Origin of the sequence: Lachnospira rogosae (ex Hitch et al. 2025) (assembly GCF_040096455.1) — a bacterium.
In the GTDB taxonomy this organism is placed as follows: domain Bacteria; phylum Bacillota; class Clostridia; order Lachnospirales; family Lachnospiraceae; genus Lachnospira; species Lachnospira rogosae.
In genome coordinates, this window is sequence record NZ_JBBMER010000004.1 from 1 (window position 1) to 57,671 (window position 57,671).

At 36.9% G+C, this 57,671-nt stretch carries 56 protein-coding genes, 3 tRNA genes, 2 pseudogenes and 1 riboswitch (1 of these 62 running past the window's edge); of the genes and pseudogenes, 57 read left to right on the top strand and 4 right to left on the bottom strand.

Going from position 1 to position 57,671, the window contains the following annotated elements; all coding sequences use genetic code 11:
• Positions 1–341 precede the first annotated feature (341 nt).
• From WMO14_RS06055 to gatB, 26 genes and pseudogenes are all read left to right on the top strand, one after another.
• A pseudogene (locus WMO14_RS06055) lies at positions 342–719 on the top strand (hypothetical protein); the annotation flags it as partial.
• 224 nt (positions 720–943) lie between these two features.
• Entirely contained in the window at positions 944–1,657 is a 714-nt protein-coding gene (locus tag WMO14_RS06060; RefSeq protein WP_055176448.1) for a LytR/AlgR family response regulator transcription factor, read from the top strand.
• Positions 1,654–3,024 (top strand): sensor histidine kinase, encoded by a 1,371-nt coding sequence (locus tag WMO14_RS06065; protein WP_349153462.1) that lies wholly within the window; start codon positions 1,654–1,656, stop codon positions 3,022–3,024. Before WMO14_RS06060 ends, WMO14_RS06065 begins: the two co-directional genes overlap by 4 nt.
• Before the next feature lie 345 nt (positions 3,025–3,369).
• On the top strand, positions 3,370–4,146 hold the full coding sequence (locus tag WMO14_RS06070) for a FlxA-like family protein (RefSeq protein ID WP_349153605.1): 777 nt from the start codon (positions 3,370–3,372) through the stop codon (positions 4,144–4,146).
• A 21-nt stretch (positions 4,147–4,167) separates the two neighbouring features.
• Complete coding sequence (fliD, locus tag WMO14_RS06075) at positions 4,168–4,923, top strand: flagellar filament capping protein FliD (RefSeq protein ID WP_349153463.1); 756 nt, start codon at positions 4,168–4,170, stop codon at positions 4,921–4,923.
• Positions 4,924–4,952: 29 nt separating this feature from the next.
• Positions 4,953–5,852 (top strand): hypothetical protein, encoded by a 900-nt coding sequence (locus tag WMO14_RS06080; protein WP_349153464.1) that lies wholly within the window; start codon positions 4,953–4,955, stop codon positions 5,850–5,852.
• A 27-nt stretch (positions 5,853–5,879) separates the two neighbouring features.
• Positions 5,880–6,053 carry a hypothetical protein gene (locus WMO14_RS06085; protein ID WP_156333758.1) on the top strand — a complete coding sequence of 58 codons (174 nt, stop codon included), beginning with the start codon at positions 5,880–5,882 and terminating at the stop codon, positions 6,051–6,053.
• A gap of 369 nt (positions 6,054–6,422) precedes the next feature.
• A complete protein-coding gene (locus tag WMO14_RS06090) occupies positions 6,423–7,025 on the top strand; it encodes a class I SAM-dependent methyltransferase (protein WP_349153465.1) in 603 nt (200 codons plus the stop codon).
• A complete protein-coding gene (locus tag WMO14_RS06095; protein ID WP_349153466.1) occupies positions 6,986–8,173 on the top strand; it encodes an HNH endonuclease domain-containing protein in 1,188 nt (395 codons plus the stop codon). The genes WMO14_RS06090 and WMO14_RS06095 overlap by 40 nt, the downstream gene beginning before the upstream one ends.
• A 138-nt stretch (positions 8,174–8,311) precedes the next feature.
• Entirely contained in the window at positions 8,312–8,767 is a 456-nt protein-coding gene (locus WMO14_RS06100) for a YaiI/YqxD family protein (protein ID WP_349153467.1), read from the top strand.
• 5 nt (positions 8,768–8,772) lie between these two features.
• Entirely contained in the window at positions 8,773–8,991 is a 219-nt protein-coding gene (locus tag WMO14_RS06105; protein ID WP_349153468.1) for an aspartate dehydrogenase, read from the top strand.
• Between the two features lies 1 nt (position 8,992).
• Positions 8,993–9,244: pseudogene (locus WMO14_RS06110) on the top strand (arsenate reductase family protein); the annotation flags it as partial.
• The gene (locus tag WMO14_RS06115) at positions 9,244–9,834 is read left to right on the top strand and encodes a nitroreductase family protein (RefSeq protein ID WP_090140241.1); all 591 of its coding nucleotides are present in this window, start codon (positions 9,244–9,246) and stop codon (positions 9,832–9,834) included. The pseudogene WMO14_RS06110 and the gene WMO14_RS06115, both read left to right, overlap by 1 nt.
• 142 nt (positions 9,835–9,976) lie before the next feature.
• The gene (locus tag WMO14_RS06120) at positions 9,977–10,792 is read left to right on the top strand and encodes a class I SAM-dependent methyltransferase (RefSeq protein ID WP_055176426.1); all 816 of its coding nucleotides are present in this window, start codon (positions 9,977–9,979) and stop codon (positions 10,790–10,792) included.
• Positions 10,793–10,862: 70 nt separating this feature from the next.
• Positions 10,863–11,306, top strand: coding sequence for a GNAT family N-acetyltransferase (locus tag WMO14_RS06125; protein WP_020993163.1), 444 nt, complete (start codon positions 10,863–10,865; stop codon positions 11,304–11,306).
• Between the two features lie 444 nt (positions 11,307–11,750).
• Positions 11,751–11,826, top strand: a riboswitch (cyclic di-GMP riboswitch).
• 405 nt (positions 11,827–12,231) lie between these two features.
• Positions 12,232–13,926 carry a transporter substrate-binding domain-containing protein gene (locus WMO14_RS06130; RefSeq protein ID WP_439655294.1) on the top strand — a complete coding sequence of 565 codons (1,695 nt, stop codon included), beginning with the start codon at positions 12,232–12,234 and terminating at the stop codon, positions 13,924–13,926.
• 2 nt (positions 13,927–13,928) lie between these two features.
• On the top strand, positions 13,929–14,108 hold the full coding sequence (locus WMO14_RS06140) for a sensor histidine kinase (protein ID WP_349153469.1): 180 nt from the start codon (positions 13,929–13,931) through the stop codon (positions 14,106–14,108).
• On the top strand, positions 14,098–14,619 hold the full coding sequence (locus WMO14_RS06145) for a response regulator (protein ID WP_349153470.1): 522 nt from the start codon (positions 14,098–14,100) through the stop codon (positions 14,617–14,619). Before WMO14_RS06140 ends, WMO14_RS06145 begins: the two co-directional genes overlap by 11 nt.
• 18 nt (positions 14,620–14,637) lie before the next feature.
• Positions 14,638–15,066: a GNAT family N-acetyltransferase gene (locus tag WMO14_RS06150; protein WP_090140243.1), complete on the top strand. Its 429-nt coding sequence runs from the start codon at positions 14,638–14,640 to the stop codon at positions 15,064–15,066.
• A gap of 747 nt (positions 15,067–15,813) precedes the next feature.
• Positions 15,814–17,232 (top strand): magnesium transporter, encoded by a 1,419-nt coding sequence (gene mgtE / locus WMO14_RS06155; RefSeq protein ID WP_349153471.1) that lies wholly within the window; start codon positions 15,814–15,816, stop codon positions 17,230–17,232.
• Positions 17,233–17,353: 121 nt separating this feature from the next.
• On the top strand, positions 17,354–17,878 hold the full coding sequence (locus tag WMO14_RS06160) for a nitroreductase (protein WP_116444006.1): 525 nt from the start codon (positions 17,354–17,356) through the stop codon (positions 17,876–17,878).
• A gap of 121 nt (positions 17,879–17,999) precedes the next feature.
• Positions 18,000–18,302, top strand: a complete 303-nt coding sequence (locus tag WMO14_RS06165) for a Dabb family protein (RefSeq protein WP_022501704.1) — start codon at positions 18,000–18,002, stop codon at positions 18,300–18,302.
• Between the two features lie 625 nt (positions 18,303–18,927).
• Positions 18,928–20,673 (top strand): aspartate--tRNA ligase, encoded by a 1,746-nt coding sequence (gene aspS, locus WMO14_RS06170; protein WP_055176409.1) that lies wholly within the window; start codon positions 18,928–18,930, stop codon positions 20,671–20,673.
• Positions 20,674–20,774: 101 nt separating this feature from the next.
• Complete coding sequence (gene gatC, locus WMO14_RS06175) at positions 20,775–21,068, top strand: Asp-tRNA(Asn)/Glu-tRNA(Gln) amidotransferase subunit GatC (RefSeq protein WP_022502781.1); 294 nt, start codon at positions 20,775–20,777, stop codon at positions 21,066–21,068.
• A 14-nt stretch (positions 21,069–21,082) separates the two neighbouring features.
• Entirely contained in the window at positions 21,083–22,528 is a 1,446-nt protein-coding gene (gatA, locus tag WMO14_RS06180) for an Asp-tRNA(Asn)/Glu-tRNA(Gln) amidotransferase subunit GatA (RefSeq protein WP_349153472.1), read from the top strand.
• Between the two features lie 15 nt (positions 22,529–22,543).
• On the top strand, positions 22,544–23,974 hold the full coding sequence (gene gatB, locus WMO14_RS06185) for an Asp-tRNA(Asn)/Glu-tRNA(Gln) amidotransferase subunit GatB (protein WP_349153473.1): 1,431 nt from the start codon (positions 22,544–22,546) through the stop codon (positions 23,972–23,974).
• A 426-nt stretch (positions 23,975–24,400) separates the two neighbouring features.
• Here the strand turns inward: gatB and WMO14_RS06190 are convergent, their stop codons facing one another.
• Positions 24,401–24,772: a PilZ domain-containing protein gene (locus tag WMO14_RS06190; protein WP_349153474.1), complete on the bottom strand. Its 372-nt coding sequence runs from the start codon at positions 24,770–24,772 to the stop codon at positions 24,401–24,403.
• A 209-nt stretch (positions 24,773–24,981) separates the two neighbouring features.
• Between WMO14_RS06190 and WMO14_RS06195 the strand changes: the two genes are divergently transcribed.
• The 17 genes from WMO14_RS06195 (at position 24,982) to WMO14_RS06275 (ending at position 40,411) form a co-directional block, all read left to right on the top strand.
• Positions 24,982–25,863, top strand: a complete 882-nt coding sequence (locus WMO14_RS06195; protein ID WP_439655290.1) for a phosphoribosylaminoimidazolesuccinocarboxamide synthase — start codon at positions 24,982–24,984, stop codon at positions 25,861–25,863.
• 42 nt (positions 25,864–25,905) lie between these two features.
• The gene (purF, locus tag WMO14_RS06200) at positions 25,906–27,333 is read left to right on the top strand and encodes an amidophosphoribosyltransferase (protein WP_055306770.1); all 1,428 of its coding nucleotides are present in this window, start codon (positions 25,906–25,908) and stop codon (positions 27,331–27,333) included.
• A 195-nt stretch (positions 27,334–27,528) separates the two neighbouring features.
• On the top strand, positions 27,529–28,203 hold the full coding sequence (locus WMO14_RS06205; protein ID WP_349153476.1) for an HD domain-containing protein: 675 nt from the start codon (positions 27,529–27,531) through the stop codon (positions 28,201–28,203).
• A 142-nt stretch (positions 28,204–28,345) separates the two neighbouring features.
• Positions 28,346–29,776 carry an adenylosuccinate lyase gene (purB, locus tag WMO14_RS06210; RefSeq protein WP_349153477.1) on the top strand — a complete coding sequence of 477 codons (1,431 nt, stop codon included), beginning with the start codon at positions 28,346–28,348 and terminating at the stop codon, positions 29,774–29,776.
• Positions 29,777–30,099: 323 nt separating this feature from the next.
• Positions 30,100–30,172: transfer RNA gene (locus WMO14_RS06215), tRNA-Val, on the top strand.
• A 50-nt stretch (positions 30,173–30,222) separates the two neighbouring features.
• Positions 30,223–30,296, top strand: a tRNA-Met gene (locus WMO14_RS06220).
• A gap of 577 nt (positions 30,297–30,873) precedes the next feature.
• Positions 30,874–32,649 carry an ABC transporter ATP-binding protein/permease gene (locus WMO14_RS06225; protein WP_055176394.1) on the top strand — a complete coding sequence of 592 codons (1,776 nt, stop codon included), beginning with the start codon at positions 30,874–30,876 and terminating at the stop codon, positions 32,647–32,649.
• Between the two features lie 2 nt (positions 32,650–32,651).
• Positions 32,652–34,358 carry a thiol reductant ABC exporter subunit CydC gene (gene cydC / locus WMO14_RS06230; RefSeq protein WP_349153478.1) on the top strand — a complete coding sequence of 569 codons (1,707 nt, stop codon included), beginning with the start codon at positions 32,652–32,654 and terminating at the stop codon, positions 34,356–34,358.
• 5 nt (positions 34,359–34,363) lie between these two features.
• A complete protein-coding gene (locus tag WMO14_RS06235) occupies positions 34,364–34,741 on the top strand; it encodes a nitrous oxide-stimulated promoter family protein (protein WP_055176389.1) in 378 nt (125 codons plus the stop codon).
• 2 nt (positions 34,742–34,743) lie between these two features.
• Positions 34,744–35,526, top strand: coding sequence for a ZIP family metal transporter (locus tag WMO14_RS06240; RefSeq protein ID WP_349153479.1), 783 nt, complete (start codon positions 34,744–34,746; stop codon positions 35,524–35,526).
• A gap of 99 nt (positions 35,527–35,625) precedes the next feature.
• Entirely contained in the window at positions 35,626–36,180 is a 555-nt protein-coding gene (gene ispF / locus WMO14_RS06245) for a 2-C-methyl-D-erythritol 2,4-cyclodiphosphate synthase (protein WP_349153480.1), read from the top strand.
• Between the two features lie 108 nt (positions 36,181–36,288).
• Complete coding sequence (gene epsC, locus WMO14_RS06250) at positions 36,289–36,957, top strand: serine O-acetyltransferase EpsC (protein WP_022502769.1); 669 nt, start codon at positions 36,289–36,291, stop codon at positions 36,955–36,957.
• 41 nt (positions 36,958–36,998) lie between these two features.
• Positions 36,999–38,417 (top strand): cysteine--tRNA ligase, encoded by a 1,419-nt coding sequence (gene cysS / locus WMO14_RS06255; protein WP_090140256.1) that lies wholly within the window; start codon positions 36,999–37,001, stop codon positions 38,415–38,417.
• The gene (locus tag WMO14_RS06260; protein ID WP_022502767.1) at positions 38,402–38,857 is read left to right on the top strand and encodes a Mini-ribonuclease 3; all 456 of its coding nucleotides are present in this window, start codon (positions 38,402–38,404) and stop codon (positions 38,855–38,857) included. Before cysS ends, WMO14_RS06260 begins: the two co-directional genes overlap by 16 nt.
• A 23-nt stretch (positions 38,858–38,880) precedes the next feature.
• Positions 38,881–39,624, top strand: a complete 744-nt coding sequence (gene rlmB, locus WMO14_RS06265; protein WP_349153481.1) for a 23S rRNA (guanosine(2251)-2'-O)-methyltransferase RlmB — start codon at positions 38,881–38,883, stop codon at positions 39,622–39,624.
• 34 nt (positions 39,625–39,658) lie between these two features.
• Entirely contained in the window at positions 39,659–40,270 is a 612-nt protein-coding gene (locus tag WMO14_RS06270; RefSeq protein WP_349153482.1) for a sigma-70 family RNA polymerase sigma factor, read from the top strand.
• 69 nt (positions 40,271–40,339) lie between these two features.
• A tRNA-Thr gene (locus WMO14_RS06275) sits at positions 40,340–40,411 on the top strand.
• A 438-nt stretch (positions 40,412–40,849) separates the two neighbouring features.
• Here the strand turns inward: WMO14_RS06275 and WMO14_RS06280 are convergent.
• Both WMO14_RS06280 and WMO14_RS06285 read right to left on the bottom strand, forming a co-directional pair.
• Entirely contained in the window at positions 40,850–41,716 is an 867-nt protein-coding gene (locus WMO14_RS06280) for a C39 family peptidase (RefSeq protein ID WP_349153483.1), read from the bottom strand.
• A gap of 68 nt (positions 41,717–41,784) precedes the next feature.
• On the bottom strand, positions 41,785–42,018 hold the full coding sequence (locus WMO14_RS06285) for a hypothetical protein (RefSeq protein WP_349153484.1): 234 nt from the start codon (positions 42,016–42,018) through the stop codon (positions 41,785–41,787).
• Positions 42,019–42,551: 533 nt separating this feature from the next.
• Between WMO14_RS06285 and WMO14_RS06290 the strand changes: the two genes are divergently transcribed.
• Positions 42,552–43,847, top strand: a complete 1,296-nt coding sequence (locus WMO14_RS06290) for an adenylosuccinate synthase (protein WP_055176681.1) — start codon at positions 42,552–42,554, stop codon at positions 43,845–43,847.
• A gap of 85 nt (positions 43,848–43,932) precedes the next feature.
• Here the strand turns inward: WMO14_RS06290 and WMO14_RS06295 are convergent, their stop codons facing one another.
• Positions 43,933–44,136 carry a hypothetical protein gene (locus WMO14_RS06295; RefSeq protein WP_022502762.1) on the bottom strand — a complete coding sequence of 68 codons (204 nt, stop codon included), beginning with the start codon at positions 44,134–44,136 and terminating at the stop codon, positions 43,933–43,935.
• Between the two features lie 182 nt (positions 44,137–44,318).
• On the opposite strand from WMO14_RS06295, the gene WMO14_RS06300 reads away from it, so the two are divergent.
• The 13 genes from WMO14_RS06300 to WMO14_RS06360 form a co-directional block, all read left to right on the top strand.
• Complete coding sequence (locus tag WMO14_RS06300) at positions 44,319–45,845, top strand: amino acid adenylation domain-containing protein (RefSeq protein WP_022501497.1); 1,527 nt, start codon at positions 44,319–44,321, stop codon at positions 45,843–45,845.
• Positions 45,838–47,070, top strand: coding sequence for an alanine racemase (locus WMO14_RS06305; RefSeq protein ID WP_349153485.1), 1,233 nt, complete (start codon positions 45,838–45,840; stop codon positions 47,068–47,070). Before WMO14_RS06300 ends, WMO14_RS06305 begins: the two co-directional genes overlap by 8 nt.
• Before the next feature lie 268 nt (positions 47,071–47,338).
• Complete coding sequence (locus tag WMO14_RS06310; protein WP_022501495.1) at positions 47,339–47,563, top strand: phosphopantetheine-binding protein; 225 nt, start codon at positions 47,339–47,341, stop codon at positions 47,561–47,563.
• A gap of 123 nt (positions 47,564–47,686) precedes the next feature.
• Positions 47,687–48,454, top strand: coding sequence for a hypothetical protein (locus WMO14_RS06315; RefSeq protein ID WP_022501494.1), 768 nt, complete (start codon positions 47,687–47,689; stop codon positions 48,452–48,454).
• Between the two features lie 17 nt (positions 48,455–48,471).
• A complete protein-coding gene (locus WMO14_RS06320; RefSeq protein ID WP_022501493.1) occupies positions 48,472–48,978 on the top strand; it encodes an SEC-C metal-binding domain-containing protein in 507 nt (168 codons plus the stop codon).
• Positions 48,979–49,064: 86 nt separating this feature from the next.
• Entirely contained in the window at positions 49,065–49,811 is a 747-nt protein-coding gene (locus tag WMO14_RS06325; RefSeq protein ID WP_349153486.1) for a class I SAM-dependent DNA methyltransferase, read from the top strand.
• A gap of 120 nt (positions 49,812–49,931) precedes the next feature.
• On the top strand, positions 49,932–50,807 hold the full coding sequence (gene hslO / locus WMO14_RS06330; protein WP_022501491.1) for an Hsp33 family molecular chaperone HslO: 876 nt from the start codon (positions 49,932–49,934) through the stop codon (positions 50,805–50,807).
• A gap of 100 nt (positions 50,808–50,907) precedes the next feature.
• A complete protein-coding gene (locus tag WMO14_RS06335) occupies positions 50,908–52,581 on the top strand; it encodes a glutamine--tRNA ligase/YqeY domain fusion protein (RefSeq protein ID WP_349153487.1) in 1,674 nt (557 codons plus the stop codon).
• A 34-nt stretch (positions 52,582–52,615) separates the two neighbouring features.
• A complete protein-coding gene (locus WMO14_RS06340; RefSeq protein ID WP_172677792.1) occupies positions 52,616–53,341 on the top strand; it encodes a DUF2225 domain-containing protein in 726 nt (241 codons plus the stop codon).
• Positions 53,334–55,319 (top strand): LTA synthase family protein, encoded by a 1,986-nt coding sequence (locus WMO14_RS06345; RefSeq protein ID WP_022501488.1) that lies wholly within the window; start codon positions 53,334–53,336, stop codon positions 55,317–55,319. The genes WMO14_RS06340 and WMO14_RS06345 overlap by 8 nt, the downstream gene beginning before the upstream one ends.
• A 93-nt stretch (positions 55,320–55,412) precedes the next feature.
• On the top strand, positions 55,413–55,610 hold the full coding sequence (locus WMO14_RS06350; protein WP_022501487.1) for a cold-shock protein: 198 nt from the start codon (positions 55,413–55,415) through the stop codon (positions 55,608–55,610).
• Between the two features lie 180 nt (positions 55,611–55,790).
• Positions 55,791–56,660, top strand: a complete 870-nt coding sequence (locus WMO14_RS06355) for a YhfC family glutamic-type intramembrane protease (protein ID WP_022501486.1) — start codon at positions 55,791–55,793, stop codon at positions 56,658–56,660.
• Positions 56,653–57,671: the 5' end (the start) of an HAD-IC family P-type ATPase gene (locus WMO14_RS06360; RefSeq protein WP_349153488.1), read on the top strand. Its footprint extends 1,333 nt past the window's final position; 1,019 of the gene's 2,352 nt are visible here — the first part of the coding sequence; it begins with the start codon at positions 56,653–56,655; its stop codon lies off the right edge, out of view. The genes WMO14_RS06355 and WMO14_RS06360 overlap by 8 nt, the downstream gene beginning before the upstream one ends.

The window sequence follows — 57,671 nt, forward strand, 5'->3', positions numbered from 1 at the left end:
AATGCAATAAAGCAAATGCCGAAAAATTCCAAAACATATTTATGTGGAATGCACTCATATTGGTACTTGTAGAAATGCCAAAATTCCAGTTTCATGTTGCTTTTAATAATTGAATATTGAATGATTTTACATAGCCGTTAAGGAGTAATTTTTGTTCCCTAGCGGCTTATTTTATTTTTCAAAGTAGTAGGTGAGAAAATTGAAAATTAGAAAGGTTGATGACAAACCGATGGTCATTCACACCAAGGAGAAAATCCCTTTCATGTGTATTCAAAAAAAGTTAAGGCAGGAAGTGGTCTAGAATATAGAGATATTTTTAAGCTGATTGGAGGAACAGAAGTATGCACATTGGTTCTGGTCTAAATACGGTATCTTCAATGTACCGACAACAAAAAGGCAATAATATGAAAGCCCCTGTATCTGCGGAAAATACATTTTATACGGCTGAAACACCAAAGGTATACCAGATATTCACAACAGATAATATGTTGTGGACAGGAGGTAATGGTACAGGTCTTTCTTATTGCCTTAAATATTCGGATGATTCGACGGATGAAAATCCAGTGGTGTTAGCGAAAGGTGTGGATGAAAACGGAAAAGAGTTTGAACAAAGAATTTATATCAATGACGTTGATCCATCAAATGCCACAGTAGTCGAAATGCGTGCATTGGAGGCACATTACAAAGTGGAGAAGCAGGGAGGTTTTACGTCTTTGCCAAGTCAGTAGTGCGTGAATAAACTGCTGACTTCTTTTTTTGATAGATACAGTCACTCCAAGGAGCGTGTGTCGGATAAAACAAATTAGCAGGAAGCAGATAAAGCGATATATGTGATATTCTATTTCACATCAAAAAAAGGTCTGTTCACAACATGGTGGCTAGCTATTTAAAGAACTTTTCCGATATAATAAATATAATTGTATGTAAGTAAGGAAGTGACAAGATGCAAATAGCAATCTGTGATGATGAAAAATCTATAGGATTGATATTAGAAGAAAAAATAAAGAAATTATTACCGGATGCAGTAATAGATAAATATTTATCTGGTGATGAATTGATTGCAAGTGGTTGTGAGCCGGATATTCTATTTTTAGATATTCAGATGCCAGGAATGGATGGAATGGAAACGGCAAGGATTCTGCGTCAGAAAAATGAAAGAATGGTATTGATATTTGTAACTGCTGTGGAGGAGTATGTTTTTCAGGCATTTGATGTTGCAGCATTTCATTATCTGGTGAAACCATTTTCAGATGAAAAATTTGAGGAAGTTGTGAAACGTGCAGTCAGAAGTATTGAAAAATATTCTGAAAATCAATCGGATGAAAAATACATGATGGTGCAGTCCGGAGGAAGCCATATGAAAGTGTTTTTGAAGGATATTGTGTATGCCGAGGTATATAATCGAAAAGTCATTATCCATACACGGGATACGAATATTGAATATTATGGAAAATTGCAGGAACTGAGTGAAATTGCGGGAGCAGATTTCTTTCGTACACACAGAGCCTACCTCGTACATTTCAAATATGTTAAGAAATATGATGCAAATTGTGTGACGATGGAAAATGGAACTGCATTGATTGCAAAACAGAATTATTCTGAGTTTGTAAAACAATATTTGAAATATAATCAGAGGAAAGGAAAAGAAATCGGATGAGTTTGGTAGAAAAATGCTGGATGGTTACATCGAAAATTTCTGTTATTGCACTCCTTATGATTACAGGAATCTATTTTGGAAAATTTGTTTGTCCCTATATAAAAAAGAAAAAAGGGGCTGTGGCAGTCAGTATTGTTTATATTACGATTATGCTTGTTTTATATATGATTCCGCCACAGATTGATAATTTTTCCGCATATCTGATTGGAGTTATAGCAGTGTTTCTTGCAATGTATGTAGAGGACAGAAGAAATATATATCAGAAAATATTTCTTGCAATTACGTTCTTTTCTATCCGATGGTTAACGGTTGCAATGGCAGGCAGACTTGATGATCTTGTTACAAAAGCACTTGTATTTCGGAATATGAGTGCAGAAAAAGTGTGGTTGCAATACGGACTATATGTTGGAACCAGAGTTTTGGATATTGTACTTTGTATTGCTTTTATTGCGGTTGCAATAGGACTGATCAATAAAGCGTATATATACAAAAAAGATGAAATGAGCGTCAAAGAGATGGTAATGCTTATTATACCTTCGCTTGTAGGCGTCACTGGGTATGGCATTTTACAATATTATCTCATGATATACGAAAGAGATACTGGAAAGAACTTGATTGATACATATGGATTTTATGGAGCTTTAAGCTTTTTACACTATCTGATTTCCATAGTCGCTATTCTTGTTGTGATTGTAATGTTCCAAAACTGGAAAGAGATGCAGGAAGAACAGCGGGGACAAGAGCTGGTATTAAATCAGATCAGTGACATGAAAAAGCATATTGGGGAAGTCGAAAAGTTGTATCGGGATATCCGCTCCATGCGCCATGATATGGGAAATCATATACAGACACTGGAACATCTCGTGGCACATAATAATATGGATGATGCTACAGAATACTTGGAACATCTGAAAAATGAATGGGACGAGGTATCTCCGGAAATAAAGACAGGAAGTCCGGTAATTGATGTCATTTTGATGGAAAAGCTGAGAGAAGCAAAAGAAAGGCAGATTCGGTTTCTGTCGGATTTTCATTATCCGCATAATACGAAGTTAAATGCATTTGATTTGAGTGTGATCATGAATAATGCCTTGAATAACTGTATGGAAAATGTAAGTGGAGATGATCCGTATATCAGTATTTCTTCTTTTCGGAAAAACAGTATCTTTATGATAACCATAAAAAACAGTTTTGGGGGTCAGCTTAATTTTGGTGATAGCGATTTGCCAGAAACAACCAAATCTGGGAGGGAACATGGAATTGGTTTGAATAACATTCGCCGGGTTGCCAGAATGTATATGGGAGATATATCTTTGGAGCAGGGAAATGAGGAAGTAATCCTTAGCATTATGATGCAGGTAGAATAAAGAAATAAATTGGCACTATGTATTTTGTAAATTACAGAAATTACAGAAATATGTAGTACTTTTTTTGCACAGGTAGCGATGAAAATATGTTGCTTGCAAACAATATTTGAGGAGCACTGCGACAGTCTGAAAAGCATTTTCAGACTGCTTCACAACGAAAAAAGGGCGGTTCACAACATCACAGTTTATTGTGAAGAAAGATATGCCGAAAGAAAAAATAAAGAGAAATCATGTTATACAGATTTTCAGGAAACGGATTTCAGAGTATTAGCTCAAGGAGGTAAAATCCTCTGCTCCTGTATGGACAGTCGCATTTTGCTTCGCAAAACAAGGAGGATTAAAATGATGAAAATTAATGGATTTAACGGAACGAATACGCAGACAGGAGCAATGGGAATGGCACAGGCGAATGATTCTGTGAGTAAAAATATTCAGAATCAGATTGCAAATGCACAGCAGAAATTGCAGGACTTATCATCAAATGAAGAACTGTCATTAGAGGATAAGATGAAGAAACGTCAGGAGATACAACAGGAAATTACAAATCTCAATCAACAGTTAAGACAGCACCAGATTGAACAGAGAAAGGAACAGCAGAGTAAAAAATCATCTATGGATGATATGGTGGCTGGTACAAAAAATACATCTGCAAAGAAAGGAACAGGCTTGTCACAGGCAGGTATGCGGGCAATGATTTCCGTAGATTCATCTATGAAGCAGGCAAAAGTGCAGGGTAGTATGGCAACACAGATGGAAGGAAGAGCCGGTGTGCTTGAGTCTGAAATCAAGCAGGATGCTGGAAAAGGCAATACCGAAAAGAAAGAAGAAGAACTGTCAGATTTGCAGGCAAAAGCGCAGTCTGCAACAGCAGCACAGATGTCTTCACTTTCAGATGCAAATAAATCTATGGAAGAAGCAGCAAAGGCAGACAACCGTACAGATGCAGCAGAAACAAAGAAGAATCAAACTCAGAAAGCAGAGAATACACAGGAAAATGCAGATACGACAACAGATGCATCAGAGAATGCAGATGTCAAAATAGAAACAGCAGAAACAATAAAACATCCAGCATCAGAAAGTGGACAGTCGGTAGTATATACACCGATAGATATACGTTTATAGTTCGGAAAGGAGGCTGGTGTTATGTCAGAAATCAAAAGTTTTAGTGATTATACAAGTAAATATAACAGCAATGTAGATTTTTCAGCTTTGTTTAGTGGAACGTCAGATAGTTCATCAGTAGGCAATACAAATATGCTTTCTGATTATGCTGCAATCAAAAATGGAAGCTATGGAAAACTTATGAAAGCATATTATGCAAAACAGGATGCTGAAAAATTATCGGGAAAAGGTGATACTTCACAAAAACTTACCTTGATGAAAACAAGTGCAGATTCTCTGAAAAAATCAGCAGATGCTTTGAATGACTCATCTCTTTGGGAAAAAAAGAAAATAAAAAAGAAAGATGAAAAAACGGGGGAAGAGATTGAGGTAGAGGATTATGACTGGGATAAAATTACCAAGGCAGTAAAATCTTTTGTTGAAGATTATAATGATGTAGTTAAGGAAGCCGGAGAATCTAATACAAAGGATGTATTGCGAAATGCTTCATGGATGACTGGAATGACAGACAAAAACAGTAATATGCTTGCCAAAATAGGTATTACCATAGGAAAAGGAAACAAGTTGGAATTAGATGAGGATGCTTTAAGGCAGGCAGATATCAGTTCGCTGAAAACGATCTTTACAGGATATAATTCTTTTGTAAGCAAAATATCGCAGAAAGCAACTGGTATATCGAATGCTGCAAACCGGGCGAGTGCAACCTATACAAATAATGGTACATACTCTAAGACGGATTCTTTATTAACATCAAGCAAGATAGATGAAGAAGTATAGAAAGTGTGGACTAACTTAGGGAGGTTGCTATGAAAGTTCAAGGAAATAGGTATATTAATAATCCTGAGATGATAAAAAATAAGGTCGAGAAGAAAACAACTGTTCCTCAGAATATTATTTCGGAGGATGATGTGAAAATCAGTGATTCAGCAAGAAAGTTAGTTGAGACTGCTCGTGATAAAGTCTCAGATTTTCAGGCAATGCATTTTTCATCAATCAATGGAGAGATAAAAGAAATACCAGCGGACTACAAATGTGAAAATTTATTCAAATTAGATTTGAAAGCAACTTCCATTTCTGGAGAACAAAGTGCGTTTGAAGGCTGTTCGGAAAATCAGTCAGAGGTTTTTGAAAAATGGCTGGATGAAAATGCTTCTGAATATTTGACAGAAGATGAAATGAAAGATTTAAAAGGGAAGATTAATACAATGACAGCAGATATGGACTCTTTAAATGCCAAAGAGGGATATAGAGGAACTTCCTATGAATCTGTATTTTTGTTAAGTGCAAGTGAAGCGGGACTAAGGAAAGTAAATGAAATGTATGTTCCAGAGCAATTACAAGCAGGTTTTTCAGACATGATTGACGAATATGTTCATTTTAATAATTCGGCACGCAATTCTATCATGGAGAGAATGACACCGGATTATATGGTTGTTGGAATTGGAAGCAAAACAGAATCTTATAAGTACAAGTCAGAAATAATCTCAGATGAGACAGCTTTTTATACAAATGAGAAGAAAGAGATAAGTGGTATCTGCAATCAGTTTTTAAATGGTAAAACAGATCAAAAATTATTTTGTAATGAGATGAAAGACCGTTTAAATGATTACTATGGAAGCAGGTATGAATTAAGGAATCAGCCAGAAGCTGTTGAAGGCAGAGTAAATAATATGCTGGGCATATTGCAACATATGTTTGGCATTTAATGTTGAAAAAGGGTTTGGAGAATAATTATGAAGACAGTGACAGATGTAAACACAGTAAACCAGCTATTGACATATTCAAAGCAGGCAGAGGCAGGAATACACCAAAAAGCAATACAGATGTTGCTTGGAGCAGGAAAACACACTTATTACGACAGTATCCGTTTCAAGTGCATTTTTGGGGAATATGAAGCAGGGACATAAAAGATAGTAAATGTGATATGTAACATATAGTGTATTTGATACATATACAGCAGTATTGTAGATATTATCAGAATAAAGAGAAATAACTGAAATCCTATGTTTATAAATTGAGAGATGTCTTAATTATAAACATAGGATTTTGTTATATGGCAATATAATAGAAGAGTGTCAGGAAATACTTAGTGAGCAGGGGTGTAATGCTGATGAAAATAGCATCATGGAAATGTAGTAGTACTTTTAAATTAAAAAGGCTCTAAGATTTGATGTGAATTTTATAATGAATTATGTTTCCATATTTTTAAAGCAGTCTTTAGTGTAACTGGTATTTGTGTTATAGTAATGATAACAAAACATAAGGAAGTAAAAAAAATGAGTGATAATAATACATTAGATTACTACAATCTGCATACAGCAGATTTTGTCAATACAACTCAAAATGTGGATTTTCATGAAATACAGGAACTTTTCTTATCGTTTTTGCCAGCGAAAGCAAAAATATTGGATTTTGGATGCGGCTCTGGAAGAGATACTAAGTATTTTATAGATAATGGATATGAAGTTGATGCAATGGATGGTTCAAAAGAATTATGTAAGGCAGCAACAAAGTACACTGGTATTCAGGTACAGCATATGCTTTTCGAGAATTTTAATGACAGTAATATATATGATGGTATATGGGCATGTGCATCAATTCTTCATTTAAAGAAATGTGAACTGCCGGACATGATAAAGAGGCTGTATCAGGCACTTAAAAGAAATGGTGTGATATATATGTCTTTTAAGTATGGCGATTTTGAGGGCGTAAGAAATGGAAGGTATTTCACATATCTTACAGAGGAAAGTTTTGATATGTTGATGGAGCCTATAAATGGATTTAAGAAAGAAAAAATCTGGGCAACAGGTGATGTAAGAGAAAACAGGGGTACGGAGCAATGGCTGAATATTATACTTCGCAAGGTGACAACCATTTAATAGTTGAACAAAAATATTATAACATGCTGGATATAGAAGGATTTTCACAGATGATGAAAGATCCGTCATATTGTTATAAGTTCTACTGGCTTGAGGCGATTGTGCATCTGATTTCGGAAAATGTTTATCAGACAACATTTGATGAGATAATAGATGAAATGATATCGAATGCATGGTATTCAGTAAGAGAGTTCCATATACATCTTAGTGGAATACAATCTGATGGAATGGTAAGGGACGGGCTTGAAAGGGCAGTAAATTTGTTATCTGAATACAGCAGCTTACCTGCTAATGCGTCAAAAGTAGAAATAAAAAATGCAATCAAAGAATATAACAATGAGCTTAAGGTGGTAAAGGAACAGCTTACAAATATGGTTCCGTACAGAGCATTGTCAGGATTCTTTTCAAAAAGTGATGAGCCTGCAGACTGGGGAAGTGTAAAAAGACTGACAGCATATATTAAGAAGGTCAATCAGATAATTGTGCCATTACCTTATATTCTTGGAGACAGCAGCAAACTAAAGAAAGAAGTATATTTTAATCCTGACTGGGTTTTAATGATACAGGATAATACAGTAAATATACTTGGCTGGATTCAGTATGAAAAGGTTAAATGGCTGCAAAACAATAATCCGGAAGTACCGGGATTAGTATATAAACTGGCACCTATTGATGAAAAGATGCGAAAGCTATCCCATGCAAGGAAACTGTGGGAAGGAATACTTGATGTATGTGAGGTAAGAGATGTATTTACAGGGAAGCCGGTAAATACTAAACAATATGACATAGATCACTTTATACCGTGGTCATTTGTAATGAATGATGAGTTGTGGAATCTGATGCCAATGGACTCTTCACTCAATTCCTCTAAGAATAACAAGCTTCCTAAGTGGGAACCTTTCTTTGAAATATTTGCTGGTAATCAGTTTATTATGTATAAAAAAATATATGAAAAACCGGAATTACATAAACTCTTTGAAGCTTGCTACAGAGATAATCTGCATTCTATATGGGCTGTAAGGGAACTGTATACTGCAGGAAAAGGTAAACCGGAATTTTGCCACATATTAGAAAAGAACATGCAGCCAGTATATGACTCAGCGAGACGTCAGGGATATGAAATTTGGAATAGGGACAAAGTACAATAATATTTGAAAGTACGAGATAGACCAAATTACAGATGAAGAAATCAATATAGTTTTGAGTTATTTGAGGATGCTTATATTAAGAGATGGTATAAGCTGTCAACTGATTTAAAAATCGATTAATTGTTAAAAGAGGTAATAATGCACATATATGTAGATGCGGATGCATGTCCTGTCATACGGATAGTAGAGAACATAGCTAGAAAATACAATATAGAAACAACGCTTATATGTGATACTAATCATGTGCTTACATCCGATTATAGTGATGTAGTAACAGTAAGCGCAGGTGCTGATGCAGTTGATTTTAAGCTGGTTAACTTATGTACGCGTGATGACATAGTTGTTACACAGGATTATGGGGTTGCAGCTATGGCGTTGAGTAAGGGTGCATATGCAATTCATCAGTCAGGAAAGTGGTATACTAACGACAACATAGATCAGATGCTTATGCAGAGGCACATAACTAAATGTGCGAAAAGAGCAAGCAGTAAAAAACATATAAAGGGACATAAAAAGAGGTCAAATGAGGATAATATTCATTTTGCAGAGTCGTTTGAAAAACTTGTGCTGTTGGCACAGACAAAGAAAGGGTAATGTAAATGGGATTATTTAGTAAGAAAAAGATAATGCGTTCTTATGATAAAGATAGCAAAAGACCAGTAATTAAGGCCAGCATCTGCACTGGTGAACAGGTAGCTGGATTTAAGGATATTCATACAGGTAAGATAGAAGAGGTCATGCTGATTAGGAGTGAGGCAGACCTTGATAATTTCAAGAAAATGTATGGAATTAACGAAAAAATAGAAAAGGAATATTAAGATGAACGTTCAGATATTTGGAACTAAGAAATGTAATGATACAAAAAAGGCAGAGCGTTTCTTTAAGGAGAGAGGTATTAAGTACCAGTTTATTGATATGAAAGAAAAAGGGTGAGTGTCGTCCGGTGGACGACTTGCTACGAACCGACCGAGCCGGAAGGCGAGACTGAGCAAGGGCGAATTTAATTCAGTTGCTCAGGTTAATGGTGGACTGGAAAATATGATTAACTGGGAAAGTAAGAGTAAAAAATTATGATAAAGGAAATAGAAGATAGAAGAAGCATAAGAAAATATAAACCAGATAGAGTTAATAAAACCATGATTGAAGATATGATATACAGCGCTACACTTGCTCCATCTGCTAAGAACAGACAGCCATGGAAATTTATCGTATATCAGGGAGATGAAAAAGACAAATTGGTTGAAGTAATGCAGCAAGGTATTAATGCAGAAAAGATCAGCCATGAACTAATGCCAGAATGGGTATTTGCAATACCAGATGCTGAGAATACTGTAAGAATCATGCAGGAGGCACCATGTCTAATTGCTGTGCTTAATACTAATCAGAAGACACCATTTTCTGGCATAGAAAATGAAAAGAGAATTGTAGAAATCTGTGACTCATTATCTATAGGTGCTGCCATTCAAAATATGATACTTACAGCAACAGGGTATGGATTAGGTACTTTGTGGATTGCAAATACATGCTTTGCATACAATGATCTTGTTGATTTTATTGGAACTGACTGCCAACTGACTGGATTGGTTGCGGTTGGAATTGCGGATGAATCTCCAGATAAAAGACCAAGAAAACCATTTGAAGATATAATTGAATTCAGGTAGATGAGAGATTTCTCAGTTTAAGAAGTTTATGGGGCCTGTCTCCAAGACACTCCAAGACACGTTAATTTGAATTGTTTATTTTCATAAAATGTGTTACAATCAAGTTAGCCACAACTAATTATATTGTAAAAAAGGTAAATGTATGAGTGAAAGAATAAAACCTACTATCAGTGGCAGTGCTGAGACAATGCTCCAGAGCTTTTATGCCAGAGCCCAATATTCCAAAAGTAAACATAATAAATTCTATGATGCAAAGGCGGTAGAATTAGTCGATAAAATTGATTATGATTTTTCTACAGCGGCTAGGGATTCTACGATGGGGAAAGGGGTAATTGCCAGAACGGTAGTTTTTGATGAATTAGTAAAGAATTTTATAGAGAAAAATCCTGATTGTACGGTGGTTAATATTGCCTGTGGTCTGGATACGAGATTTTATCGCATGGATAATGGTAAAATTACATGGTACAATCTGGACCTTCCAGAAACGATAGCAATCCGCAATCAGATTTTCGAGGAATCAGGACGTGTTTCTACGATAGGAATTTCTGCACTTGACCCTGCATGGTCAAAAGAAGTAAAAGTGCGGGGGAAAATGCTTTTTATCATTGAAGGATTATCAATGTATCTGACAGCAGAAGAAAACGGTAAGATATTAAAAATAATAAAGGACAACTTTGATAATGCCTGTATTCTTATGGAATGTCTGGCAAAGGCATGGGTAAAGAAAGAAGGAACAGAAAAATCCATACAGCAAACAGGCTCAAAATTTGTCTTCGGTGCAGATCATTTTGAAGACCTTGGGAATATGACAACAGGGTATCATAAAATAAAAGATGATAATATTCTTCGTGGCATGGAGTTATTTTCATCTGCATACAGACTTTTGGCGTTATTACCTATTGCAAAAAAGGTTACGCAGAAGATTCTGATATTTGAAAAGGACGAACAAAGCATGTGAAAGAATCTTTATACGTGAATGTAAAACCACACGTCTGATGTTAAAATTGGAATTTGACGGAGTAATAGATATGAAAATCCGAGAAGTGAATGAGAATAAAAAGCAATTTATAGCATTATTGTTATTAGCTGATGAGCAGGAAAATATGATTGATCACTATCTTGAAAAAGGTACTATGTATGTACTTGAAGATGGTAATGTAAAAGCTGAATGTGTCGTTACTGATGAAGATAATGGAATACTTGAAATTAAAAATATTGCAGTTGATCCTCAGAATCAAGGACAGGGCTATGGGAAAGCATTGATTGACTTCCTTGTAAGTAAATATGCAGATGAATATTCTATTTTGCAGGTTGGAACAGGTGACAGCCCGTTGACCGTACCGTTTTATGAAAAATGCGGATTTGTCCGATCTCACAATATTCCGAATTTCTTTACGGACAATTATGACCACCCAATTTATGAGTGTGGTGTACAGTTAATAGATATGGTATATTTGCAAAGATGTTTATAACTTCCAGTTTACCAAGCCCTTTGAGAGAGGAGAAATCCTTTTCTCAAAGGGCTTTTTAATTTTACCGACATTCGTAAACTATAAGTAAAAGCCAAAACCTCATATACTCTAATCACAGAGGAAGTGGAGGTTTTGATATGAGTAACAGCTTAGCGGAAGTACATCCCGAATTGATTGCCGATTGGTCGGAAAAGAATTTGCCGTTGACTGTTGTTTAGCACATTAAATGTTACTCCATTCCTCATATTAAATGTGGTAAATATTGTCTAAGTAAGAGAAGCTATGTCACTTTCGTCCTGAATTATCCTGAAGTTATCCGGCTTTTTATATGCGGGTTCATTCCCCAGCTCCTTAACAAGTTAAAACGGTAATGTTTTTTTTGTGTACAGTAGAGCACTATAGTATAATAAAACCAGTTTTTTTGCATAAGTTTAAAAGCTATAATAAGGAAATCGGCAAACCAGATGAAAGTCTTGGACGCAAAGCTACAGGGCCTTTAAAATGGCAGCCAGTTGCATAAAATGACGTGCACTGTCTGTTTGACAGTGTTTTTTTACGGAGTTATTTCACAGACGTAACAATAATGATTTTATCAGGAAAGAAATAGGTAAAGTATGAAAAAGGCAAAACGTTGTCTGATAGCAGTGGTGTCAGTATTCCATGGATCTTGGTGAAGACTGGTCTAATAATGAAATCATCCAGGCTGTGGCAATCGGTGAGTTTACAAACCTGGATGGTATTGAATGGTGAAACGGTGCAGAGATTGCAGCGGATGAATTTTTGATGCGTTTACCCGTGCGGAAAGTTCCATTACAAACAAAATACAGGGAACCGGACTTGGTATGGCTATGATTTTCTTCGGCTGATGGCCCGTTATTGGGATGTAGATTACGAATATGTCGGATATGATAAGAGCTGGGATGATATGCAGCAGATGCTTGAAGATGGCGAGATTGATATGGTAACATCTCCCAGCAAAACACCGGAAAGAGAAGAAAAGTTTGATTTTTCACGTCCGATAGGAACCAATAATGGGATTCTGACCGTCCGCAGTGACAACAGCACGATTGTGGATGGCAATTACAGTACTTACAACGGTATGCGTGTGGCACTTTTTAATGGAAGCTCCGAGATAAAGAGTTTGGCGGATTTTGCAGGCAACAAAGGATTTACATATGATCCATTTTATTTTGATACGACAGCAGAGATGGAGGAAGCTCTTCAGAGTGGAAATGTTGATGCTATTGCTGCTAGTTCTCTGAGAAAAACAAACAATGAGCGTATCGTGGATAAATTTGACAGCAGCGATTTCTATGTCATGGTTAAAAAAGGTAATACAGAATTGCTGAATGAGATCAATTATGCAATCGACCAGATGAATGCAGTTGAGGGCGACTGGAAAACGACACTTTATAATAAAAATTATGAAAGCATAGAAACTAAGAATCTGGAATATACCAAGAAAGAAAAAAGTATTATTTCACAGTATTCCAAGGACAATCCGCTTCATGTTCTGTGTGATCCGACCCGTTATCCATATTCTTATAATGAAAATGGTGAGATGAAGGGTATTATCCCGGATTACTTCCGTAAAATTGCAGACTATGCCGGGATTTCCTATGAGTTTCTTACACCTGCCACCAGAGATGAGTATATTGCCTATCAGAAAAATAAGGATATTACAGATATTAGCATCGATGCACGCCTGGAAACAGATAACTATGCTGAGACGAAAAAATGGGGGATTACTGCACCTTTCATTACAATGCAGCTGGCAAGGGTGACACGGCGTGACTTTGATGGAAAAATTAATGCTGTTGCTACTGTTGACCAGACAGTAGCAAATTCAATTGCAGATGCAATGGCACCCGATGCAGAAAAACTGATGTGCAGTACCCGACAGGAAATGATGGAAGCTGTCCGTAAGGGTAAAGCAGATGCTGCCTTCGTCTACTATTACATGGCACAGGCGTTTGTGAACAGTGACACTACGGGCACCATGACATATACTATGCTGGAACAGCCTACATTCACCTACCGTATGGTAATTTCATCAAATGAGAACCATGCGCTGGCTGGTATTCTGACGAAAGCAATGTATGCCATGCCCCAAAATCTTGTTGAAGATCTTGCAGCACAGTATACCACATACAAAGCAACAGATCTGACATTTGTTGACTGGATCCGTCTGTATCCTGTTGTTACTGTTTTGGTTCTTCTTATTTTTGGATTGCTGCTGACTACTATGGCTGTGACAATGGTGCATCTTAGTGCAAGAAAAAAAGCTCAGAAGGCGGAACAGAAGAAAACTGAGGAAATGGCGGAACTGGCAGAGCATGCACAGGCTGCAAACAAGGCAAAAACAGCATTTCTGTCACATATGTCCCATGATATGAGGACACCGATGAATGCAATCATAGGATTTACCGGTATTGCAATGAAAAACAATCCGTCAGACGAAGTGAAAAATTGTCTGGAAAAGATTGACGAAAGCTCAGAGCATTTACTGTCGCTGATCAATGATATATTAGATCTGACCAGCATCGAAAGTGGAAAAGTGAATTACAATCCGGTACCGGCGGATGTGAAAAACATTACAGATTCTGCATTGGATATATAAATATGCGTTACCGCATTTCGGATACTGGTATTGGCATGAGTGAGGAATTTACAAAAGAAGTTTTTGAGGAGTTTGCACAGGAAGATTCCGATGTGAGAACGCAGTACCATGGAGTTGGACTGGGGATGGCTATCGTAAAGAAGTATATATATGATGGGTGGAACCATTTCCGTGCAGAGTAAAAAGCATAAGGGAACTACATTTACTGTCGATATTCCTTTGGAAATTACAGATAAGGAATGTAATAAGTCAGACACAGGTTTTTCTGAAAAGGTAAATCTTACAGGTGTGAATGTCCTTCTTGCAGAGGATAATGAACTGAATGCAGAGATTGCTACCGTGCAGTTGGAAGAGTTCGGGATGAATGTAGAAAGAGCTGTGGATGGAAAGAATGCCGTTGAGATTTTCAGAAATCATCCGGAAGGCACATTTGATGTAATCCTGATGGATATCATGATGCCTGAAATGAATGGTTATGAAGCTGTAAAAGTAATCAGGGCAATGAATGACAGACCGGATGGAAAAAACATTCCTATTATAGCAATGACAGCTAATTCATTTGCAGAAGATGTTCAGGCATCACTGGATGCAGGAATGAACGCGCATTTGTCAAAGCCGATTGTGATTGATGAAGTTATAAAAACGATTTTAAGGTATGTAGATACTTCCACTTTTGGAACAAGAAATAAGTAGTAGTTAGGAGATAGAGAATTGGTAAGACAATACAGCGATAACGATATAGACGCAGTGATGCAGATATGGCTTGATACGAATATTCAAGCACATCATTTCATACCGTCCGATTACTGGCGTACTAACTGCAATATGGTAAGAGAAATGCTTCCTCACGCAGAAATATATGTACATGAGGATGACTGTACAAAGCAGATAGATGGCTTCATTGGATTGAATGATGACTATATCGAAGGTGTTTTTGTAAAAGAAACAATGCAATCAAAAGGTATCGGAAAACAACTTCTAAATCATGCAAAGGAATTCAAATCAAAATTAAAATTAAGTGTCTATCAGGAAAATGAGAAAGCAATCAAATTTTATTTACGTGAGAAATTTAGTATTCAATCCGAAAGTGTGGACGATAACACAGGCGAAAAGAAATTTATAATGGTATGGAATCAGTAGATTCATATTTGTCTGACTCACAATAATTTAATAAAGTAAACCTCCAAATTGATGTAAGATAAAATTAATCAGTTTATTGGCCACATAATGGTTTACAGATGCATCAATAGCGCCAGCCCCTAAACCATATGGAACTGCAAAATGGTTTTGGTTACAGAATGCTTGCTGAGGCAATCAAAGCAGACCTGCAATATCGTATCAGTTGTCCGGTACTTCTTATCTGTGGCGAAAAGTATAAAGCGGGTTCAGCAAAAAGATATAATAGAAAATGGCATCAGAGGTTTCATTTCCGGCATTATTGCAGTTATATCGGTATTGGTAATATTAGCAGGAACCTATATGACGTCAAGTGGAATTAAAAACTGTAAATGAATAATGTTTGCAAAGAATGTAAGTATGTCCTGGTTGATTGTAACTAGTATATGAGAGGTATATGATAATATTTTACAATGATTTTAGTTGACAGTCAGAAAATGAGATTATACAATTAATTCGACAAATGTTAAGAGTATATATTGGGTATATTAGAGTGGTGTGTTCAATATATTTTCTTAATATACAATATATTAAAAGTGAGGTGACGATAATGGACGGGCATGATAGTCCTCGAATAGGGAACAATGACATAGATTATAAGCCGACAAAGCTATTGTCTGCGTTTCTTAAGAGACGTGTGCAATAGTCTGTTAAAGTCGCGTATTTTCTAATCTTAGTCATTGTTCTTCCCATAATGAAAGGAGAATAATGATGAATAAGATTCTATCAAATGTAGTTATGCATAAGGATTATAGCAAGGATATTGTTAGAGTCCTTAGAAGTAGTAAATCTGATGAATTAATCCGCAGGAAGTTATCTAAATATCACGAGAATGATATAGCAGATGCAATTAAGCTTTTGGACAAAGATACAAGAATAAGGCTTTACAAGATTCTTGGTGTAGACTGGACGGCAGAGATTTTCTCATATCTGGAAGATACACCTGAATACATTGAAGAATTTATGACAGAATTATCTGTAGATGAGGCGGCAGATGTCCTTGAAAAAATGGATGCTGATGATGCTGTAGATATTCTTGATAATGTATCAGAAGAAGAAAGACAGGCACTTATATCACATATGGAAAAGGATGCCAAAGATGATGTGTGTCTGATTTATTCATATGACGATGATGAGATTGGCAGTAAGATGACTACTAATTTCATATGCATAAACAATAAGCTTACAATAAAGGAAGCTATGAAAGAGCTTGTTGCACAGGCAGAAGAAAATGATAACGTCAATACAATATATGTGGTTGATGATAATAACATATATTATGGTGCAATAGATTTAAAAGATCTTATTGTAGCAAGAGATTACCAGAAGCTTGAGGATATAATAAGTACATCATATCCATATGTATATGCTCACGAAAAGATGAGCGAATGTATCGAAGATTTAAAGGATTACAGCGAAGATTCAATTCCAGTATTAAATAAAGACAAAGAAATAATAGGTGCTATCACATCTTCTGATATCATAGAAGCGGTAGATGAAGAGATGAGCGATGATTATGCAAAGCTTGCCGGTTTGACAGAGGAGAATGACCTTACAGAGGGGCTTTTTGCAAGTATGAAGAAAAGGCTTCCATGGCTTATTCTGTTACTGTTCCTTGGTATGGGAGTATCATCTGTAGTTGGCATATTTGAAAATGTAGTGTCACAGCTTGCGATTATTGTATGCTTCCAGTCACTCATACTTGATATGGCAGGAAATGTTGGAACACAGTCACTTGCCGTTACAATCAGAGTTCTTATGGACGAAGATATATCAGCTAAGCAGAAGCTTGAATTCGTGTTAAAAGAGATGAGAATTGGTTTTGCTAATGGCTTACTGCTTGGTTCTATGGCATTTATATTACTTGGAATATATATTACCCTTGTTAAGGGCAAGCCAGTACATTATGCATTTGCAATATCGGGTTGTGTAGGTGTATCATTACTGCTAGCAATGCTTATATCAAGCCTTATTGGCGTGCTTACACCAATGTTCTTCCATAAGATAAAGATAGACCCTGCTGTAGCTTCTGGTCCACTTATAACAACAATTAATGATCTTGTTGCAGTTGTTACATATTATGGACTGGCTGCGGTTGTGCTTATCGGTATGCTTCATATAACAGGATAAATGATATATAAATGATACCAGAATTATGGAAGTGCGTAGCACGGAACAATTCGTAGGTATCAAAGTCGGGGGCTTTTGACCCCGACATCATATAAATATAATTATAGAAAGGAAGCGCACTATGAGTGATATATTAGATGTTATTAAGACAAGAAGAAGCGTAAGAAAGTATAAAAATGATATGGTTCCTGCGGAGATTATAGATAAAATTATTGAAGCGGGAACATATGCGGCTACAGGAATGGACAGACAGTCGCCAATTATACTTGCAGTTACTGACAAGGAATTAAGAGATAAGCTTTCTAAGATGAATTCTAGAATAATGGGAAAGTCAGAAGATTTTGATCCATTTTATGGTGCACCAGTTGTGCTTGTTGTTCTTGCTGATAAGAGTATGCCTACATATATATATGATGGTACTCTGGTTATGGGGAATCTTATGCTTGAGGCACACGCACTTGGTGTGGATAGCTGCTGGATACATAGAGCTAAGGAAGAATTTGAGAGCGAAGAAGGCAGAGAGATACTTAAATCACTCGGCATAGAAGGTGATTATGAAGGAATCGGACATTGTATACTTGGTTATGTAGATGGAGAAGAACCTCAGTGTCACCCAAGAAAAGATAACTGGGTATACAGAGCATAGTTTTTAATATTTTGATGAAATTATACATTTAATAGTTTTGCAAATTGATATTTAACAGATAAAAATGCAGGAAAAAGAAATGGAAGAATAAAGAAACTGATAGAAAAGGAGATTAAGATATATGGTTAAACACGTTATATTGTGGAAGTTAAAGGAAGAACTTACAGCAGAAGAGAAGGAAAATGTAAAGGTAGGTATTAAGGAAGGTCTTGAAGGACTTGCAGGAAATATACCGGGTCTTGTAGATATAAAGGTTAATATCAATGGTTTAGCAACATCAACAGTAGATGTTATGCTTGATACAACATTTACAGATGCAGATGCTCTTAAGGCATACAGCACTAATCCGCTTCACGTTGCCATAGCAGATGGAAAGGTACGTCCATATACGGCAGTAAGATCCTGCCTTGATTATGAAGTGTAGAATTAATTATTGAATAGACTTCAGAAATTGAATCATAATAATTTTTAAAAATGGAAAAATAAAGTTATAGATTGACATGATTCATAAGGATATGCTATTATTTATCTATATGAATATATTAAAGACTGGGAAAGAGACTTCTTTTCATGGAACCTGACAGGAAAGTGATGCCACCGACTGAAAGCATACACAGGGAATTGTCAAGAGGAACACTCTGGAGTTGAATATCTGAATTATATCAATGCCCTTGGAATATGTTATGAAATGCGTATGCATGCAGCTGTTATAGACAGGCAGGTGATATATGTAGGTTATTACGTTGTACGCGTTAAGTACTTAAAGAGGAATGATAAGAAGCCTGAGTGGTTAAGTTATTGAAGACAAGTTTCTAGATGACAGCTATTCAGAAGCGGATTTCGTTCAATGCGGGTGGTACCGCGGATAATTATGTATTATTCGTCCCGGAATGCTGGTAAGGCATTCCGGGATTTTTTGCGTGCAGATAACGATTGCCACTAAGTTATATCGTTACAGCCTTTGCAGAAAAGCTGGAGCAACATATTTATCAGCTGCAATAAGACACACATTAACAATATAAAACAATCAGAAAGGAGCTATTATCAAGATGGCAAACATTTACAGAGATGTCACATTACAGAATGTAAGTGAGAACGACATTGGAAAGCAGATGAAGGTATCAGGATGGGTTGAGAACATTCGTGATCACGGTGGAGTTTCATTCATCGATTTAAGAGATATGTACGGAGTATTACAGGTAGTTATCCGTGAACCAGAACTCTTAAAGGGTATTAAGAAGGAAGAATGTATCAGTATCGATGGTATTATGGAGCAGAGAGATGAGGAAACTTACAATCCTAAAATTCCATCAGGAACTATTGAACTTGAAGCTAAGAAGATTACAGTATTAGGACAGGTTTACCAGCAGGTTCCATTTGAAATTCAGACATCTAAGGAAGTAAGAGAGGATGTAAGACTTAAGTACAGATACTTAGACTTAAGAAACCCTAAGGTTAAGGATAATATGGTATTCCGTTCAAAGGTTATCTCATTCCTTCGTCAGAAGATGACAGATATGGGCTTCCTTGAAATCCAGACACCTATTCTTTGTGCTTCATCACCAGAAGGTGCAAGAGATTATATCGTTCCATCAAGAAAATATAAGGGCAAGTTCTATGCACTTCCACAGGCACCACAGCAGTACAAGCAGCTTCTTATGGTATCTGGTTTTGATAAGTATTTCCAGATAGCTCCTTGCTTCAGAGATGAAGATGCAAGAGCTGACCGTTCACCAGGAGAATTCTATCAGCTTGATTTCGAGATGAGCTTTGCTACTCAGGAAGAAGTATTTGCAGTTGGTGAAGAAGTGCTTACAGAGACATTTGCAAAGTTTGCACCAGAGGGTTCAGTTGTAACACAGGCTCCTTATCCAATTATAAGCTACAAGCAGGCTATGCTTGAATTCGGTTCAGATAAGCCAGACCTTAGAAACCCACTTAGAATTATAGATTTGTCCGATTTCTTCAATAAATGTACATTCAAGCCATTCCAGAATAAGACTGTAAGAGCTATCAATGTTCACGCTAAGCTTTCAAAGGGCCAGCACGAGAAGCTTCTTAAGTTCGCTACAGGAATTGGTATGGGTGGACTTGGTTACCTTGAGGTTCTTGAAGACCTTTCATATAAGGGACCAATTGATAAGTTCATTCCAGAAGAACTTAAAGGCGAAATCAGGGAACTTGCAGGACTTCAGGCAGGAGATACTATTTTCTTTATCGCTGATAAGGAAGATAAGGCTGCATTCTTTGCAGGACAGATTCGTAACGAACTTGGCACACGTCTTGATTTAATAGAGAAAAATGCATACAGATTCTGTTATGTAAATGACTTCCCTATGTTTGAAAGAGACCCAGAAACTAAGAAGATTGGTTTCACACACAATCCATTCTCTATGCCACAGGGTGGTCTTGAAGCACTTAATACTATGGATCCACTTGATATTCTTGCTTATCAGTATGATATCGTATGTAATGGTGTTGAATTATCATCAGGTGCTGTGCGTAACCATGATATGCAGATTATGGTTAAGGCATTTGAAATTGCCGGATATGATGAAGAAGTACTTAAGGCTAAGTTTGGAGCACTTTACAACGCATTCCAGTTCGGTGCACCACCACATGCAGGTATGGCACCAGGTGTTGACCGTATGATTATGCTTCTTAGAAATGAAGAGAATATCCGTGAGGTTATTCCATTCCCAATGAGTGGTACAGCACAGGATCTTATGTGTGGAGCACCTAATGAGGTAACAGAACAGCAGTTAAGAGAGGTTCATATTAAGGTCAGGGACTAATGGAAAAAATCCACTAATAAAAACAAAACAAAGATTTTTCCATACAGGATTTGCGCGTGAGGGCGCAAACCTGTCTGACATAATAGAAAGGATGATATGTTATGGCTAATGTGATTAGTGATGAAACTATCGAATATGTAGGTATTCTTGCTAAGCTTGAGCTTTCTGAGTCGGAAAAAGAGGATGCCAAGAAGGATATGGCAAGTATGCTTGATTATATAGATAAGCTTGGCGAGCTTGATACAACAGGCGTTGAGCCTATGTCACACGTATTCCCTGTTAATAATGTTATGAGGGAAGATGTTGTTACTAACGGCGATGGAAGCAAGGCTACACTTGCCAATGCACCAGAAGCTAACGAATATGGATTTATAGTTCCAAAGACTGTTGAATAAGAAAGGGAAATGCTATGAGTTTATTAGATTGTACAGCCGTTGAACTTGCTGCAAAGATTAAGGCAGGTGAAGTGACAGCGGTAGAAGCTATGCAGGCTGTTGTTGCTCAGATTGAAAAGTCTGAAGACAAGCTTAACTGCTATGTGACATTTGACAAGGAAAAAGCATTACAGGCAGCAGCTAAGGCTGACGATGATATCAAGGCTGGAAAGCTTACGGGACCTTTAGCTGGTGTACCTTTTGCTATTAAGGATAATATGTGTACAGAAGGCATGCTTACAACATGTTCTTCTAAAATACTCGGTAACTTTGTTCCAACATTTTCTTCTGAAGCAGTTATAAAACTTCAGGAGGCAGGCGCAGTTATTATCGGTAAGACTAATATGGATGAGTTCGCCATGGGCTCAACAACAGAAACAAGTGCATTCGGAGCAACTAAGAATCCAAGAAATACAGAGCACGTTCCTGGTGGTTCATCAGGTGGTTCAGCTGCAGCAGTTGCAGCAAATGAATGCTTTGCGGCACTTGGTTCAGATACAGGTGGTTCTATAAGACAACCTGCATCTTACTGTGGTGTTGTAGGTATGAAGCCTACTTATGGTACTGTCTCAAGATATGGACTTATAGCTTATGGTTCATCACTTGATCAGATAGGACCATTATGTAAGGATGTAACAGACTGTGCTACTATTATGGAGGTAATAGCAGCAAAGGATGATAAGGATTCTACATCAGTAAAGAGAGAAGATACAGCATTTACAAAGGCTTTAGTAGATGATGTTAAGGGACTTAAGATAGGTATTCCAAGAGATTACTTTGGAGATGGACTTGATCCTGAGGTTAAGGAAGCTGTTATGTCGGCAGCTAAGGTGCTTGAAGAAAAGGGTGCCATAGTTGAAGAATTCGACTTAAGCCTTGTAGAGTACGCTATACCTACTTATTATACAATAGCTGCCGCTGAGGCAAGCTCTAACCTTGAGAGATTCGATGGTGTTAAGTATGGTTACAGGACAAGTGAGTATGATGGTCTTCACAATATGTATAAGAAGACACGTTCAGAGGGCTTTGGACCAGAAGTTAAGAGAAGAATAATGCTTGGTTCATTTGTACTCAGCTCAGGTTATTATGATGCTTACTACTTAAAGGCATTAAGAGTAAAGGCTCTTATTAAGAAAGCATTTGATGAAGCATTTGCAAAGTATGACGTAATACTTGGACCTGTTGCACCAACAACTGCACCTAAGATAGGCTCATCTTTAGCAGACCCTATCAAGATGTATCTTGGCGATATATATACAATATCAGTTAACCTTGCAGGTCTTCCAGGAATAAGTGTACCTTGTGGAAAGGACTCTAAGGGGCTTCCAATAGGTGTACAGCTTATAGGTGACTGCTTTAAGGAAAATAATATAATACGTGCTGCATACTCATATGAGCAGGCACGAGGAAGATTTGAATAAGGAGGAGGTCAGGCAATGAAAGATTATGAAGTAGTTATTGGTCTTGAAGTTCACGTTGAGCTTGCTACAAAGACTAAGATATTCTGTGGCTGCTCAACAGCATTTGGTGGAGCACCTAATACACACACATGCCCTGTTTGTACAGGTATGCCAGGCTCTCTTCCAGTTCTTAACAAGAAGGTAGTAGAGTATGCTATGGCGGTTGGTCTTGCAACTAACTGCTCTATAACAAGAGACTGCAAGTTTGATAGAAAGAATTATTTCTATCCTGATAATCCACAGAATTATCAGATATCACAGCTTTATCTGCCTATATGCCGTGATGGACATGTAGATGTAAAGCTTGAAGATGGAACAGAGAAGTCTATAAGAATTCACGAGATTCATATGGAAGAGGATGCAGGTAAGCTTATACACGATGAGTGGGAGGATGTATCCTATGTTGACTATAACCGTTCAGGTGTGCCTCTTATAGAAATCGTATCTGAGCCAGATATGAGAAATGCAGAAGAGGTTATTGCTTATCTTACTAAGTTAAGAAATACTATCCAGTATCTTGGAGCATCTGACTGCAAGTTACAGGAAGGTTCTATGAGAGCTGATGTCAATCTTTCTGTAAGAGAAAAAGGCAGTACAGAGTTTGGTACAAGAACAGAAACTAAGAATCTTAACTCATTTTCAGCTATCCAGAGAGCTATTGAGGCTGAAACAGCAAGACAGATAGATATAATTGAAGCTGGTGGACAGGTTGTTCAGGAAACAAGAAGATGGAATGATGATAAGGAATATTCATATGCTATGCGTTCTAAAGAGGATGCACAGGATTATAGATATTTCCCTGATCCAGACCTTGTACCAATCCACATAAGCGAAGAATGGCTTGATACTATCAGGGAAGCACAGCCAGAGTTTAAGGATGAGAAAATGCTTCGTTATAAGGAAGAGTTCGGAATTCCTGATTATGATATCAATATGATTACAGATTCTAAGAAGCTTGCTGATATATTTGAAGAAACAACAGCCTTATGCAATAAGCCAAAGAAAGTATCTAACTGGCTTATTACTGAGACTATGCGTATTTTAAAGGAAAAGAATATGGATCCTGAGGATATCGCATTCTCACCTAAGAGTCTTGCAAGGATTATTGAACTTGCAGATGAGGGTGCTATAAACAGTAACGTTGCTAAGGAAATATTCGAGAAAATATTTGATGAGGATATTGATCCAGATAAGTATATTGAAGAACATGGACTTAAGCAGGTTAATGACGAAGGTGCACTTAAGGCAACTGTTGAGAAGGTTATAGCTGATAATCCACAGTCAGTAGCTGATTACAGAGCAGGCAAGGAGAAAGCTATAGGATTTCTTGTGGGCCAGACTATGAAGGCTATGCAGGGTAAGGCTAATCCGGGAATGGTTAATAAGCTTTTAAAAGAACTGCTGTAGATTTTAGGAATATGTTTAACAAAGACGATGTGGGAAGTGGCAAGGTGCAGAGTGCGGCGGACGGCGGACGGACGATTGGAGAAATCGGCGGAAGCAACAAAGACACGTTTGCACTGAGTGTCGCTCGCAGCGGTACTAAAGCGCCAAAGGACAGCGCTTAAGTGCCGGCGGCTCCCCATCGTCTTTTTATGCTTCCGCCGGTTTCTCCAATCTGTGCGTTGGCGGACTGCGATGGTTGCGGGGCTGGAGTGGTGAACATATTTTGTTAAATGTATTTGGAGATAGACAGATAAACAGAAAGAGAGGGGGGGTACCGCCTCTCTTTTTTGATGAAAATATACTAAAATATATATTTGGATTTATATGTTTGGGGTTATTCTGTGTGGGTTATTCCACTGTTTAGTGTGAATTATTTCACTTGGGTTATTAGGCTTGTGGGGGCTCGGTGTGTGAGCTGTAGTTGTCTACAGTGTCACCTATGACGGGTGACATTCCTACGAATTCACAGCCGTATGCGTAGAGGTCTGAGTTATCTACTGGCTGACAGCGGATGATTTTGACAACACAGTTTATTGGGTCTTTTTCATCATCTAACTGTAACACAGCATCAAAATAGAAATCTAAAGGTAAAATGCTTTTTGAGCGAAAGCCGATTCCACCTTTTGATATATCAGTTATATTTATAGGTGAGTCGAGATTTCTTATATTGATGTAATCCTGATTAAAAAGCTTAGACACATTTAATGTTAAATTCGCCTTGTGGCGGTTATAGCGTCTTTTTTCAATTCCATCATTCATAGTACAATCCTCCATCTACAATTGCGTATAATAATCTGAATACATAAAAAAGTTGAATAAATAAAACATATTGTATAAAGATTTTCTATAATAATACAATTTTTAAGAATAATATGCAAGTATTGTCTATTGATTTTGGTAGTGTACTGTTATATAATTTTTAGTTGTTGAGTGTATAATTAAATTCACTATTACTATAATTTAAAAGGATGGATGCGATCATGGAAAAGTTTAAGTTACTTTATGAAGGCAAAGTAAGAGAAGTGTATGATATAGGAGATAAGCTTGTTATAGCGGCAACAGATCGTATATCAGCATTTGACCACATTTTAAAGAATAAGGTCACAGATAAGGGTGCAATTCTTACTCAGATGTCTAAATTCTGGTTTGATTATACTAAGGATGTTATTCCTAATCATATGATATCTGTTGATGTTAATGATATGCCGGAATTCTTCCAGAATGAAAAGTATGCAAGAAGAAGTATGATGTGCAAGAAGTTAACTATGCTTCCAATCGAGTGCATCGTTAGAGGATATATAACAGGAAGCGGCTGGGCAAGCTATCAGAAGAATGGTACAGTCTGTGGAATTAAGCTTCCAGAAGGCCTTGAAGAGTCAGAGAAGCTTCCTGAGCCAATCTATACACCAAGTACTAAGGCTGAGGTCGGTGACCATGATGAGAATATCTCATTTGAGCAGAGTATTGAGGTATTAGAGAAGAAGTTCCCAGGCAAGGGTCTTGAATATGCAACTAAGATTAAGGATGCTACAATAGCACTTTATAAGAAGTGTGCAGAATATGCTTTAAGCAAGGGAATTATTATTGCTGATACTAAGTTTGAATTTGGTCTTGATGAGAATGGCGAAGTTGTAATCGGTGATGAAATGCTTACACCAGACAGCTCACGTTTCTGGCCATTAGAAGGATACAAGAAAGGACAGGGACAGCCATCTTACGATAAGCAGTTCGTTAGAAACTGGCTTCTTGCTAACCCTGATAGTGATTATCTTCTTCCAGATGATATCATTAACAAGACAGTAGAAAAGTACAAAGAGGCATATAAGCTTCTTACAGGTGAAGATTTCTAATTTGATTACATTGCTAATACGAATACTAAGACAGAGGTATATATGAACGACAGTTATATTGATGACAGAAAGCTTCACGAAGAATGTGGAGTGTTTGGCGCATATGACTTTGATTGCGGAGATATTGCGTCAACGATATATTATGGCTTGTTTGCATTACAGCACAGAGGACAGGAAAGTTGTGGTATCGCTGTGAGTGATACAGAAGGCCCTAAGGGAAAGGTCCTTTCCCACAAGGATATGGGACTTGTGAATGAAGTGTTTAATTCTGAGAATTTAGAGAAGTTAAAGGGTAACATCGGTGTTGGACACGTCCGTTATTCTACAGCAGGAAGTTCTACAAGAGAAAATGCACAGCCACTTGTATTAAATTATGTTAAGGGTACACTTGGAATGGCACATAATGGTAACCTTCTTAATGCGGTTGAATTAAGGGAAGAACTTTCATATACAGGTGCTATATTCCAGACTACAATTGATTCAGAAGTTATTGCGTATTTAATAGCGAGAGAAAGACTTAATACACCTACGGTAGAAGAAGCTGTTAAAAATGCTATGAAGAAGATTAAGGGTGCATACTCGCTTATAGTGATGAGTCCTAGAAAGCTTATCGGAGCAAGAGATCCATTTGGTTTCAAGCCTCTTTGTATAGGAAAGAGAGACAATACATATTTCTTATCATCGGAGACTTGTGCACTTGATACAGTAGGTGCTGAGTTTATAAGAGATGTATTACCAGGAGAGATAGTTACAATAACTAAAGATGGGATACAGTCAGATACATCACTCTGTCAGAAGAATACAGCAAGGTGTATATTTGAATATATATATTTTGCAAGACCTGACAGCAGGATAGATGGTATGGGAGTATATGAATCAAGAGTTAATGCTGGTCGTATACTTGCAAAGACACATCCAGTAGAAGCAGACTTAGTTGTAGGTGTTCCGGAATCAGGAAATCCAGCAGCACTTGGTTATTCTATGGAGTCAGGTATTCCTTATGGTAATGCTTTTATAAAGAATAATTATGTTGGAAGAACATTTATTAAGCCAAAGCAGGAGCAGAGAGAGTCGAGTGTTAAGGTTAAACTTAACGTGTTAAAAGAGGAAGTTGCAGGCAAGAGAGTGGTTATGATAGATGATTCTATTGTAAGAGGAACAACAAGCCGCAGAATTGTTAATCTTTTAAGACAGGCAGGAGCTAAGGAGGTACATGTAAGAATAAGTTCTCCAGCATTCCTTCATCCTTGCTATTTTGGTACTGATATACCATCAGAGGATCAGCTTGTAGCATCAGGAAGAACAGTTGATGAAATCTGCAAGTACATAGAAGCAGATTCTCTTGGCTATCTTGAAACAGATAAATTAAGTGAAATGATATGTAATCAGACAGGCTTCTGCGATGCCTGCTTTACAGGTAATTATCCAATTGAACCACCAGAAATAGATATTCGTGGCGAGATGGGTTAAAATAACCGGATTGGGAGGGTAAAGCCCTCCCTTTTTGTGTAATAGGGAATTACGGTAGAATTCGTTGTTACGCGAAAGCACTATATGCCGATGATGTATATTCGTGCGATGATATGGTTTGTCACAAACGACCATACTTACTATGGGAATGTGCTTTGCGCGTTTTTTAAATATTAATATCGGGGAGAATAATTAATGAAAAATAGTAGTCAGGATAATAATTACAAGACTAATAATAATCAAGATGATAAACAGAATAATAATCAAGAGAATAATAATCAGGACAGATTAATTAAACAGATAAAATTTATAGAGGAGATTGATAAAGAGAAACTTATAGGAAGACAGACATATCTTGCAGATGCTTCAAGGAAAGAAAATGATGCTGAACACGCGTGGCATATGGCAATTATGTCGGTGCTGTTAAGCGAGTATTCTAATGAAAAGATTGATGTGTTAAAGACTATGACAATGCTTCTTATACACGATATAGTAGAGATTGATGCTGGTGATACTTACGCATATGATGAGGATGGCAAGAAGACACAGAGACAGAGAGAATTAACTGCTGCAGACAGAATATTCGGGCTTCTTCCAAGTGACCAGGCTGAATATATGAGAGGGCTTTGGGACGAATTCGAGGAAAGAAAGACACCTGAGGCAAAGTTTGCAAGGACACTTGATAATATACAGCCTGTAATGCTTAATAATGCTTCTGGTGGAAGAAGCTGGGAAGAAAAATGTGTCCACTTAAATCAGATACTTAAAAGAAATGAGAATACTAAAGATGGTTCAGAGACTTTGTGGGATTATGCGTATAACAATTTTATCAAGCCAAATGTTGAAAATGGAAAAATAAAAGAGGACTGACATCATATTGAATGAATAGAATATATATGGTACAATCTAATAAGTAGTGTTCAGTATATTCTATATATGCTGTATTGATGGTTAATAATAGCCGGCTACAATTATAAGAATTATGACAATTTAAGAAAGGCGGATTGCAGGAATGAACGACAGATATCAGACACCACTTGCAGAAAGATACGCAAGCAAAGAGATGCAGTACATTTTCTCTCCGGATATGAAGTTTAAGACATGGAGAAAGTTATGGATTGCATTAGCTGAAACAGAGGCAGAATTAGGACTTCCAATCACACAGGAGCAGATTGATGAACTTAAGGCTCATCAGGATGACATTAACTATGAAGATGCGAAGAAGCGTGAGAAGGAAGTACGTCACGATGTTATGTCACATGTATATGCTTATGGTCTTCAGTGTCCTAAGGCTAAGGGAATAATTCATCTTGGTGCTACATCTTGTTATGTTGGTGATAATACAGATATCATAATTATGACAGAGGGCTTAAAGCTTGTTCGTAAGAAGCTTGTTAATGTTATTAACGAACTTTCTAAGTTTGCTGACAAATATAAAGCACAGCCTACACTTGCTTTCACACATTTTCAGCCAGCACAGCCAACAACAGTTGGAAAGAGAGCTACATTATGGCTTAATGAATTAGTTATGGATTTAGAAGATCTTGACTATGTATTATCAACAATGAAGCTTTTAGGCTGTAAGGGAACAACAGGTACACAGGCTTCATTCCTTGAATTATTCAATGGAGATCAGGATAAGATTCGTCAGATAGATAAGAAGATTGCCACAAAGATGGGCTTTGAGGCGTGTGTTCCAGTATCAGGACAGACATATTCAAGAAAGGTTGATACAAGAGTTCTTAATGTTCTTGCAGGCATTGCTGCATCAGCACATAAGTTCTCTAATGATATAAGATTATTACAGCACCTTAAGGAAGTTGAAGAACCATTTGAGAAGTCACAGATAGGTTCATCAGCTATGGCATATAAGAGAAATCCTATGAGAAGTGAACGTATGGCTTCACTTGCAGATTATGTACTTTGTGATGCCCTTAACCCAGCTATAGTATCAAGCACACAGTGGTTTGAAAGAACACTTGACGACTCAGCTAATAAAAGACTTTCTGTACCAGAAGGCTTCCTTGCAGTTGATGGAATACTTGATCTTTACCTTAATGTTGTTGATGGACTTGTTGTATATGACAAGGTTATTATTAAGCATATGATGGCAGAGCTTCCATTTATGGCTACAGAGAACATTATGATGGATGCAGTTAAGGCTGGTGGAGACAGACAGGAACTTCACGAAAGAATAAGAGAACTTTCAATGATAGCTGGCAAGAGAGTTAAGCAGGAAGGCCTTGATAATAATCTTCTTGAGCTTATTGCAGATGATCCAATGTTTGGAGTTACTCTTGAAGAGCTTCAGGCTAAGCTTGACCCAATTAAGTATGTTGGACGTTCAAGAGAGCAGGTTGATGAATACCTTGAAGATGTTATTAAGCCAATACTTGATGATAACGCAGATATACTTGGTCTTACAGCTCAGATTAATGTATAAATCGTATATATCAGATTGAGGTATATATCAGATAAATGTATATATAAGTAACATTGTCAGGTTAAATAAGAACTATAATTATAATAATGACTGCTGCATTAAATGTATATGAATATGTGGCGGTCATTATTATTCATATTGAATGCACTGGTATAAAAGTCTGTAAGTGCCGCAAAACAAGCCATTTTTTCTACAGATAATAAAAAAAGAAAAAATTGTATTTTTTTTGCGTTTTTTTGAAAAAAGTAGTTGACAAATAGTGCATTTTAATATTATAATAGCGAAGCAGTGTTCGTGAGACACGAAACACTAACAAAGCGAACGGGATCTTAGCTCAGCTGGGAGAGCATCTGCCTTACAAGCAGAGGGTCACAGGTTCGAGCCCTGTAGGTCCCACTTAGGACATTAAGTCCTAATGTATGTGGTTTGCATACAATATAATATATGGCGAGATAGCTCAGTTGGCTAGAGCACACGGTTCATACCCGTGGTGTCGTGGGTTCAAATCCCTCTCTCGCTACTACTGTAAAAGAACGCGTTTGCGTTCTTTTTTTATGTAATTTTATTACAAAAATAGTGGTTTAATTGTGTAGTATCTGTGGACTGATTGTGAAATGTGCACAAGTAAAATACGTTGTTATTGTAAATATCGGTGAAATTACATAAAACATCTTGAAAAATCAAATACAATATGCTATTTTAAATACACCATTACAAATACTTTTTACAAGATTATTTTTTTTCATATTGAATTCATCAATTATTTTAATTATAGGTGAATTCTCCCTCCTTTCATCATAGCATAAGCAGCTATGAATTTTGCCCCTTATGAGAGAACGGCTCATAAGGGGATTTTTTTATGTAATAGGAAATTATATTAGAATTTCCTATTACATAAAAGGCACTATGTGCTGATGATGTGCACTCGCACGAAGAAGTAGTTTGCCGCAAGCGACTATGCTCGGCGCAGGAATGTGCTTTGCACATTCTTTTTATTTATAAAATGGTAATACTTTGCATCTTGACATAATGCGTGATATTAAGATAAATTATAATTAAGTTTAATAACACTAACTGTAATTAGAGAGGACGTATCGATGATAAAGAAACAATTAATTCAGACAATACCTGAGAGTAAAAAATATATAGCAGGAAATGTCATATTCCAATGGCTGGCTCTGGTTTCTAATATTGTGCTTATGACGATAATAACAACATTTATTGCGGGCCTTATAGACGGTGGCAGTGGAATAGGAAAATATAATTTTTCTAGTATGGCAGCTATGGTGATAAGTCTTATAGTATGCGTTATTGTAAGGGCAGTTTGTAATATTGGTTCATCAAAGATGAGCTATCTGTCATCTAAGACAGTAAAGAGAAATTTAAGACAGATGATATATGAAAAGCTTCTTCGTATGGGAGCATCATATAATGAGAAGGTTAAGACATCAGAACTTGTACAGGTTACAGTTGAAGGTGTAGACCAGCTTGAAACATATTTTGGAGCATATATGCCCCAGTTTTTTTATGCTATGCTTGCACCGCTTACATTATTTGTTTGCATATGCACTATAAATGTGGTTTCGGCAGTAGTTCTGCTTATATGCGTACCGCTTATACCAATATCAATTGCATTTGTGCAGACCTGGGCCAAGAAGCTTTTATCTAAATACTGGTCACAATATACAGCTCTTGGCGACACATTTTTGGAAAATCTTGAAGGGCTTACAACTTTAAAGATATATCAGGCAGATGATTATAAGAACATACAGATGAACGAGGAGTCAGAAAAGTTCAGAAAGATAACAATGAAAGTGCTTACAATGCAGCTTAATTCTATTACAATAATGGATTTTGTTGCATATGGAGGAGCAGCTCTTGGAATTATTCTTTCTGTGACGCAGTTTAGTGATGGTAATATTAATCTGGCAGGCTGTCTTCTGATTATACTTTTATCAGCGGATTTTTTTATTCCAATGCGACAGCTTGGCTCATTCTTTCATATAGCTATGAATGGAATGGCGGCAAGTGATAAGATATTTAATTTTCTTGCACTTGAGGAAGAGGATAAAGGAAGCAATGAGTTTCCGGCCAATGAAAATATAGAATTAAAAAATGTACATTTTTCGTATGAGAAAGACAGGGAAATTCTTAAAGGTGTTGATATGACATTTTCTGATAAGAGCTTTACAGCGATTGTCGGTGAGAGCGGCTGTGGTAAATCAACGCTTGCAGGAATACTTATGCACCGCAATAAGGGTTATATAGGAGATATCAGGATTGGAAGTGAGAAGCTTTCTGATATAAGCGAGGCTTCACTAATGCAAAATGTTACATATATAAGCCATCAGAGCTATCTGTTTAAAGGTACGATAAGGGATAACCTTATTGTTGCTTATCCGGAAGCGACAGATGAGCATATGTTAGATGTTCTTAAAAGAGTTAATCTATATGACTTTGTTATGTCTGAGGGCGGACTTGATATGAAGCTTAATGAACAGGCTTCTAATCTTTCGGGTGGACAAAGGCAAAGACTTGCACTTGCAAGGGCACTTATGCATGACAGAAATATATATATATTTGATGAGGCAACTTCTAACATTGATATGGAGAGCGAAGACGATATTATGAGAGAGGTGCTTAATCTTGCAAAGACTAAAACAGTGATTCTTATATCTCACAGACTTGCTAATGTAGTTAATGCAGACAATATATATGTGCTTGAAGCTGGCAGAGTTGCAGAGGCTGGAAAGCATAATGAGCTTTTAGCAAAAAATGGAGTATATTCAAGATTATGGAATGTACAGTATGAGCTTGAGAATTACGGTTTTAAAGATAATGTTGAAAAAAGAACATCAGGAAATGAGGCATAAATATGGGTAAGGTGGATAATAATAAGCATATTGTTAATAGTTCAGACGGAAAATCCGGACGTAGTGGATTAAATGTAATGTTAAGGCTTATAGGTCTTGTAAAACCGCTTGCCGGTTATATGGCGGTGGCAATTCTTATGGGACTTGCAGGACATTTATGTGCTTCTTTTATAACAATATTCGGTGGTTATGCAATACTCGATGTATCAGGGTATGATACAGGACTCACACTTGGTGTGATATTCGTGTGCGTAATTGTGTTCGCACTTGTAAGGGCAGGTTTCAGATATGCAGAACAGTCGTGTAATCATTTTATAGCATTTAAGTTACTTGCAATAATAAGAGATAAAGTATTCAGGGCATTAAGAAAGCTTTGTCCAGCCAGGCTTGAGGGCAGGGACAGAGGCGATCTTATATCTATAATAACTTCGGATATAGAGCTTCTTGAGGTGTTCTACGCACATACAATATCACCTATTGCGATAGCTGTATTGTATACAATAATTATGTGTTGTTATATAGGCTCATTTCACTGGTCGCTGGCACTTATTGCACTTATAGCGTATATATGTGTAGGTGTTGCGATACCGCTTATTGCATCTAAGGCAAGCGGAGATGATGGTTTAAGATACAGAACTAAGTCGGGAGAACTCAGCAGCTTCGTGCTTGAAAGCCTAAGAGGTGCTTCTGAGACAATACAGTATGGCAATGGTGCTAAACGTCTTGAACTTATGAATGGCAGGACAGATGATTTATCAGAAGATGCAAGAAGAATGAAGAATGTGTCTGGTGTTAATACAGCGGTTACTAATGTGTGTATACTGGTATTTGACATAATTATGCTTCTTGCAGGTGTTAAGCTTTATTATGCCGGTATTATAGGCTTTGATGGTGTACTCCTTACTACTATTGCATTATTCTCATCATTTGGACCGGCAGTGGCGCTGGCGGCGTTAGGAAGTACATTGCAGAGTACATTTGCGGCAGGTAACAGAGTTCTTGATATATTAGATGAAGAACCGGTTATAGAGGAACTTACGGGTAATAAAGAAATTGAATTTGAAGGTATTAATGCGGAAGATGTTACATTTGCCTATGGAGAAGAAACTATACTTGATAATTTCAGTATTGATATTAAGAAGGGTGAAATAACTGGAATAATAGGAAAGAGCGGAAGCGGAAAGTCAACGCTTCTTAAGCTGTTTATGCGTTTCTGGGATACAGATAAAGGAAGAATAAGTATTTCAGGCAGTGATATTAAGAATATTAACACTTCTAACTTAAGGGATATGGAAGGTTTTATGACACAGGATACACATCTGTTTCACGACAGCATAAAGAACAATATAAGAATTGCAAAGCTTGATGCGACAGATGAAGAAATTGTGAATGCCTGCAAGAAAGCTTCCATACACGATTTTATACAGTCGCTTCCACAGGGCTATGATACACCTGTAGGAGAATTGGGAGATACACTTTCGGGAGGAGAGAAACAGCGTATAGGACTTGCGAGGGTATTTCTTCATAATGCACCTTTAATACTCTTAGATGAGCCTACAAGCAATCTTGACAGTCTTAACGAGGCGGTTATCCTTAAATCGCTTAATGAGGAAAGACAGAATAAGACGGTTGTGATGGTGTCACACAGACAGTCAACTATGAGAATTACGGATAAGATATATTCCGTAGAGAATGGGCGAATGAGTTAATAATTATGAAAAAGACAGATATTAATAAAAAGAGAGAAAAAGAGAAGCAGATGGTTTCTTATATGATAGCGTTATATTGTAAGAAAAATCATCATAATAAATATAATAAGGGCAGTATCAATAAAAATGGCTTGTGTGCTGAGTGTCAGGAGCTTGCTGAGTATGCAGGATTAAGAAGTGATAAATGCCCATTTATGGAAACTAAGACATTCTGTGCTAACTGCAAGGTACATTGCTATAATCAGGAGATGAGGGGAAAGATAAAAGCAGTAATGAGATTTTCAGGACCGAGAATGATGTTTCATCATCCGGTTGCGGCTATTCATCACATTGTTTCAACAATGCGTGAGAAGAGAAGGTTAAGAAAGGAAAGTGAATATTAAATATGAGAATTGAGGCGGTATATGGGGTGTTAATTCCTTTATTGGGAACAACACTAGGAGCAGCTTGTGTGTTTTTTATGAGGAAGAATATGAAAGATGGGATACAAAGAAGCCTTACAGGCTTTGCATCCGGAGTTATGGTTGCAGCTTCTGTATGGAGTCTGCTTATTCCGTCAATTGAACAGTCAGAAAGTATGGGAAGATTTGCGTTCGTGCCGGCACTTGTCGGTTTATGGGCTGGTATGCTGTTCTTGCTGCTGCTTGATAATATAACGCCTCATCTGCATATTAATAGTGAGGTTTCGGAAGGACCAAGAACTAATCTAAAAAAAACGACTATGCTTGTCCTTGCAGTGACAATTCATAATATACCTGAGGGGATGGCAGTTGGTGTTGTGTATGCGGGCTTTCTGCTTGGCAATTCAGGAATTACAGCAATGGCGGCACTTGTGCTGTCGGTTGGAATAGCAATTCAGAATTTCCCAGAGGGAGCTATTATATCAATGCCGCTAAGAGCTAACGGGCTTGGCAGGGGGGAGTCATTTCTGTATGGATTTCTGTCAGGCGTGGTTGAACCTGTAGCTGCATTCGTAACGATACTGGCAGCAGGAATAATTACACCTGCAATGCCATATCTTTTAAGCTTTGCGGCAGGAGCTATGATATATGTTGTAGTAGAAGAACTTATTCCGGAGATGTCACAGGGGAGGCATTCTAATATCGGAGTAATTGCATTTGCGATAGGTTTTGGAATAATGATGATGTTAGATGTGGCATTAGGATAAATGTGTATTAGGAACTTGTAAATGTTACTAAAATGTGGTTTACTTATAAGGATATGATATTGATAGGCTTATGCGTACTGAGAAAGGTATGGTTATTAGATGAGAGTTGGATTAGGTTATGATGTTCATAAGTTAGTTGAAGATAGAAAGCTTATAATCGGTGGAGTAGAGATTCCTTATGAGAAAGGATTGTTAGGCCATTCAGATGCAGATGTATTATTACACGCAATTATGGATGCACTTTTAGGTGCCGCGGCACTTGGAGATATAGGAAAGCATTTTCCAGATACAGATGCTGCTTACAAGGGCATATCAAGCATTAAGCTTTTAGAGGAAGTTGGTGTGCTTCTTGATAAGAATAATTATATAATCGAGAATATAGATGCTACAATTATTGCACAGAAGCCTAAAATGCGTCCTTATATAGATACCATGAGAGAGAATATTGCAAAGGCATTAAAGATTGATGTCAACTGTGTTAATGTAAAGGCGACAACAGAAGAAGGTCTTGGCTTTACAGGAACAGGTGAGGGGATATCCTCACAGGCTATATGCAGTCTTGTGTCAGTGTCTAATTATATATATGGTGATTCGGATATGACTAACTGTTGCAGCGGCTGTAATGGATGTGCTGCAAGAAGAACACAGGAGTAAGTCTGGTCACAGGATTACAATTGAGTAATTATTAGGAATTCAGCATATCTGATTGTGATTAAATATCATATAATAGATTAAGATTAATTAGTTAGGAAGTTATCAGATATGAAATATTTAGATTTTATAAAGCAGGAAATGGCTGTCATTATGGATAGGGATCCTGCGATTAAAAGTAAAATGGAAGTGTTCCTTTATCCAAGCTTCTGGGCATTATTAAAGTACAGAAAAGCCCATAAGCTTTATAAGAAAGGGCATTTCTACAGAGCAAGAAAGCTGTCACAAAGAACAGCAAGAAAGACAGGAATAGAAATCCACCCAGGTGCAACTATTGGCGAAGGGTTATTTATTGACCACGGACATGGTGTTGTCATCGGTGAAACTGCTATTATAGGAGATAATGTAACACTCTATCAGGGAGTTACGCTTGGTGGAACAGGCAAAGAGCAGGGCAAACGTCATCCGACACTTGGAAGCAACATAATGGTTGGTGCAGGTGCTAAGGTATTAGGTTCTGTGACTATAGGCGATAATTGTAAGATAGGTGCAGGTTCAGTAGTGCTAAAAAATGTGCCACCTAACTCAACAGTTGTAGGTGTCCCTGGCAGAGTTGTTATGAGAGGTGATGTAAGAGTGCTTGAAGATCTTGACCAGATACATCTTCCAGACCCGGTTATGAGCGATATAGAATATCTTAAGGAGCAGAATAAGAAGCTTAAGAAACGTATCGCACATCTTGAAAATCTTGTTAATGAGCCAAGAAATATAGAAGAATAGAAGATTAATTTTACCGACATAAAGAAAGGATCAAAGTTATTATGAAGATTTATAATACACTTTCAAGAAGTAAAGAAGAATTCGTGCCATTAGAAGAAGGCAAAGTTAAAATGTATGTATGCGGACCAACAGTGTATAACCTTATACATATTGGTAATGCAAGACCTATGATAGTGTTTGATACAGTAAGGAGATATCTTGAGTACAAGGGATATGATGTTAATTATGTATCTAACTTTACAGATGTGGATGATAAGATTATTAAGAAGGCTATAGAAGAAGGAGTTACAGCAGAAGAAATCTCTAAGCGTTATATTAAGGAATGTAAAAAGGATATGGCTGGAATGAATATTAAGCCAGCAACAACACATCCTCTTGCTACACAGGAAATTGACGGTATGATTGATATGATAAAGACACTTATCGATAAAGGTTATGCCTATGAGAAGAATGGTACTGTATATTACAGAACAAGACGTTTTGAGGGTTATGGAAAGCTTTCTAAGAAGAATATAGATGATTTAGAGGCTGGACATAGAGATGATGCACACAAGCTTAAGGTATCAGGTGAAGACGAGAAGGAAGATCCACTTGATTTCGTATTATGGAAGCCAAAGAAGGACGGAGAGCCTTATTGGGAGTCACCTTGGAGTGAAGGACGTCCGGGCTGGCATATAGAGTGTTCTGTAATGTCTAAGAAGTATCTTGCAGATGAGATAGATATTCACGCAGGCGGTGAGGATTTAATATTCCCGCATCACGAGAATGAAATTGCACAGTCAGAAGCCGCTAACGGAGTTCCGTTTGCCAAGTACTGGATGCACAATGCATTCCTTAATATTGATAATAAGAAAATGTCTAAGTCATTAGGTAATTTCTTTACAGTAAGAGATATTTCAAAGGAATATGATTTACAGGTATTAAGATTTTTTATGCTTTCAGCACATTACAGGAATCCTATTAATTTCAGCCATGACCTTATGGAAGCAGCCAAGAACGGTCTTGACAGAATAATCACAGCAGTTACTAATCTTACACATCTTGAAAAGAGTGCTAAAGATAGTGCTATGACAGAAGATGAGAAGAAGGTAATAGATTCAACTAAAGACATTTATGGTAAATTTGAAGCTGCTATGGATGACGACTTTAATACAGCTGATGCAATATCAGCAGTATTTGAATTAGTTAAGCTTGCTAATTCTAATTCATCAGAGGACAATACTAAGGAATATATAACAGCACTAAAGGAAAGTATTGTTACACTTGCGGATATATTAGGACTTAAGGTTATTAAGGAAGAAGAACTTCTTGATGAAGATATAGAAGCACTTATCGCTGAAAGACAGCAGGCAAGAAAAGATAAGAATTTTGCAAGAGCTGACGAGATAAGAGATGAACTTATGGCTAAGGGAATTATTCTTGAGGATACAAGAGAAGGTGTCAGATGGAAGAGAGCATAAAAGATAACCTGACAAGTGATATATGGGATGTACTTGGACTAAAAAGTGTAAGTCCAAGACAGCTTTCCCCACTTGTTCTTGCGTATATAGGTGACAGTATATTTGACTTAGTAGTAAAGACTAAGATAGTTACTGCTGGCAATACACAGGTTAATAAGATGAACAGGGCTGCAAGCAGCATTGTCAAGGCTGAGTCACAGTCTAAGATGATAGGTTATCTTGAAGATAAGCTTACCGAGGAAGAAGGAAGTGTATACAAGAGAGGCAGAAATGCCAAATCCTACACATCAGCCAAGAATGCTTCCATAAGTGATTATAGAAGGGCGACAGGCTTTGAGGCACTTATGGGTTATCTGTATTTGTCAGGACAGTATGAAAGAATGTGCGAGCTTATTAAAGATGCACTTGACTGGCTTGAAAATGATAATAAACAGGCATAAAAGAAAGGTTAGAATTCATAAATATGAGATATAAAGAATTAACATTTGAGGGGCGTAATGCAGTCATTGAGGCATTTCGTTCTGGAAAGACAATTGATAAGCTGTTTATTCTTGATGGCTGTCAGGACGGTCCTATAAAGAGTATTGTAAGAGAAGCTAAGAAGACTTCAACAATAATTAACTATGTGGACAAGGAAAGACTTGACAGACTTGCCAATACAGGACACCATCAGGGCGTTGTTGCAATAGGTGCAGCTTATGAATATGCAGAAGTTGAAGATATATTAGAAGCTGCAAGATGCAAGGGCGAAGCACCATTTATATTTGTTCTTGATGAGATTGAAGATCCACATAATCTTGGTGCAATAATAAGAACAGCTAATCTTGCAGGAGCACATGGTGTTATTATCCCTAAGAGAAGAGCTGTAGGACTTACAGCGACAGTAGCCAAGACATCAGCAGGTGCAATTAATTATACACCAGTAGCCAAGGTTACTAATATAGCTAACACTATTGAGGCATTAAAGAAAGAGGGCTTGTGGTTCGTATGTGCAGATATGGGCGGCGAAACTATGTATAACCTTGATTTAAAAGGACCGATAGGTCTTGTTATAGGCAATGAAGGCAATGGCGTAAGCCGTCTTGTAAAAGAGAAATGTGATTTTGTTGCCTCAATTCCTATGAAGGGAGATATAGACTCTCTTAATGCTTCGGTTGCGGCAGGAGTTATGGCGTTCGAAATAGTAAGGCAGAGAATGATACAGTAATTATATATGCGGGCAGATGGGAATGGAGAATGGTATGAAGCATTATGAGTTGTATAAAGATGAAGAACTTGTAAGTATGTATCGTGATGGAGATGCCAGAGCCGTAGATGAGATTATGGAAAGGTATAAGAATCTTGTCAGAAAAAAGGCTAATGCTATGTATATAGTCGGCGGGGATAAAGACGACCTTATACAGGAGGGAATGATAGGGCTTTATAAGGCAGTCACAACATATGATGAGCTAAAGGCAGCTTCGTTTGCTACATTTGCCTCACTATGTATTAACGGACAGCTTATGAATGCAGTAAAAGCTTCTAATGCCAAGAAAAATACCCCTCTTAATTCCTATGTATCATTTGATACTCCAGCGAACAAATCAGATGATGATTCAGATATGAAGCTTGTGGATACATTAGTACACGACAGTGAACAAAATCCAGAAGCACTATACATTGACAGGGAAGTAACAGACAATCTTGAAGAAAAAGCCTTCGAGTCATTGAGCCCGTTTGAGAAACAGGTAGTAACACTTCTTATGGAAGGTAACGACTATATAAAAATAGCCGACCAGCTAGGCAAGACACCTAAATCAATAGACAACGCAATACAGCGTTCAAGAAACAAGATAAAAATAATTGTAGATTAGCTATAAATATACTTGATTAATCATTACAAAAATGATATAAATAAAATTGCTGTAAAATACAGCAGTTATGCTATTGTAGCTCAGTGGCAGAGCACTTCATTGGTAATGAAGAGGTCGGGGGTCCAATTCCCCTCAATAGCTTGCGCGAGTAACGAGTACAATACCACCGTCACATAATTCACAAATGTGACGGTGGTATTATATTATCATTCCAACCAACTCTACAGCTTGTCCAGTGTCGAGAGAACCAAAAAATTTTCCACCGGGGTATGCTTGCATACATCGGTGGAAAATCTTTTTTGGTTCTCAAAGGCGCAGAGCGCCGCACCAGACAATGCGAAGAATTGGCTGGTGTGACACTGTACAAGCGTCCGTTCGCCACCCCTCAACATTCACATATCTCCAATTCCATGTGTCACTACGTATTAGACGAGTACCGCGACAACAGAAATAGCAAAGCTATTACTGTTGCAATTAACCAAATCTATGCACACGCTTTTAGCCGTGTGCGTAGGCTGTTTGAATATCTAAATCAAGTATATGCTTTAAGCCGCACGCAGACAGTCAAATTAAGTAAAATCACCTAACCACCACCGCCTGATAATAATACTTCTGATAATAAGTAACAAATTCCTCCATTGACCTCTCCACAATCCCATAAGTCGGGTCAGCCAATGTCACGACCCCTCTGTCAATATCATATCCGGAAAGTGCTGCACAATGCTCATTGCGAGGCCATGTAAATACAGTCCCATCATCAAGTGTTACATCATTATACTTAACCTCAGGGTCATTATAATTATAGCTTGTCCATACAATAACAGGATGTCCAAGTGACAATTCGGTAAACAGATCCTCAACCGGTGAGTAACTCATTATGTATGCTGAATAAGACGAATTCTGGCTCTTTAAAAATGAGTTGGCGGCATTAGCAATAGCAGGAGCGAAACAGCCGCTGCCTGTTGTCTTCCACGGAGAACCCCAGAAATATTCAACGAAACACCCTTGCGTTACAGTGTCACGCATATCAAGATAATTTCTTGCAAGAGTTTCTTTATCAATGCCATAGCCAAGATAATTAAGCACCTCTGTCAATGATGTTATCTCACAGCCTGTTGGAAGTTCAGGATACTGGCTCACAAAAGGAATATCAAGGCTGAAAGAATTAGGATATTCGTAATTCTCTGCAGCTCTTGTAGTGTGTTCAAGTATTGCTGATTTAATTCTTTCCGGGTCAACAGAAAGAGTTTCAAGTGTGCTGTCAACATTTAACACAACAGTGTTGTCGTCCTCCTTTTGTTTGTGGTTATCACGGTAATATATGCCAATAACCAGACACAGGGCAGTAATAGATATAAGAAGTATAAAGGTTGTTAATATATTTTTTCGTTTCTTGTTATTTTTTTTGTTCTTTTTGTTCTTAGCGGCTTTATTGTTACCTGCCATATATAAAATCCTTTTCCTTTATTAATAATTAATGTTAATTTCTTAATATATGTAGTTCCTTGGTGGTTTTATATCCGATTGTCATCATATAATGCACACCACGCACTGAGCACGTTAAGACAGTCTTTATTAAGCGTGTAGTCCGTTCGTGATACAGTTTTCTCGCAGTTGTTGATTGGCAATCTTAAATATGAGGTCTGTCCAGTTACAGCAAGAATATGAAGCAATTCTTCAATTTTACCATTGTTAAGAATTTGTTCAAATGAAGATGGAGAAAAATATTTGTTATTACGATTACGCATTAGCCACCTCTGTATACAATTATGATAATAGGTAATTGTGAAACTCAGTATTACACTTGTAAATATGTGAAAAATCAACAAAATCAACAAAGACACGCTTTTGCTACTTGTCGCTCGTAACGGTACTAAGCGACTACAATACAGTCGTTAAGTGCCGGCAGCTCCAAAGTGTCTTCTTATGATTTGCTGATTTTTCACTATGCAGCCGTCTATATAACCGAGTTTCGCAAACGCCTACAATTATGATAATTATATATAAAAATGCCTTAAAGCTCAATCGTAAAACAGCAATCATTCTAATTTATGGTGTGACTAATTATAATTTGATATGCAGAATACATATGAAGTTCAAGAACATATTATTATAATGAACTTGCTTGTTTTTTCAGAATAATTAAACTACTTTTGTAAACTTCTTTCATAAACCCATTGATTGAAACTGCCAACTTGTGTTATTATATCAGTTGTGGTTTTCTGTTTACAGGCCACTAATGTTATATGCTATATTAGGAACTAGCAGAATGGAGGAAGCTATGGTAAAAGCTATTGTTGGTGCGAACTGGGGAGATGAAGGTAAAGGTAAGATTACAGATATGCTTGCCGAAGAATCTGATATCGTTGTAAGATTCCAGGGAGGAAGTAACGCTGGACATACAATCATCAATGATTATGGTAAGTTTGCATTACATCTCCTGCCATCAGGAGTATTTTATAATCATATTACAAGTGTAATCGGTAATGGTGTTGCATTAAATATTCCATACCTTGTAAAGGAACTTAAAAGTCTTACAGACAGGAATGTTCCAATGCCTAAGATTCTTGTATCAGACAGAGCACAGATTATGATGCCATATCATATAGATTTTGATACATATGAAGAAGCCAGACTTGCAGGTAAGTCATTTGGTTCAACTAAGTCAGGAATTGCTCCATTCTATTCAGATAAATATGCTAAGATTGGTTTTCAGGTAAGTGAATTATTTGGAGATGAGAATACCCTTAAAGAGAAGATTGCCAATGTATGTACATTAAAGAATGTAATGCTTGAACATCTTTATCATCAGCCACTTCTTAATGAAGAAGATATATTTAATACACTTATGGAATACAAAGAGATGGTTAAGCCATATGTATGTGATACATCAGCTTATCTTCATCAGGCACTTAAGGAAGGCAAGAAGATTCTTCTTGAAGGTCAGTTAGGTTCACTTAAAGACCCAGACCACGGAATATATCCAATGGTTACATCTTCATCAACACTTGCTCCTTATGGTGCTATTGGTGCTGGTATTCCAGCAGCTTCAATTACAGATGTTGTAACAGTTGTTAAGGCATACTCATCAGCAGTAGGTGCTGGTGCATTTGTAAGTGAGATATTCGGAGAGGAAGCTGACGAGTTAAGAAAGCGCGGTGGTGACGGCGGCGAGTTCGGTGCTACAACAGGACGTCCAAGAAGAATGGGCTGGTTCGATGCAGTTGCTACACGTTATGGTGTGCGTATGCAGGGAACAACAGAAGTTGCTCTTACAGTAGTTGATGTACTTGGATATCTTGATGAAATTCCTATGTGTGTAGGCTATGAGATAGATGGAAAGGTTACTAAGGACTTCCCAACTACTTCAGAGCTTGAGAAGGCTAAGCCAGTATTAAAGACACTTCCAGGCTGGAAATGCGATATAAGAGGAATTAAGAATTACGAAGATCTTCCAAAGGAATGCCGTGATTATGTAGAAGCTATCGAGAAAGAGATAGAAGCACCTATAACAATGGTATCGAATGGACCAGGAAGACACGAGATTATTCACAGAGTAAGCTCATACAGCAAATAATTAATAATAACAATAATGCCGTATCTGTAGTCATTAAGATTATCAGATACGGCAAATTTGCGTTAAATAGATTGGTTATATATAATTAATGGTTTCGTCCGGACAGATATTTGTACATAAGCATCATAGCGTAGGCTACGATGGGAAGAACAATATCTGTAAAGATAAGACCTTTGAATAAAGTATGTGCTGTTTCATTATCAATAAATGCTGTGATTAAGGTTGTAAGCAGTAATATGCCCCACGCTATAACTATTATAAGTGCGGCGGCTTTTTTGAATTTTTTCATAAATTATCCTCATTTCTAATGGATTTAATAATATAGAAATGTTATCATATTTTTATTATATATAAAAGGGATATAATTATTAACTATATATAGTTATGTATAAAGAAATATAATTATATGAGTGCTGTGATTATCAGGCGGCTCATAGATGTGAGAGAAAGGTATTAACAGAGGTAGTGATTATGACAAAGAATGTATTGGATTATTTGTATACATCTAAAGAAAAGTTTCCATTAAAGACGGCAGTGGCTGATAATGTATCATCAATGACATATACAGAACTTGTAGATAATGCGACAACAATAGCTGTTGCACTTCTTAAGTACACAGGAGCAAGAAAGGCAGTTCCTATATATATGGATAAAAGCTGTGTTACACTTGCGGCATTTATGGGTGTAGTAATGACAGGCAATTTTTATGTGCTTTTAGAGCCAGCACATCCGGCAGAGAGAATTCACAGCATACTTGATACTCTTCAGGCGGATATTATTGTTACTAACAGAAAGAATGAGAAGAAGGCTGCAAAGCTCGAGTTTACAGGCAATATTGTATACATTGAAGACCTGCTTGAAGCACAGGTTACAGATGAGGACAGAAAGAAGCTTTCGGATATTAAGGCAAATGCTCTTGATATAGATCCATTATATGCAATATTTACATCAGGTTCTACAGGAGTACCTAAGGGAGTTGTTGTAAACCACCGTTCGGTTATAGATTTTATAGAATGTTTTACAGATATATTTGGAATAACAGACAAGGATGTAATTGGTAATCAGGCACCATTTGACTTTGATGTATCAGTTAAGGATATATATTCAAGCTTAAAATGCGGAGCAACACTCCAGATTATACCAAAGAGTATGTTCTCATTCCCGACAAGGCTCTTAGACTACCTTGATGATAACAATGTTACAACTCTTATATGGGCTGTATCAGCGTTATGTATAATAACTACACTTAAGGGCTTTGATTATAAAGTGCCAAAGGCAATTAATAAAGTTATATTCTCAGGTGAGGTAATGCCTATAAAGCACCTTAATATATGGAGAGAATATTATAAGGATGCGTTATTTGCCAACGTATATGGTCCTACAGAGATTACCTGCAATTGCACATATTATATTATAGACAGGGAATTTGCCATTGATGATGTCCTTCCAATGGGCAAGGCATTTCCTAATGAGAGAGTATTCTTATTAGATGAGAATGATAAACTTATTAAGAACAGTGAAGCTGATAAGACAGGCGAGATATGTGTATCAGGAACAGCGGTTACAATGGGTTACTTTAACAATAAAGAAAAGACAGACAGTGCATTTGTCCAGAACCCGCTTAATGGCAGTTATAATGAAATTATATATAGAACTGGTGATTTGGGATATTATAATGATAATAAGGAAATGTGTTTCTCGTCAAGAAAGGACTTCCAGATAAAGCACAATGGACACAGAATTGAATTAGGAGAGCTTGATATGGCTATTAATTCAATGGATAACATACAGAGAGCCTGCTGTATATACCAGCAGGAGGAGAATAAGATATACGCTTTTTATGAGGGGGAGCAGGATAATAAGTCACTCACTCATTATCTTTTATCCAAACTTCCTAAATTTATGATTCCGGAGGTTATGATTAACGTAAAGTCAATGCCTCTTACTAAAAATGGAAAGATAGACAGAAAAGCTTTAATGGAGGAATATAATGCTTAGTACAGAAAAAATTATTGAGATAGCGGACCAACATTCAACACCATTGTATATATTAGATAAAGAAGCACTTGAAAATAGAATTAATGAGATAAAGGCTATATTAGGAGAAGGGGTTACACTCTGCTATGCTATGAAAGCTAATCCATTTTTTGTAGATGCATTTAAACATCTTAATACTAAGTATGAGGTGTGTTCACCGGGAGAATTTGCAATATGCGAGCGAGAGAAGGTCAATATGAAAGATATTGTATTATCCGGTGTTAATAAGGAGAAAGCTGATATATGCCACGTTTTAAATGATTGCGGCGGAGTTGGTGTTTATACAGTAGAGTCAAAGGAACAGTATAGCCTTTTATCAGAATGTGCAAGGGAAGCTGAAGTTACAATAGATGTGCTTTTAAGAGTAACAAGCGGCAACCAGTTCGGACTTGATGAGGAAGATATTAAGGATATTGTTAAGAACAGGGAGAAATATCCAGAACTTAATATTCGTGGTGTACAGTGTTATACAGGTACACAGAAGAAAAAGTTCGATATTATAAAGTCAGAAATAGAGTGGCTTGACGGACTTTGCGACAGCCTTTATGCAGATTATGGCTTTAAAGCAGAAGAATTAGAGTATGGTCCGGGACTTCCGGTATCATATTTTGGCGATGCGGCATATGATAATAAGTATGATATGTTAAAGGAGCTTGCAGCTTTACTTGAAAATTACAAGGCAAAGTACAGCATAACACTTGAAATGGGCAGATATCTTGTAGCTGAGTGTGGTATATATGTAACAGGAATTGCCGATATTAAGAAGAACAAGGGACAGCAGTATGTAATAGTTGATGGCGGCATTAACCACGTTAATTATTATGGACAGGCTATGGCTATGAAGATACCAGCATATTCATATGTAAAGGCAGACGGAACAATAGTTAAGGACAGAAATGTAATGTCAAGGCTTAACGGAACAGATGATGAGAAATGGACAATATGCGGTTCACTCTGTACAGTCGCAGATCTCATTGTTAAGAATCTTCCAATTGGCACACCAGAATGTAATGACAAGATAATATTTTACAATATCGGAGCATATTCAATAACAGAGGGTATATATCTTTTCTTAAGCAGGAAGATGCCTGTTATAACAGCCTGCAATAAAGACGGAAGCGTGGAAGTGTACAGAGATGTAATATGTTCAGACAGAATTAATTCAAGACAGAATTTATTGAGTTAAATTTACTGGATTAAATATGGCTGATACGAAATAATCTGTATGGGATATTGCAGCTTATACAATATATGATAATAATTTATATAAAATATGCTTGACTTAATATATACATATGTTATATTTTGTATCTGATAGGATTCCTGTTTTTAGTGAGGGCAGAGTGCTTAATTGTAGCTGCCTTATATTATAATGGAATTATTTTAGATGGTGGAAGTTAACAATTTAACTATTCATGACGATATTTTTATTAAGAAAGGCTAGGTTTTTTATAATGGATCAGTTATTGGATATTTTGACAGAGGTTAATTCAGATGTGGATTACGAAACATGCGATACACTCGTAGATGATGGAATTTTAGATTCTTTTGATATTGTATCAATTGTAGGTGAATTAAATGACACATTTGATATCAATATTACTCCTGTTGATATTGTACCTGAGAATTTTAATTCAGCAGAAGCTATGTGGGATATGATTCAGCGTCTTTCTGAGTAATTAACATAATATATGGCTGTTCTTAGAGCGTGGTACGTTTAAGGATAGTCATTAATAAGTTAATTGAAGTTAGTATGTATGTAAGGCACGGAGGCCGAAGTCAGCAGGCAAGGAGGAATGGTTATGGCAACAATTTCAGCTTATACTTCCAGTTCAATTTCAACATTGTTTTCTGGTCTTAATTCAAGCAGCAGTAACAACAGCTTTGGAATTGGAAGTCTTGATCTTAGTACTTACAATTCAATTAAGACAGGTGCTTACAAGCAGTTATTAAAGTCTTATTATGCTAAGAATCCTGTTTCATCAAACAGCAGTTCATCTAAGACAGATAACAGCAGTGCAACAACAATTTCATCACAGAAGATTAATGCGACTAAGACTAAGGATGCTTCAAAGGCAGTTGTTAATGATGCAACTGATTTAAGAAAGACATCTTTATGGCAGAAGAAGTCTGTTACTAATGAAGATGGAACAACAGAGAATAAGTATGACGCAGATGCAATCTATAAGGCTGTATCAGCATTTGTCAAAGATTATAATTCTATGATTGATGCGACAGGTGACTCTTCTGATACAAGTGTATTAAGAACAGCATCTAATATGGTTAATACAACCAAAGCTAATTCCAAGGTATTAAAGGAACTTGGAATAAGCGTTGACAGCAATAACAAGCTCGTTATTGACAAAGACACATTTATGGCAGCGGATATGTCAGTTGCTAAGTCGGCATTTGCTGGTGCAGGCTCATTTGGACAGTCTGTTGCTAACAGTGCAGCATCTATATACAGTAGTTCGGCTACTACATTAGCTAAGTTACAGACACAGAACCTTTATGGCTCTGATGGCAGCTACAGCTATGTTTCAGCTTCTGTATATAATCAGTTTACTTAAAAGAGAGGTTAAATATAATGGCATTATTAGATACATGGAGAAATCTTGCTTACCAGACAGAGATGGATAATAAGACAGCTAACGAATTCTGGGGAAGCTATTTTACACAGGAAAAGGCTATATATGAGCAGATTCTTGCAGATCCGGATACAGTAGTTAAAGGAACTGTTAAAGAACTTGCTGATAAGTATGGAGTGGAAGTGCTTCTTATGACAGGATTTCTTGATGGAATCAATGACAGTCTTAAAACTCCTAATCCAATTGAGACAATGGAAGAGGATACAGAAGTAAGTCTTGATTATGACAAAGAAAAACTTTACTACAATATGGTTGCTTGTAAGGCAGATTGGTTATATGAGCTTCCACAGTGGGATAACCTTCTTGATGAAGCTACAAGAAAAGATTTATACAAGAAGCAGAAGTTATCAGGAACTATCGTTAAGGGCAAGAAGATTGGACGTAATGATCCATGTCCTTGCGGAAGCGGTAAGAAGTACAAACAGTGCTGTGGAAAGAACGCTTAATTGGTAATAAACAGTTTGTCGGTTAACCTGCAGGTAGTCTTAAGACTGCCCGCAGGTCTTTTGAATTTATGCGAATTGGAGATAATATGGAAGCATATACAGGATTTGCCTATGTCTATGATGAGTATATGGACAATATACCATATGACGAATGGGAAGAGTATTTAGTAGAACTATTAAAAGAGAATGGTATAGACAAAGATAATACAGTTATAGACCTTGGCTGTGGCACAGGAACAGTGACAAGAATGTTGGATAAAGAGGGGTATAACTGCACAGGAATAGATTTATCTGAGGATATGCTTTCTATAGCAAGTGACAAGACATATGACAGCGGACAGCAGATAATATACAGTTGTCAGGATATGAGGGATTTCGAAGTTCCATATGAGACAGATGCATTTATAAGTATTGGTGACTCAATGAATTATATAACAGCTAATGATGATTTGTGTGATGTGTTTAAATGTGTAAAGAAAGGCCTGAAACAGGGAGGAGTATTTATATTTGATTTAAAGACAATACATTTTTTTAAGGATATATTAGCTGATAATACATATGCTGAGAATAGGGAAGATTCAGCGTTTATATGGGACAATTATTATGATGAGGAGAGTTCTAATAATGAGTATGAGCTTGCCGTATTCGTAAGAAATGAAGATGGAACATTTGACAGATTTGAGGAAGAACACTATCAGCATGGTTTTACTTTGGAAGAAGTATCTGATGCTGTAAAAAAGGCTGGACTTAAAATCAGGAATGTATATGATGCTTTTTCACATAATGCACCTGATGATAATTCCGAAAGGCTGTATTATATAATAGAAAAATAGCTGCGTGCCATTATGCACGCATATAAGCAATAAAGTATTATATAACAAAAGTAATAATGAGTTATGTAATACGCAGATAGTGAATCGTGCACTGAAATATGCACAGGAAAGAGGAATGTTATGAAAGACTATATAGTAAGAGCAACAGCCGCTAATGGACAGGTAAGAGCATTTGCGGCTACTACAAGAGGTGTTGTTGAAACAGCAAGAAAAGATCATAATACAAGCCCTATAGCAACTGTAGCACTTGGAAGACTTCTTACAGGTGCAGCTATGATGGGAATAATGATGAAGAATGATTCAGATATACTTACTGTCCAGATTAAGGGAAATGGACCAATTGGTGCGATGACAGTAACAGCAGAGCCTAATGGACATGTAAAGGGCTTTGTTGCCAATCCGGAGGTTATGCTTCCATTAAAGAATGGACATATGGATATAGCCGGTGCAGTTGGTATCGGTGTTTTAAGTGTAATTAAGGATATTGGCTTAAGAGAGCCTTATGTTGGAGATACTATTCTTATAACAAGTGAGATAGCTGATGACCTGACATACTATTTTGCAACAAGTGAGCAGGTTCCATCATCAGTAGGACTTGGTGTTCTTATGAATAAGGACAACACAGTAAGGGAAGCTGGCGGATTTATTATACAGCTTATGCCTAATGCAACAGATGAGTTTATAGATAAGCTTGAAAAGAGAATTAAAGAGATTAAGTCGGTTACTAATATGCTTGATGAGGGCATGACACCGGAGGATATATTAGAGCATATATTAGGAGATATGGATTTACAGATACTTGATACAGTTCCTACAGAATTCTACTGCAACTGCTCTAAGGAAAGAGTAAGTGCGGCTGTAATAAGTGTTGGTAAAGAGGAGCTTCAGAAGATGATAGATGAGGGCGAACCAATAGAGGTAAACTGCCATTTCTGTAACAGCCACTACAAATTCAGCGTTGATGAGTTAAAGGATATGCTTATTAAAGCAAGATAATGAATATAAATCAGCTATTTCTTGAATTTATTATATAATTGCTGTATTATTAATTTAATATGGATTGATTAAGCAGGAACTGTTTAGGAGGAACTTACTAATGGATAACGAGACTGTTTCAAAGAATTTTATTGAACAGATTATTGATAAGGATATTGAGGAGGGACATTGCCAGAAGGTAGTCACAAGATTCCCACCAGAACCTAATGGATATCTTCATATAGGACATGCCAAATCAATATTACTTAATTATGGACTTGCCAAGGAATATAATGGTCAGTTTAATATGAGATTTGATGATACTAACCCAACAAAGGAAAAGGTTGAGTTCGTAGACTCTATTAAGAAGGATGTTGAATGGCTTGGTGCTAAATGGAATGGAGATGTTCTTTTTGCATCTAATTATTTTCCACAGATGTATGAAGCTGCTATCAGACTTATCAAGAAGGGAAAGGCTTATGTAGATGACCTTTCAGCAGAGGAGATAAGACAGTATAGAGGAACACTTACAGAGCCGGGCAAGGAAAGTCCTTACAGAGAGCGTTCTGTAGAGGAAAATCTCAAGCTTTTTGAAGAGATGAAGGAAGGTAAGTATGCAGACGGAGAGAAAGTATTAAGAGCTAAGATTGATATGGCTTCTCCTAATATCAATATGAGAGATCCTATTATATACAGGGTTGCTCATATGACACACCACAGAACAGGTGATGAGTGGTGCATATATCCTATGTACGACTTTGCACATCCTATTGAGGATGCTGTTGAGGGAATAACACACTCTATCTGTACACTTGAGTTTGAAGACCACAGACCATTATATGACTGGGTTATTATTGAGACAGGATATAAGACATCACCAGAGGAAAATCCTAAGCAGATTGAGTTTGCCAAGTTATATCTTACTAATGTAGTAACAGGTAAAAGATATATTAAGAAGCTTGTAGAGGATGGTGTTGTAGACGGCTGGGACGACCCAAGGCTTGTATCTATAGCTGCTTTAAGAAGAAGAGGTTTTACACCAGAATCTATAAAGATGTTCGTGGACCTTGTAGGTGTTACTAAGGCACAGGGTTCAGTTGAATATCCTATGCTTGAATACTGCATAAGAGAAGACTTAAAGCTTAAGGTTAAGAGAATGATGGCTATTCTTGATCCTGTTAAACTTGTTATTGACAACTATCCAGAAGATCAGGTTGAATATATGGACGTTGCCAATAATCAGGAAAATCCAGAAATGGGAACAAGAAAAGTACCATTTACTAAAGAATTATACATTGAAAGGGAAGATTTTATGGAAGAACCTCCAAAGAAGTATTTCAGAATGTTCCCAGGCAATGAAGTAAGACTTATGAATGCTTATTATGTAACATGCACAGGCGTTGATAAAGACGAGAATGGCAATATTACTTGTATTCATTGTACTTACGATCCAGAGACAAAGGGCGGCAATTTTACTGGAAGAAAAGTTAAAGGAACTATACACTGGGTATCAGCATCAAGGGGAATAAATGCTGAGGTAAGATTGTATGATAATATTGTAGACGAAGAAAAGGGTGTATACAATGAGGATGGTTCTATGAACATTAATCCTAATTCACTTACAATTCTTAAGAACTGTGTATTAGAGCCAGAGCTTGCTAATGCCAGGCCAGAGGACAGATTCCAGTTTGTAAGAAATGGATATTTCTGTGTTGACAACAAGGATTCAAAGGGGAATGTATTGGTGTTCAATAGAATAGTTTCATTGAAAAGCTCATTTAAACTTCAGAAGTAATTAATGCCATTATAATGGCAGTATGGGTAATGATATGGAAATCAAAGATGAAAAGTCTTATATATTTGATAAGACGATGAAATGTAATGTATGTAACAAAGAGTTTACTACTAAGCAGGTAAGAACTGGCAAAGCCAGATATACAGGAACTAACGACATACTTAAGCCATTGTATACAGGAATAGATAGTACGAAGTATGATATTATTATGTGTCCTCATTGTGGTTATGCGGCAGTTCCGAGAACTTATGGAAAGCTGACACCTAAACAGAGGCAGCTTATCAGAGATAATATTGAAGGTAAATTCAAGGTTACATGGAAGGAAGAGGACAGCTATTCTTATGATGTAGCGATAAGACGTTGTAAAATGGCACTTCTTACGGAGATGATAACAGGTACTAAGATAAGTGAAAGTGCATATCTTTGTTTAAGATTAGCGTGGCTTTATGATGGCAGGATTGAAGAACTTAGAAGCCAGAATGCCAGTGAAGAAATAATTAACCAACACCTGAAATCCCAGCAGGAGTATATTCAGGATGCCTATAAAGGATTTAAGGAGGCAGTTCAGACACAATACCCTCCTATATGTGGTATGGATGAGAATACAATTAATTATCTGCTCGCCAGCCTTGGCATAAAATGCAAAGATTATGGTACAGCAAAGCAGTTTGCCTCATCAATAGTAACATCCAGGTCTGCACAGGCAGGTCTTAAGGAGAAGGCAAGGGGATTGTTAGGACAGATTAAAGCAAATGAATAGAATTAAGACAGTGTTTCAAAAGCTATGGTCATATGAGACATTTCATATATTCATGTATTCAATTGCACTAAATGCAGTGATTGAATGTCTTAATAACAGAGGATTAACAGGACTTTTGAAGATATTCACAAGTCCTGTTATCTTTCTTATGAACACCTTGATAATAATGACTACATTATCAATAGGGTTGTTCTTTAAGAGAAGAATATTTGTATATGTGCTTATGGCTGTATTGTGGATTATATTAGCATTTATTAACTTTGTAGTGTTGTATTCACGAAAGACACCATTTACAGCGATGGATATATATCTTATAAGTGATGCCATAAAGGTCATACCGCTGTATATTAATGTATTCCAGATGATACTTATAGTAGTCGGGATAATCGCAGTTATATCAGGGCTTGTAATGTTGTTTAAAAGAACAAAGGTGTATACACAGGAACTGCCATTATATAAGCAGTTATTACATTCAGGCTTTAAGTTTGCAGTGATATTCCTGCTTACATATGCGGTTGCGGCAAGCCTTATAATTAATGGATATGTACAGACACATTTTGGCAATCTTGCACAGGCATATAAGCAGTATGGATTTGTGTATTGCTTTACAAGCAGTATTAAAGACCGTGGAATAAGCAAGTCCAAGGAATATTCAGAAGAATATATTGATGGAATAAAAGATGAGCTTGATGAAAATGTACCTGACGCATCAGAGACTTCACCTAATATAATATTTGTACAGCTTGAATCATTTTTTGACCCTAAGCTTGTAAAGGGTGTTACATTTTCAAGTAATCCAACACCTAATCTTGACAGGATAATGAAAGAATATTCGTCAGGATATCTGTCAGTGCCTTGCTTTGGTGCAGGTACGGCTAATACTGAATTTGAGGTTCAGACAGGCGTTAACCTTGATGATTTTGGACCAGGTGAATATCCTTACAGGACAGTTATGCAGTCAAAGACGTGTGAGTCAGCCGCTTATGATTTAAGAAAGCTTGGCTATTCAACACACGCAATCCATAATAATGATGCAACATTTTATGACAGATATAAGGTATTCTCACATCTTGGATATGATACTTTTACATCTATTGAATATATGGATAGTGATTATCAGAAGACGCCACTTGGCTGGGCTAAGGATAAAATGCTTACAGCACAGATAAAGAAGGCTCTTGACTCAACAGAAGGAGCAGATTATATATTTACTATATCAGTTCAGGGACATGGAGATTATCCAACGACAATGCCAGAGGGCTTTATTCCAGGAATAACAGTTTCAGGATTTTTTGATGAAGAGGAACAGGTACAGTTCGAGTATTATGTTAACCAGATTCACGAGATGGATACATTTATAGGTGAACTTACTAATATGTTATCCAGAAGAAATGAAGAAACCGTACTTGTTATGTATGGCGATCATCTTCCAACATTTAATTTCACTAATGATACTATGGAGAATGGTGATATATACCAGACAGAGTATTTTATATGGTCTAATTATGGTTTAGAGAAGAAAGATATTGATCTTCAGGCATATCAGCTATCAGCTGCAGTGTTTGACAGGCTTGGAATATCAGAAGGTTATATTATGAAGTTCCATCAGGCAAAGCATAATGATGCTGATTACCTTAAGAAGTTAAAGGTACTTGAATACGATATATTGTATGGTGATAAACAGATATATGACGGAAAAGTTCCTTATGTAGCCACAGATTTAAAAATGGGAATTGACGATATTACAATAGATGAAGTGTATGATTATAAGGATTATGTATGTATAAGCGGTAAGAATTTCAATGATTTCAGCACTGTATACATTAATAATAAAGAGCAGGAAAATGCAGAGCTTATAAGTAGTACAATGATAAGAGTACCTAAACGCAGTATCAAATCAGGAGATGAAATAGCAATAGCCCAGAGAGGCAATGATAAGATAGAGCTTGGAAGAACCACATATATTGTGCCAAATTAATTAGAATTATAATAAATAAATTGACACTAACAATTGAAAATGTTAATATGAAAAAGGTGTAATCACCACATATTAAATTTGGAGGTACTTGAAATGAAAGGTACAGTAAAGTGGTTCAATAACCAGAAGGGTTACGGCTTTATAAGTGATGAGTCTGGAAAGGATGTTTTTGTTCATTATTCAGGACTTAATATGGAAGGTTTCAAGTCTTTAGAGGAAGGTGCTGCTGTTGAGTTTGATGTAACAGAAGGTGCTAAGGGTCCTCAGGCTGTCAACGTAACAAAATTATAATCCGAATGGTTTGCAGTGTGCCTTTTCCTGATTTATATATAGATTTTTGAAAAGATATATTGTTATACAATTAAGATTATTAAAGAGCAGTCGCTTCTGGGTGGCTGCTCTTTTGTATATAGTGGAGATGATTATTATAATTTTTTTTATATATAGTTAATTGTATAAGAAGTGCATTGTATGTTAGAATTAATAACAGATAAATATTACGGAGGAATTATTGTGGAAGAATATGGTATCAGTTTAGAAAATGGAATACCTGCAGGAGCAGAGAATATGCTGTCAGCAGGCGGAATTCTTTTATTATCGGCATTTATAGTGCTTACTATAGTTGTCATTAAAAGGTGGAATGGACGTTTTGTTAATGTGCTGGCTGGTGCATTTGCATACTCAATATTTGTATTTATATGCTGTAACCTGATTATGTCAGCACTTGCACTTATCCCATCAATAGATGAAGCATTTACTAATAACAGTACAGCATATACAGTTGTATATTCAATTCTTGCGGCTGTTGCAATGACATTTGCAAGATATGTATTGTGCAGGTTTATGAATGGGAGATTTGAAAGAAAAGGCGATATATATTTATCAGGTATAGGTCTTGCTTTAGGTGATGGAGTTCTATATGGACTTACAGTCATATCTACAATGTCAATAGCCACAGCTATTAACAATGAGGGGATTGATGCAATGATGGCAGGACTTACACAGAATGATACAGAAACATTTTACCAGACACTTGGTAATCTTGTTAATGCACCATCATATTTGTGGTTATTAATGGGAATAGCCTTCACACTTGATGTTATTCTTTCTATAGCACTCAGTGCTGCTATACAGGCATATGTTAAGGGTGTGGCTTCTTATATGACAGGCTGTTATGTTGCAATAATACAGTTTGCAAGTTATATATCATTCCAGATATTTGATTACAGTTCGCCAGTATCAATAATAGTCTGCTTTGTTATTAAGATGGTTATAGATATTGCGGCAATAGCATATGTGTTCAAGGTTGTTGTCAGGGAGATGAATTACGCTAATGACTGATATAGTAACTGGTTTAACAACAGAAGAGGTAAATAAATTAAAAGAGCAGGGTTTAGATAATATTCCTGTAGGCAATCAGTCTAAGACAATAGGACAGATAATCGCAGGAAATGTATTTACATATTTTAACTTTGTATTTGCGGTATTTGCAGCACTTTTAATTCTTGTAAGGTCATATATTAATATGACCTTTTTGCCTATTATATTGCTTAATACTATACTTGGTATAGTACAGGAAATAAAAGCCAAGATAGTATTAGACAGGCTTACTGTTGTTAATGCCCCTAGAACTAAGGTTATAAGGGACAGTGCTGTATCAGAGGTCGATTCAGTTACACTTGTTAAAGGCGATGTATGTATATTCACAGCAGGCAACCAGCTCAGTGCCGATGCCATACTTGCAGAGGGCTGTGTCAGAGTTAATGAGGCGATGGTAACAGGTGAATCTGACGAAGTTATTAAAAATAAAGGAGACATATTATTATCAGGAAGTTATATTGTATCAGGAGAATGTAAGGCAGTTCTTACGCAAGTAGGCCATAAGGCGTATGCGGCAAGACTGGCATTGGAAGCCAAGGCAGGGCGTAAGAAAAAAAAGACCGATATGATGAAATCTTTGGATAATCTTGTCAAAATAATTGGAGTTGTAATAGTTCCACTTGGAATTATTATGTATGTGCAGAGCCATTTCTTTCTTGGGCATACTATAAAGAATAGTGTTGTATCTATGGTTGCCTCACTGGTAGGAATGATTCCGGAAGGTCTGTATCTGCTTGCCAGCGTGGCTTTAGTAGTCAGTGTCAAGAAGCTAGCCAGGAGCAATGTATTAGTACATGAGATGAATTGTGTGGAGACACTTGCAAGGGTTAATGTGTTGTGCGTTGATAAGACAGGTACAATTACAAGACCGGATATGTCTGTAAGTGATGTTGTATTTTTAAAGGACAATGTAGGAAAGCTTATTGCAGGAGTTGCCGGCAATATGGATGATGATAATGAAACGATGAAAGC

What these genes read in the sequence shown, in the direction of transcription:
- WMO14_RS06060 (WP_055176448.1), top strand. Translation starts at nt 944, where the DNA reads ATGCAAATAGCAATCTGTGATGATGAAAAATCTATAGGATTGATATTA.
- WMO14_RS06065 (WP_349153462.1), top strand. Translation starts at nt 1,654, where the DNA reads ATGAGTTTGGTAGAAAAATGCTGGATGGTTACATCGAAAATTTCTGTT.
- WMO14_RS06070 (WP_349153605.1), top strand. Translation starts at nt 3,370, where the DNA reads ATGAAAATTAATGGATTTAACGGAACGAATACGCAGACAGGAGCAATG.
- fliD (WP_349153463.1), top strand. Translation starts at nt 4,168, where the DNA reads ATGTCAGAAATCAAAAGTTTTAGTGATTATACAAGTAAATATAACAGC.
- WMO14_RS06080 (WP_349153464.1), top strand. Translation starts at nt 4,953, where the DNA reads ATGAAAGTTCAAGGAAATAGGTATATTAATAATCCTGAGATGATAAAA.
- WMO14_RS06085 (WP_156333758.1), top strand. Translation starts at nt 5,880, where the DNA reads ATGAAGACAGTGACAGATGTAAACACAGTAAACCAGCTATTGACATAT.
- WMO14_RS06090 (WP_349153465.1), top strand. Translation starts at nt 6,423, where the DNA reads ATGAGTGATAATAATACATTAGATTACTACAATCTGCATACAGCAGAT.
- WMO14_RS06095 (WP_349153466.1), top strand. Translation starts at nt 6,986, where the DNA reads ATGGCTGAATATTATACTTCGCAAGGTGACAACCATTTAATAGTTGAA.
- WMO14_RS06100 (WP_349153467.1), top strand. Translation starts at nt 8,312, where the DNA reads ATGCACATATATGTAGATGCGGATGCATGTCCTGTCATACGGATAGTA.
- WMO14_RS06105 (WP_349153468.1), top strand. Translation starts at nt 8,773, where the DNA reads ATGGGATTATTTAGTAAGAAAAAGATAATGCGTTCTTATGATAAAGAT.
- WMO14_RS06115 (WP_090140241.1), top strand. Translation starts at nt 9,244, where the DNA reads ATGATAAAGGAAATAGAAGATAGAAGAAGCATAAGAAAATATAAACCA.
- WMO14_RS06120 (WP_055176426.1), top strand. Translation starts at nt 9,977, where the DNA reads ATGAGTGAAAGAATAAAACCTACTATCAGTGGCAGTGCTGAGACAATG.
- WMO14_RS06125 (WP_020993163.1), top strand. Translation starts at nt 10,863, where the DNA reads ATGAAAATCCGAGAAGTGAATGAGAATAAAAAGCAATTTATAGCATTA.
- WMO14_RS06130 (WP_439655294.1), top strand. Translation starts at nt 12,232, where the DNA reads ATGCAGCAGATGCTTGAAGATGGCGAGATTGATATGGTAACATCTCCC.
- WMO14_RS06140 (WP_349153469.1), top strand. Translation starts at nt 13,929, where the DNA reads ATGCGTTACCGCATTTCGGATACTGGTATTGGCATGAGTGAGGAATTT.
- mgtE (WP_349153471.1), top strand. Translation starts at nt 15,814, where the DNA reads ATGAATAAGATTCTATCAAATGTAGTTATGCATAAGGATTATAGCAAG.
- WMO14_RS06160 (WP_116444006.1), top strand. Translation starts at nt 17,354, where the DNA reads ATGAGTGATATATTAGATGTTATTAAGACAAGAAGAAGCGTAAGAAAG.
- WMO14_RS06165 (WP_022501704.1), top strand. Translation starts at nt 18,000, where the DNA reads ATGGTTAAACACGTTATATTGTGGAAGTTAAAGGAAGAACTTACAGCA.
- aspS (WP_055176409.1), top strand. Translation starts at nt 18,928, where the DNA reads ATGGCAAACATTTACAGAGATGTCACATTACAGAATGTAAGTGAGAAC.
- gatC (WP_022502781.1), top strand. Translation starts at nt 20,775, where the DNA reads ATGGCTAATGTGATTAGTGATGAAACTATCGAATATGTAGGTATTCTT.
- gatA (WP_349153472.1), top strand. Translation starts at nt 21,083, where the DNA reads ATGAGTTTATTAGATTGTACAGCCGTTGAACTTGCTGCAAAGATTAAG.
- gatB (WP_349153473.1), top strand. Translation starts at nt 22,544, where the DNA reads ATGAAAGATTATGAAGTAGTTATTGGTCTTGAAGTTCACGTTGAGCTT.
- WMO14_RS06190 (WP_349153474.1), bottom strand. Translation starts at nt 24,772, where the DNA reads ATGAATGATGGAATTGAAAAAAGACGCTATAACCGCCACAAGGCGAAT.
- WMO14_RS06195 (WP_439655290.1), top strand. Translation starts at nt 24,982, where the DNA reads ATGGATGCGATCATGGAAAAGTTTAAGTTACTTTATGAAGGCAAAGTA.
- purF (WP_055306770.1), top strand. Translation starts at nt 25,906, where the DNA reads ATGAACGACAGTTATATTGATGACAGAAAGCTTCACGAAGAATGTGGA.
- WMO14_RS06205 (WP_349153476.1), top strand. Translation starts at nt 27,529, where the DNA reads ATGAAAAATAGTAGTCAGGATAATAATTACAAGACTAATAATAATCAA.
- purB (WP_349153477.1), top strand. Translation starts at nt 28,346, where the DNA reads ATGAACGACAGATATCAGACACCACTTGCAGAAAGATACGCAAGCAAA.
- WMO14_RS06225 (WP_055176394.1), top strand. Translation starts at nt 30,874, where the DNA reads ATGATAAAGAAACAATTAATTCAGACAATACCTGAGAGTAAAAAATAT.
- cydC (WP_349153478.1), top strand. Translation starts at nt 32,652, where the DNA reads ATGGGTAAGGTGGATAATAATAAGCATATTGTTAATAGTTCAGACGGA.
- WMO14_RS06235 (WP_055176389.1), top strand. Translation starts at nt 34,364, where the DNA reads ATGAAAAAGACAGATATTAATAAAAAGAGAGAAAAAGAGAAGCAGATG.
- WMO14_RS06240 (WP_349153479.1), top strand. Translation starts at nt 34,744, where the DNA reads ATGAGAATTGAGGCGGTATATGGGGTGTTAATTCCTTTATTGGGAACA.
- ispF (WP_349153480.1), top strand. Translation starts at nt 35,626, where the DNA reads ATGAGAGTTGGATTAGGTTATGATGTTCATAAGTTAGTTGAAGATAGA.
- epsC (WP_022502769.1), top strand. Translation starts at nt 36,289, where the DNA reads ATGAAATATTTAGATTTTATAAAGCAGGAAATGGCTGTCATTATGGAT.
- cysS (WP_090140256.1), top strand. Translation starts at nt 36,999, where the DNA reads ATGAAGATTTATAATACACTTTCAAGAAGTAAAGAAGAATTCGTGCCA.
- WMO14_RS06260 (WP_022502767.1), top strand. Translation starts at nt 38,402, where the DNA reads ATGGAAGAGAGCATAAAAGATAACCTGACAAGTGATATATGGGATGTA.
- rlmB (WP_349153481.1), top strand. Translation starts at nt 38,881, where the DNA reads ATGAGATATAAAGAATTAACATTTGAGGGGCGTAATGCAGTCATTGAG.
- WMO14_RS06270 (WP_349153482.1), top strand. Translation starts at nt 39,659, where the DNA reads ATGAAGCATTATGAGTTGTATAAAGATGAAGAACTTGTAAGTATGTAT.
- WMO14_RS06280 (WP_349153483.1), bottom strand. Translation starts at nt 41,716, where the DNA reads ATGGCAGGTAACAATAAAGCCGCTAAGAACAAAAAGAACAAAAAAAAT.
- WMO14_RS06285 (WP_349153484.1), bottom strand. Translation starts at nt 42,018, where the DNA reads ATGCGTAATCGTAATAACAAATATTTTTCTCCATCTTCATTTGAACAA.
- WMO14_RS06290 (WP_055176681.1), top strand. Translation starts at nt 42,552, where the DNA reads ATGGTAAAAGCTATTGTTGGTGCGAACTGGGGAGATGAAGGTAAAGGT.
- WMO14_RS06295 (WP_022502762.1), bottom strand. Translation starts at nt 44,136, where the DNA reads ATGAAAAAATTCAAAAAAGCCGCCGCACTTATAATAGTTATAGCGTGG.
- WMO14_RS06300 (WP_022501497.1), top strand. Translation starts at nt 44,319, where the DNA reads ATGACAAAGAATGTATTGGATTATTTGTATACATCTAAAGAAAAGTTT.
- WMO14_RS06305 (WP_349153485.1), top strand. Translation starts at nt 45,838, where the DNA reads ATGCTTAGTACAGAAAAAATTATTGAGATAGCGGACCAACATTCAACA.
- WMO14_RS06310 (WP_022501495.1), top strand. Translation starts at nt 47,339, where the DNA reads ATGGATCAGTTATTGGATATTTTGACAGAGGTTAATTCAGATGTGGAT.
- WMO14_RS06315 (WP_022501494.1), top strand. Translation starts at nt 47,687, where the DNA reads ATGGCAACAATTTCAGCTTATACTTCCAGTTCAATTTCAACATTGTTT.
- WMO14_RS06320 (WP_022501493.1), top strand. Translation starts at nt 48,472, where the DNA reads ATGGCATTATTAGATACATGGAGAAATCTTGCTTACCAGACAGAGATG.
- WMO14_RS06325 (WP_349153486.1), top strand. Translation starts at nt 49,065, where the DNA reads ATGGAAGCATATACAGGATTTGCCTATGTCTATGATGAGTATATGGAC.
- hslO (WP_022501491.1), top strand. Translation starts at nt 49,932, where the DNA reads ATGAAAGACTATATAGTAAGAGCAACAGCCGCTAATGGACAGGTAAGA.
- WMO14_RS06335 (WP_349153487.1), top strand. Translation starts at nt 50,908, where the DNA reads ATGGATAACGAGACTGTTTCAAAGAATTTTATTGAACAGATTATTGAT.
- WMO14_RS06340 (WP_172677792.1), top strand. Translation starts at nt 52,616, where the DNA reads ATGGAAATCAAAGATGAAAAGTCTTATATATTTGATAAGACGATGAAA.
- WMO14_RS06345 (WP_022501488.1), top strand. Translation starts at nt 53,334, where the DNA reads ATGAATAGAATTAAGACAGTGTTTCAAAAGCTATGGTCATATGAGACA.
- WMO14_RS06350 (WP_022501487.1), top strand. Translation starts at nt 55,413, where the DNA reads ATGAAAGGTACAGTAAAGTGGTTCAATAACCAGAAGGGTTACGGCTTT.
- WMO14_RS06355 (WP_022501486.1), top strand. Translation starts at nt 55,791, where the DNA reads ATGTTAGAATTAATAACAGATAAATATTACGGAGGAATTATTGTGGAA.